Origin of the sequence: Streptomyces sp. NRRL B-1140 (assembly GCF_001280065.1) — a bacterium.
Lineage (GTDB): Bacteria > Actinomycetota > Actinomycetes > Streptomycetales > Streptomycetaceae > Streptomyces.
Genome location: NZ_LGEA01000098.1, coordinates 1 through 57671 on the forward strand (window position 1 = coordinate 1; position 57671 = coordinate 57671).

Here is a 57671-nt window from a genome sequence, read left to right on the forward strand (position 1 = left end):
CGACTTCAGCGACCCCAGCCACAGCGGACGGCCCTCCGGCCGCCCCTGCCCGTACGTCGCCACGATCGCCTGCGCCTCGATCGGATCACCCAGCCGCGTGCCCGTCCCGTGCGCCTCCACCACGTCCACGTCAGCGGCGGCGACGCGGGCGTCCGCGAGGGCCTGGGTGATGGCCCGTTCCTGCGCGATGCCGTTGGGCGCGGTCAGGCCGTTGCTGGCGCCGTCCTGGTTCACCGCGGTGCCCCGGACGAGAGCCAGCACCCGGCGCCCGTTACGGCGGGCGTCGGAGAGCCGCTCCAGCATCAGCACGCCCACGCCCTCGGCCCAGCCCGTGCCGTCGGCGGAGGCGGCGAAGGCCTTGCAGCGGCCGTCCCGGGCCAGCCCGCCCTGACGCGAGAACTCGGTGAAGATGCCGGGCGAGGACATCACCGTCACCCCGCCCACGATCGCCATGTCGGACTCGCCCGAACGCAGCGACCGCACGGCCAGGTGCAGGGCCACCAGCGAGGACGAACACGCGGTGTCGACCGTCACCGCCGGACCCTCAAGGCCCAGGACGTACGCGATACGGCCGGAGACCACGCTGGACAGCGCGCCGGTCAGGGCGTGGCCGCCGCACGCCTCGGCGGTCCGGTGCAGGCGCGGCCCGTACTCCTGGGCGATGGCGCCGATGAACACACCCGTGCGGCTCTGGTGCAGCGAGGCCGGGTCGATGCCGGCCCGCTCGCACAGCTCCCAGGAGCACTCCAGCAGCAGTCGCTGCTGGGGGTCCATGGCGAGCGCCTCGCGCGGCGAGATGCCGAAGAAGTCGGCGTCGAACTCGCCGGCGTCGTAGAGGAACCCGCCGTGCCTGGTGTACGAGGTGCCGGGGCGCTCGCGGTCCGGGTGGTAGAGGGCGTCCTGGTCCCAGCCGCGGTCGCGGGGGAACTCCCCGACCGCGTCCCGGCCTTCCCGCACCAGCTCCCACAGGGCTTCCGGGGAGTCCGCGCCGCCGGGGAAGCGGCAGGCGGTGCTGGTGATCGCCACCGGCTCGGGGTTCTCCAGGCGGTGCAGGCGTTCTCGGGTCTTGCGCAGGTCGACGGTGACCCGGCGCAGATACTCGACCAGTTCCTGTTCGTCGTGTGCCACGTTGTGCCAACCCCTCGGTTCCTCAGGACTCAGCCGAGTTCCTGGTCGATGTAGCTGAGCAGTTCACTGACGGAGGCGATCTCCAGGCCTTCCGTGTCATCGGCTCCGACGCCGTTGGTGCCGGAGCCCGCGGCCACCCGGTCCAGCAGGGTGCGCAGGCGTTCCTCCACGCGCGCCCTGGCCGCCTCGTCGCCGAAGGTCCTGGGCAGGGCGGCCTCCAGCCGGTCCAGTTCGGGCAGACCGGGCGCCGGGGCGTCCGTCTCCGTGCCGACCTCGGTCAGCAGGTGGTCCGCGAGCCGCCCCGGTGTCGGGTGGTTGAAGAGCAGCGAGGGCGGCAGCCGCAGGCCGGTCGCCTCCATCAGCCGGTTGCGCAGTTCGACGGAGGTGAGCGAGTCGTAGCCGAGGTCCTTGAAGGTGGCGTCCGCGTCGACCGCCGTCGCGCCGCCCCGGCCGAGCACCGCCGCGGTGTGGTCGCGGACCAGGTCCACGACGGTGCGACGGCGTTCCTCCTCCGGCAGCCCGGAGAGCCGGCGGCCGAGGTCGGGCGCGGTGGCCCGGACGGTGTCCGGGGCGGCGGCCAGGGGGGCGAGGGAACGCAGCACGACGGGGCTCTTCTCCCCCTGGGCGCGCACCGTGGCCAGGTCCCATGCGGTCGGCACCACGGAGGGCTCCCCGAGGTCCAGGGCGGCGTCCAGCAGCGCGAGGCCGTCCGGCGCGGACAGCGGCACCAGGCCGGTGCGCCGCATCCGGGTCCGGTCCGCCGTGCCGAGCGAGGATCCGCCCATCCCGTCCTCGATGTCCCACCAGCCCCAGGCCAGGGAGAGGGCGGGCAGTCCGAGGGAGTGCCGGTGCTGGGCGAGGCCGTCCAGACAGGCGTTGGCGGCGGCGTAGTTGGCCTGGCCGGCGCCGCCGATGGTGCCCATCACGGAGGAGAACAGCACGAAGGCGGCGAGATCGCGGTCGGCGGTGAGCTCGTGCAGGGCGCGGGCGGCCTCCGCCTTGGGGCGCATCACCGCGGCCAGCCGCTCGGGGGTGAGGCCGGAGACCACGCCGTCGTCGAGTACGCCCGCCGCGTGCACGACGGCGGTCAGCGGGACGCCGTCCAGCAGGCGGGCGAGCGCCTCCCGGTCGGCGACGTCGCAGGCCACCAGGTCCGCTCGGGCGCCGAGTTCGGTGAGTTCGGCGAGGAACTCCGCCGCCTCGGGCGCGTCCGGTCCGCGCCGGCCCACCAGCAGCAGCCGCCGGACGCCGTGTTCGGTGACCAGGTGCCGTGCGGTGAGCCGACCGAGCGCGCCGGTGGCGCCGGTGATCAGGACGGTGCCCTCGGGGTCGAGGCGCGGCGGCAGGGTGAGGGCCACCTTGCCGGTGTGCCGGGCCTGGCTCATGTGCCGGAAGGCGTCCTTGGCGCGGCGCACGTCCCAGGTGGTGACGGGCAGGGGTGCCAGGGCTCCCGTCTCGAAGAGCCGGAGGAGCTCGGTGAGCATCGTGGCGATCTGCTGCGGGGCGAGGTCGAGGAGGTCGAACGCCTGGTACGCCACACCGGGATGCTCGGAGGCGACCTCGCCGGCGTCCCGGATGTCCGTCTTGCCCATCTCGATGAACCGGCCGCCGGGGCGCAGCAGACGCAGCGAGGCGTCGACGAACTCCCCGGCGAGGGAGTCGAGCACCACGTCCACGCCGTCGGCGAAGGTCTGCTCGAAGTCCAGGGTGCGGGAGGAGGCGAGCTGTCCGGAGGCCAGTCCCAGGCCGGTGAGCGTGTCCCACTTGCCGGGGCTCGCGGTGGCCCTGACCTCGGCGCCGAGGTGCCGGGCGAGCTGTACGGCGGCCATGCCGACGCCGCCCGCCGCGGAGTGGATCAGCACGGTCTCGCCGGGGCGGAGCGCGGCCAGTTCCACGAGGGCGTGGTAGGCGGTGAGGAACACCAGGGGTGCCGTGGCGGCCTCGGCGTCGCTCCACCCGTCGGGAACGCGGACGAGCGTGCGGTGGTCGGCCACCGCGACCGGCCCGAAGGCGCCGCGGAACAGCCCCATCACCCGGTCCCCCGGGGCGAGCCCGGTGACCTCCGGCCCGACCTCGGTGACGACGCCGGCGCCCTCCTGGCCGAGCAGACCGGCGTCGCCCGGGTACATGCCGAGCACGGTGAGAACGTCGCGGAAGTTGACACCGGCGACGCTCACGGCGAGCCGTACCTGTCCGGGGGCCAGAGGGCCGGCGGCCTCGGGGCAGGGCTGGAGGGCGAGCACGTCGAGGGTGCCCGTGCGGGGTGCCGCCAGCCGCCAGGCGGGGGTGCCGGCGGGGGGCACGAGGCCCGTCGGCCGGGTCAGACGGGGCACGCGGGCGGTGCCCTCCCGCAGGGCCAGCTGAGGTTCACCGGTGGCGACGGCCGTGGACAGGGCGGCGTACGACTCGGGCCGGTCGTCGGTGTCCACGAGGACGAAGCGGCCGGGGTGCTCGGACTGCGCCGCGCGCACCAGGCCCCAGACGGCGGCCGTGCCGGGGTCGACCGGGTCGCCCTCGTCCGTGGCGACGCCGGAGCGGGTCACCAGGGCCAGGCGCGAGGTCGCGGCGCTGTCGTCGGAGAGCCAGTCCTGGACGAGGGCGAGCGCGGCCTCGGCGGGCGGGGCCCCGGTGGCGGGCAGGGTGCGGAAGGTCACGTCGGCCGCTCCGGACGCCGCCACGGGGCCGGACTTCGCCAGGGCCTCGGCGAGCGCGGTGTCCGCGGGGTCCGGCAGCGCCACGGAGGTCAGCGGGCCGCCGGTCAGGGGCAGTTCCTGCCACTCCAGGCGGAACAGGGCGTCGTGCGCCGAGGCCCTGAGCTGGGCCTGGGTGACGGGCCGCAGCACGAGGTCGTCCACGGTGGCCACGGTCCGGTCGCCGTCGGCGACGGTCAGCGCGAAGGCGTGCGGGCCGGTCCGCCGCAGCCGTACGCGCACGGTGTCGGGGCAGGGGGCGTACCGGGTGACACCGGTGAAGGAGAACGGCAGCAGGGCGCCGCCGGTCTCCTCGGCGAGGTGTGCCGCAGCGGCGTGCAGCGCGGCGTCGAGGAGCACCGGGTGCAGGGCGAAAGCGCCCGAGGGTGCCTCGTCGGGCCGGCGCACCTCGGCGTAGAGGTCCTCCCCCACGCGCCAGGCGGTGGTGACGCCCCGGAAGGCGGGGCCGTAGCCGTAGCCGAGGCCGGCGAGGCGTTCGTAGAGCCCGTCGGCGGTGATCTCCTCCGCTCCGGCGGGCGGCCACGCTCCGGCGGGCCGGGTGTCCGGGGCGTCCGGCAGGCCCGTCTCCAGTTCGCCGGTCGCGTTGCGGGTCCAGGGCGCGTCGTCGCGGAGCCGGGACGACAGGGTCAGCGGGCGGCGGCCGTCGCGCTCCGGCCCGACCGCGAGTTGCACGGCGACCGCGCCTCGCTCGGGCAGCGCCAGCGGGCTGTGCAGGGTCAGTTCGCCGACCCGGGGATGGCCGAGCCGCTCGCCGGCGTACTGGGCGAGGTCGAGCATCGCGGTGCCGGGCAGGACGGCGGAGCCGTGCACGGCGTGGTCGCCGAGCCAGGCGGCGCCGTGCCGGGACAGCCGTGCCGTGAACAGGGTCTCCCCGGAGGCCGCCGACTCCACGGCGGCCGCGAGCAGCGGATGGTCCTGGGCCTGAAGGCCGAGTCCGGTCGCGTCCTCGGCGGCGGGGGCGGGGGCGGGGGTGAGCCAGTAGCTCTCCCGCACCATCGCCGAGGTGGGCAGGTCCACGCGCCGCGCTCCGGCGAAGCGGGCGGTCCAGTCCACCTTCGCGCCCCGGGCGTGGGCGAGCCCCAGGGCATCGGCCAGCGCCTCGGGTTCGGGCCGTCCGGCGCGTACGGCGGCGATGAAACCGGCGTCCTCACGGTCGGCGAGGCATGCGTCGCCCAGGGCGGAGAGCACGCCGTCCGGGCCGACCTCCAGGAAGGTGCGGGCCCCCTCGTCGTGGAGTGAGCGCACGGCGTCGTGGAAGCGGACGGCGGCGCGCACCTGGCGGACCCAGTACGCGGCGGTGAAGTCGCTCTCCGGCCGCCCGGTGACGGTGGAGACCAGCGGCACGCGCGGCTCGCGGTACTCGAGGGTCTCGGCCACCTTGCGGAAGTCGTCGAGCATGGCGTCCATGTGCGGCGAGTGGAAGGCGTGGCTCACCCGCAGCCGCTTGGTCCGGCGGCCCTGTTCGCCCAGGGCGGCGGCGATCTCCAGGACGACGGACTCGGTGCCGGACAGGACGGTGGCGGCCGGTCCGTTGATTCCGGCAATCGCCGCGTCGGCCTCGCGGCCGGCCAGCAGGGGCAGCACCTCCGCCTCGGTGGCCTCGACCGCGACCATCGCGCCGCCGCCCGGGAGGGCCTGCATCAGCCGCCCCCGGGCGGCGGTCAGCGCGCACGCGTCGGCGAGGGTGAGCACACCGGCCGCGTGGGCGGCGGCGATCTCGCCGACCGAGTGCCCGGCCAGCAGGCCCGGGTGCACGCCCCAGTGCGCGAGCAGCCGGAACAGGGCGACCTCGAAGGCGAACAGCGAGGTCTGGGTGTAGACGGTCCGGTCCAGCAACGGCAGGCCGTCGGGGGCGATCGTGCCGTCGAACACGATCTCGCGCAGGGGCAGGTCCCCGTGGCGGCCGAGTTCCTCCCACACCTCGTCCAGCGCCCGCGCGAACTCGGGGTGGGCGTCGTACAGTTCGCGTCCCATGCCCACCCGCTGGGCCCCCTGCCCGGTGAACAGGAACGCGGTGGCTCCGCCCTGCCGGGCCGTGCCCCTGAGGAGGCCGGGGACCACCTCGCCGTCCGCGAGGGCCCGCAGGCGGTCCAGGACCTCGGGGTCGGTCCGGTCGCCCGCGCCGTGGGTCAGCGCCGCGCGATGGTCGTGGTGGGTGCGGGTGGTGGCGAGGGAGAGCGCCACGTCGGCCGGGTGCAGACCGGGCCGGGCCGTGAGGTGGGTGTGCAGGCGGTCGGCCTGGGCACGCAGCGCCTCGGGGCTCCTGGCGGACAGCAGCCAGGTCACGGGCCCGTCCTGGCGCCGGGCCGGTTCGTCCTCGGCGGGTTCCGGAACCTGCTCCAGGATGAGGTGCGCGTTGGTGCCGCTGATGCCGAACGACGACACGGCGGCCCTACGGGGGCGGCCGGTGTCCGGCCAGGGCGCCGCCTCGGTGAGGAGCCGGACGGCGCCGGTGGACCAGTCGGCGTGCGGACTGGGCGCGTCCACGTGCAGGGTGCGGGGCAGCCGGCCGTGGCGCAGCGCGAGCACCATCTTGATCACTCCGCCGACGCCGGCGGCGGCCTGGCTGTGGCCGATGTTCGACTTCAGCGAGCCGAGCAGCAGGGGCCGTTCCGCGGGCCGGTTCTGCCCGTAGGTGGCGAGCAGGGCGCCGGCCTCGATGGGGTCGCCGAGGGTGGTGCCGGTGCCGTGCGCCTCGACGGCGTCGACCTGGTCGGCCGTGAGCCGGGCGGCGGCCAGTGCCTGCCGGATGACGCGCTCCTGTGCGGGGCCGCTGGGAGCGCTCAGCCCGTTGCTCGCGCCGTCCTGGTTGACGGCGCTGCCACGGATCACGGCGAGCACCGGGTGCCCCCGGCGCCGGGCGTCCGACAGCCGCTCCAGCAGGACCATGCCGACGCCCTCGGCCCAGGCCGTGCCGTTCGCGGCGGCCGCGAAGGCCTTGCAGCGGCCGTCCGGGGCGAGTCCGCGCTGGCGGGAGAACTCCACGAACATGCCGGGCGTGGCCATCACCGTGGCGCCCCCGGCCAGGGCCAACTCGCACTCGCCCTGGCGCAGCGCCTGGGCGGCCATGTGCAGGGAGACCAGCGACGAGGAGCAGGCGGTGTCCACGGTGACGGCGGCGCCGCGCAGGCCGAGGGTGTAGGCCACCCGGCCCGAGGCGACGCTGGAGGAGCTGCCGGTGAGGAGGTAGCCGTCGGCGCCCTCGGCCGGTTCGTGCAGGCGGGGGCCGTAGTCCTGGGCCATCACACCGGCGAACACGCCGGTGCGGGTGCCGCGCAGGGACTCCGGGTCGAGACCGGCCCGCTCCACGGCCTCCCAGGACGTCTCCAGGAGCAGCCGCTGCTGGGGGTCCATGGCGAGCGCCTCGCGCGGGGAGATCCCGAAGAAGCCGGGGTCGAAGCGGTCGGCGTGGTCGAGGAATCCGCCCTGGGTGACATAGGTGCGGCCGGACCGCTCGGAGTCGGGGTCGTACAGGGTCTGGAGGTCCCAGCCCCGGTCGGTGGGGAAGTCGGAGACGGCGTCCACTCCGTCCGACACGAGCCGCCACAGGTCCTCGGGGGACTCGACGCCGCCGGGGTAGCGGCAGCTCATGGCGACGACGGCGATCGGCTCGTCGTGCGCGGGTCCCGAGGAGACGGCCTCGTCGGGGGGCTCCGGCCGCGCGCTGCGCAGACGGTCGATCAGGTCGGCCGGGGAGGGGTGGTCGTAGACCAGGGTGGTGGGCAGGTCCAGGCCCGTGGAGCGGCGCAGCAGGTTGCGGAACTCCACGCCGGCGCGGGAGTCGAACCCGAGGTCCTTGAAGGTGCTGTCGAGGTCGAGTCCGTCGGCCGAGGGCCGGCCGAGCACCTGGGCGAGGGCACGGGCGACGAGATCACCGGCGGCGGCGACCTCGCCGGGAGCGCCGTCGGCCGGCCGGCCGGCGGCCGGGTCCGCGGGGTCGGCGACGGTGTCGTACCAGTGGCGCTGCCGCTGGAAGGGGTAGGTCGGAAGGTCGACGCCGGTGCCGTCCGCGCCGTCGGGCAGGAAGGTCTCCCAGGCGACGGGGACACCGGCGGCCCAGGCGGAGGCCAGGGAGCGGGCGAAGCGCTCGGGGCCGCCGTCCTGGCGGCGCAGGGTTTCCAGTGCGCTGCCCGTGGCGCGGACGCCGTCGAGGATCTGCTCGACGCCGAGGGTGAGGACGGGGTGCGGGCTGCACTCCACGAAGGTGGTGCGGCCGTCGGTGACCAGGGCGCGGACCACCGGTTCGAACAGCACGGTGCTGCGCAGGTTGCGCACCCAGTACGAGCCGTCCAGTTCGCGGGTGTCGACCGGCTCGCCGGTGACCGTGGAGTGGAAGGGGACGCGGCCGGGGCGCGGGCGGACGGGGGCGAGCAGCGACGACAGCTCGTCGGCCAGCTCGTCCATGTGGGCGGTGTGGGAGGCGTAGTCGACCGGTACCAGGCGGGCCCGGACGTCGCGTTCCTCGCAGTGGGCGAGCAGTTCGTGGAGCGCGTCGGTGTCCCCGGCCACGACCGACGAGGCGGGACCGTTGACGGCGGCCAGGGAGAGCGCGCCGTCCCAGGGGGCGATCAGCTCCGTGGCCTCGGCGGCCGGCAGCAGCACCGACATCATGCCGCCCCGCCCGGCGGCGCGCCGGATCACCTGGGAGCGCAGGGCCACGACACGGGCGCCGTCCCCCAGGGTCAGCGCACCGGCCGCGCAGGCGGCGGCGATCTCGCCCTGGGAGTGGCCGACGACGGCCTCGGGGACCACACCGCGGTGCTCCCAGAGGGCGGCCAGGGAGACCATGACGGCCCACAGGACGGGCTGGACGACGTCGACGCGCTCCAGGTACGCATCCGCCTCGGCTCCCGTGGCCCGCATGACGTCGGTGAGGGACCAGTCGACGAACTCGCTCAGCGCCTCTTCGCAGGCGGCGACGGAACGGGCGAACTCCGGCTCTTGGTCCAGGAGTTCCACACCCATGCCGATCCACTGCGATCCTTGCCCGGGGAAGACGAAGACCGCGTTGCGGGGAGTCGCGGGAGTGGCCCCGTCCTCGGCGACGGCGGCGAGTCCGGCGAGGAGTTCGCCGGTGTCCCGGCCCAGTGAGACGGCCCGGTACTCGAACTCGGAGCGGGTGGTGAGCAGGGCGTGCGCCACATCGGCCGGTGCCCGCCCGGCCGCCGCCTCCGTGAGGCGCCCGGCCTGCTCGCGCAGGGCTCCGGGGCTCCGGGCGGAGAGGACCCAGGGCACCAGTGCGCCGTCGGCGGTGGCGGGGCGCTCGGCGGGGGGCTCTTCGGCTGCCGGGGCCTCGGCGAGGACGACGTGGCAGTTGGTGCCGCCCATGCCGAAGGAGCTGACTCCGGCGAGGAGCCGGCGGTCCGGGGCGGGCCAGTCGGACAGCTCGGTCTGCACCCGGAGTTTCCACTCGTCCAGCGGGATCGCCGGGTTGGCCCGGGTGAAGTTGAGGCTGGCGGGCAGCGCGCGGTGCCGCAGGGCCAGCGCCGTCTTGATGAAGCCGACGACCCCGGCACCGCCTTCCAGGTGCCCGACGTTGGTCTTCACCGAGCCGACCCGCAGCGGCTGCGAGGCGTCCCGGCCGGCCCCGAGGACATCGCCCAGGGCCCGCGCCTCGACGGGGTCGCCGACCCGGGTTCCGGTGCCGTGCAGTTCGACGTACTGCACCTCGGACGGCTCGACGCCGGCGCGGGCGCAGGCGGCGCGCAGCACCTGGCGCTGCCCGTCGGCGCTGGGGACGGCGAGCGCCTCCGAGTGACCGTCGTGGTTGACGGCGCTGCCGCGCACCACGCAGTAGACACGGTCGCCGTCGGCGAGCGCCCGGGAGAGGCGCTTGAGGACGACGAAGCCGCCTCCCTCGCCGCGCACGTAGCCGTTGGCGCGTTCGTCGAAGGTGTGGCAGCGGCCGTCGGGCGAGAGGGCGCCGAAGTCGTCGATGCGGCTGGTGGTCTCCTCGCTGAGCATGAGGTTGACGCCGCCGGCGAGGGCGAGGTCGCAGTCCCCGTCGAGCAGGCCGCGCACGGCCAGGTGGACGGCGACCAGGGAGGAGGACTGGGCGGTGTCCACGACCATGCTGGGGCCGCGCAGTCCCAGCAGGTGGGAGAGGCGGTTGGCGATCAGGCTGCGGTGACCGCCCGGGTAGGTGTACTGGCTCGGGGTGCCCGCCGTGCCCTGCTGGAGACGCGCGTAGTCGTCGGAGATGGCGCCGACGAACACGCCGGCGGCGGTGCCGCTGAGCCGGGCGGGCACGCTGCGGGCATCCTCCAGGGCCTCCCAGCCGAGTTCGAGCATGAGCCGCTGCTGGGGGTCCATCGCGGCGGCTTCCCGCCCGGTGATGCCGAAGAACGCGGGGTCGAAGCCGTCGACCCGGTCGAGGAAACCGCCGCGCCAGTCCCTGTTCCCCGTCGCCCGGCCGTTGTCGGCCCAACGGCCCTCCGGGACGCCCGTGATGGCCTCGCGGCCCTCGGTCAGCAGCCGCCAGAAGCCTCGGACGTCGCCCGCCTGCGGCAGTCGGCAGGACAGGCCGACGACCGCCACCGCGTCCTGGAACGTCATGTCACCGGTGTTCAATGTCATCTCCGCTGGTGGGTAGTCAGCCTGCATCGGTGCCCCTGGCCGGGGCCGGGCGAAGGCCGGTCGGGACGAGTGGCGTGGCCGGCGCGGCCCGGAGCGGGGGCCCGGGCGGGTGGGAGGACCCCACCGCCGCGCTCGCGACCGGAGCCGCCGTCTTGTCGCTCATTCGTGACCGTCCAAGGGGGGTACGGGACAGGGGAACGCCTGGCCGGGAGGGCACGGCTCGGTGGACGCGCACGCCGTCGCGGTCGCGTGGGTCCGGTCCCTCGGCAGGGGGCGGGGACCGGTTGGTCGGAGTAGGGGGGAGTGGACCGGCCGCCGCCTCAGAGGGCCCGGCGCGGGGCGTTCCCCTCGGCTGTGGCCTGCTGGATCCCAACGAAAACAGCCGGCATTCACCGCTCGGTCAGCGTGCACTCATCGCGGTGGGCGGACGACGCGTCGCGCCACGGGTCGTCCGGCCGGACGGCCCACGACGGCCGTCAGCCGTCGAACGGGCCGGTTCTCTGGAAGGCGCCGCCGAAGAAGGTCAGCGCCTGACGGCCGGCGCCGAGGCGGGCTTCGAGCACCCGCCCGATGAAGATCGAATGGTCACCGGACTCGACCGTGTCCGTGAGCAGGCACTCCAGCCAGGCGATGGCACCGGCGAGGAGCGGTGTGCCGGTGTGCGGGCCCGGGGTCCAGTCCGTGTGCGCGAACTGCTCGGGGCCGAGCACCCGGTTCTTGTCGGCGAAGTACCGGGCGACCCCTTCCTGGTCACCGCTCAGGACGGACACCCCGAAGTGCCCGGTCTCGCTGATCGCCCGCCGCATGACGGCGTCACGGGCGACGCAGCACAGCACACTGGGCGGATCGAGCGAGACCGAACTGAACGCGTTGGCGGTCATGCCGTGGATGTGGGCACCGCCCGTGGACAGCACCGTGACACCCGTCGCGAATCGCGACATCGCCTCGCGCAGTGACACGGACGAGGTGCGGTCCAGGGGGCTGCTGATGTCGGACGGCACGCGGTTCATGCCGTGTCCTCTGTACGAACCATGGGGGGAAACCTAGGCGGGCGGCTGCTATCGGCGACTCATCGCCGGATCATCACCCGCTCTACGTCTCACCGCACCGCTTCGCAGAACGACCTCCGCGGCGCCAGCGACACCCCGCTCCAGTTGACGTGTTCGATGTCGCCCGTACGCCCCGGGAAGCGCGTCAGCAGTTCCGGCCGCGCGGCGACGACGACCAGCAGCGGGACGGGGCCCTCGACCCGGTCCTCCGCCAGCGATTCCAGGAAGCGCAGGCCCGTCTCGTCCACGTCGTCGGCGTCGTCCACCATGACGACGAGCGGCCGCACCCGGGAGGCGGCCACCAGGAAGTCCCGCAGCGCGGGAAGCGCGTCCTGCTGCGCCGAGGCGTCGTGGGCCCCGTTTCCGGCCGAGGGCACGAGCAGCGGTGCCAGCCGGTCGCCGAGCTCCTTCCACCTGCCGGCCGCGTGCCGCAACGCCTCGCAGGCGGCGGCGAGCCGGGAACGCGCGTGCTCGGGCCCTCGCTCCGGTTCGATGCCGCAGTACGCCGCGAGGATACGTTTCGGCAGGTCCGCTCCGGCCCGCCACAGGGGGCCGTCGGCAGACCCGTGGTCCACCCTGACGAACCGGGCGGGGGTGTCGGCACCGCGGATCGCGGCGCGCTGCTCGAACTCCGCCAGCAGCCTCGTCTTGCCTGCTCCGTGCTGCCCGACCACCGTCACCAGGTGGGACTGCCCCCGGCCGCAGGTGCGCTCCAGCGCCTGGGCCAGCATGCCGAGTTCGTGGTCCCGGTCGACGAGCGGTCCGGGATCCTCGTCGGTGGACAGCTGGGCGCACACGGCCAGGTAGTCGCCGTACGTCCCGTTCACCTCCCACACGTCGGCGAGACCGTCGACCCGCAGGAACCGGAACAGTCCGATCACGGCCCTGCGGGTCTCGTCGCACACGCGGACGGTCTGGCCGTCCGTCCCGGCGAGCAGCGCGTGCGCCTGGTCCAGCAGCACGCCTGTGCCGTTGGGCAGTGAGCAGTGCGAATCGGCGGACGGAGGGGCGTAGGTCTGTCCTCGGGTCACCGCCAGTTTGACGACCACGTCGTCCCGCTTCTTCATCCGGTCCTGCACGGCGAGGGCGGCGAGCAGGGCACGTGTGGCGTCGCGGTCCGTGGAGCGCTGGACACCGAACAGGACGGCCGAGCAGGTGCCCCCGAGCACCACGTGCCGGCCGCCGTAGTAGTCGATCACCTCCCGGATCCCGGCGTCGATCGGGTCGGCGGGAAGGCCGCCCCCGGGACCCGCGTGACCGTCCTGGTGGACGGGGTGGGCGCAGATCAGCAGGTGACTCACCGGCCTGGACCGCACGGCTCCGCCCGGCTGCGGAGGCAGCGGCGGCGGGAAGGACTCGGCGGAGGGCACGGCGGACGCCTGAGGGAAGGGAGGGGGGACTTGAGGGAAAGGAGCGGAGACCTGAGGGAAGGGAGCGGGGACCTGGGGGAAGGGAGACGGGACGGCCTCGGGGCCGCGGATCACCACGGGCCGGGTCTGGACGGCGACCTCGGACAGGGAGGGGTCGTGGTTCAGGATCGCCCTCTGGAGCTCGCGGAGCTTCAGGCCGGGGTCGACGCCCAGGTTCTCGACGAGGTCGCAGCGCACCTGTTCGTAGAGGTTCAGCGCGTCGACCTGTCGTCCGCTGCGGTACAGCGCGAGCATCAGCTGCGCGCAGGTGGCTTCCCTCAGCGGGTGGCTCTCCAGCAGCTTCTCGAGCTCCCCGAGAATGATGTGGTGGCGCCCGCAGGCGAGTTCCGCCTGGAAATAGTCGTCCAGGGCGTCGAGGCGTGAATTCTGCGCGGCGACCAGATCCGGCCAGGCGATGCCGGCCTCGGCGAGATCGGCCAGCACCGGTCCCCGCCACAGGTCCAACGCCTGGCGCAGGACGGCGCTCGCCGTCACCGGATCACCTTTGGCCAAGTATTCACGGCCCGTTGCGACATCATCCCGGAACCGGTACAGATCGACCCGGCCGAGACCGACTTCGAGGATGTATCCCGGCTCCCTCGTGAGGAGTTTCGGCCACGAAGGTGACATTTCAGCCGACCGGAAATCCGCGCGCTCCTCCGGGGGGAATTCCCCGCCCGGCAGAACCCCCCGCAACCTCCACACCGCGTTCTGCAGAATACGGCGGGCCGTTCGCGGTTCCGTTCCACCGCTCCAGAGCGCTTCGAGCAGTTCGCTCACCGCGACGACCCGGTTCGCCTGGAGCAGGAGGTACCCGAGGACCGCTCGCTGCTTGATCCCGCCGAGGGGAACGTTGCCGCCGTCCACGGAGGCTTCCAGCGGGCCCAGTAACCTGAAATCCACCACACGTCCTCATTTCACTTGCCTGCAACATTCGACACACTTGGAAAGGCAAGCACAATGCCCGGTCGAATTCGGCACCCCCCTGCGTCTGCCCAGTTCACAGCAGCCCCAACCGCCACCATTCTCCTACTATACAAATCCCTAGACCCGCTTAATGCGGCCGCGAGAAGCGCCGCCCGGTTTCCCGCCTCCACAAAAGCGGTCGGCCGATTCTCCCCGAGCGGTACTCCGACCCGCCCACCGCTCGTCACCGTTCCGGACCGGCGAGCAGTTCGAGGGCTTCGGCCAGGTCGCCGCGGCCTCCGATGCCGAGTTTCCGGTAGACCTTGGTCAGGCGCTTCTCCACCGCCCTCGGCGTGACGTCCGCGGCCGCGGCGATCTCCTGGTTCGTCATGCCCTCCGCGGCCAGCCGGGCGGCCTGGATCTCGGGAAGCGTGAGTCCCCCGCCGGACACGAGATACGGGGGCCCGCCCGGTTCGGCCCTGCGCTGCTCGGCCGCCCAGCGCACTCCGCACACCTCCGCGAGCGCGCGGGCCGACCGCTCGTGCTGCCTGGCCGCCGAGTCGTCCGCTCCGCGCAGCCGTTGCGCCAAGGAGAAGTGCGCCCTCGACCGTTCGAGCAGGTCCTCGGCCCCGTCCAGCACCTCTGCCGCTTCCTGGAGCAGGGCGAGGCCCGCATCGCCCCCGGTCAGTTCGCCCCGCAGTCTCAGCGCCCGTCCGATCGCCGGGGGAGCCCCCCAGGCCAGCGCCCGGACGTGGTCCTCCTCCGCCAGCTCCGCCGCCTGCCGCAGGTCACCCAGGCGCCGGTGGAGTTCGACGGCGGCGCTGCGCCAGGGCAGCAGCGCCGGGTTGCGCCACCCTGCGCGCTCCAGGCGCCGGCCGCAGTCGACGATGTGCCGTACCGCGGCCCTCAGGTCGCCGGCCCCGGCGGCGACCGCACCGGCCACGAGGCCCTGAACCGGGCAGCCGGACGCCGCTCCGTCGGCACGGGCGCCGTCGGCGGGGGGCAGACACCCGGCCAGTGCGCCGTCGAGCGTCTCCAGCGCGAGCCCGGCCACCAGCGCCATCGACGGCCCGCCGAACCTCTCGCCCGCCCAGCCGGACGCCGCCCCTTCGAGCACCCGCGCCCGGGCGGCCGGGAGCCGTCCCGATGCCCTCATGACCCACGCCTCCTCGACGCAGAGCAAAGACCGCGCCGCCGGACTCATCCGCCCCCAGTCGTAACTCCGGACCGACTCCAGCCACGGGGTCACCTTGGCCGGCACGCCCGCCACGGCCAGAGTGCTCACCAGGAGCGACAGCCCTGTGTGCAGGTGTCCGCTCACCGCGGGTTCCCGCTCCAGGATGCGAACGCCCAGCCGGGCGGCCTCCGGCGCGGTGGTCCGGCCGGTGAGGATCGCCCCGTGCAGCAGGACGGCGGCCAGTTCGCGTTCCGCCGGGGTGTCGAGGAGCGTGTCCGGGTCCGGTGTCCGGGCACCGGGGCCCCCGGGGCGCGACCTCGGATCGCTCAGGTCCATCAGCGCCAGGTAGTGCCGGCGGGCCCTCAGCCGCAGGGCGAGTTCGCGCTCCGGCCCCGTCAGGTCGTCCGGGTCACCGAGATCCTCGGCGACGGTACGGACCCGTTCGACCACCCGAGGCGGGGCCGCGGCGAGGGTCGCCGGGGAGAAGCCCACCGCGACGGCGGCACGTTCGGCCGGCGTCGGGAGGAGCGCGAGGGCGTCGGCCAGGTGCCGTAAGGCCGCGGGCGGGTCGAAGTCCCGTTCCGCGACGCTCAGATCGGCCAGCAGCACCGCACGTTCGGTGCCCGTCTCAGGGGCTTCCAGCAGGGCCCGTCGCAGATACCGGGCCGCCGCTTCGGGGCGACCGGAACACAGCGCCTCCCGCGCCGCCGAGCTCAATACCCTCGTCGCCCAGGGCCCCTGCCCCGGTGTCACGGCGATGAGCTGCCCGGCCGCCTCCTCGGCCCGGTGGCCGTGCCCGTGCAGGGTGCCCGCGGTGCGGAGCCGGAGCGCCTCCTGTTCGTCGGCCGTCATGGACTCCTCCAACGCGGTCCGCACCATCGGGTGGGTGAACCGGGCCGGCGTGTCGTAGGTCAGCAGACCGAAACGGCGCAGGGCGCGCACCGCGTCGAGGTGGGTTTCGGGGTCCAGCTCGGCGACCACCACGGCCGGCCCGTCCCACGCCGACTCGGGCAGGAGGGCCATCGCCCTGGCCAGCCGGAGCGGGACGGCGGGCATCGAGATCAGCCGGTGCGTCAGCCAGTCGCCCAGACGGGGCGGTCGTGCGGACCGTACGGCGTCCGCCTCCGCGGCTCGCGGCCGCCGCCCGTCCGCCGCGAGTTCGGCCAGGTGGAAGGCGAGGTAGGCGGGGTTGCCGCCCGTCACCTCGTGGCATGCCCGGACGAACTCCTCGTCCCCGCGCTCGCCGAACCGCTCACGCACCATGGCGTGGATCCCGGACGGCCGCAACCTCCCCGGCCGCAGGCGGTGCTCCGCTCCCCTGCCGAACTCCCGCACCAGCCGGTGCCCCGCCGAATCGGTGCCCTCCTGGACCGCCGCCACGATCGCGACCCGGGAGGTGGTGATCCGCTTGGCGACGTGGCTGAGCCAGAGCAGCGACTCCTCGTCCGTCCACTGCAGGTCGTCCACCACCAGCAGCACCGGCTGGTCGGCACTCATCCGGCCGAGGAGCACCCACAGTGCCCGCAGGACCCGGTGGAGCCCGTCCGGTGCCGGAGGGACAGCGCAGTCCGAGACCGCCGGGAAGTCGGCGAACAGCCACTCGGTGTACTCGGCGACGTCCGCCCGCCAGCGGTGGAGAGTGGCGGCCGGGGTCCGGCCGACGAGAACGTCGAACAGCTGCCTCACCACTCCGAAGCGGTGGTCGGTCTCCAGGGGTGAACCGGCGGCCCTCAGCACACGGAAGCCGGTCGCGGAGGCACGGTCGGCCGCCGCGTGCAGCAGGGCCGATCGGCCGATGCCCAGCGGTCCGGAGACGACCGTCGCCGAGCCGCGGCCCCCGCGCGCGGCACGGAGCACGTCCTTCAGGAGGGCCAACTCGTCTTCACGGTCGGTCAGCATGTGCCGTGTCCTCTCGCCGCCCCACCGGGGAGGAAGCCGTCCGCCCCTGGGCCGGCGCGCACCGGCCGGGGACCCGCGGCGGCGGGCCGGACGACAGACGGGCAGCCGTCCACTCCGTGAGTTCCCGGGCGCTTCGCGTCCCGGGCGACGGGTCCCCGGGGGCGAGGAGCGGCCGGCCGGGGCCGGTGCGGCCGCCCCCGCGGCCGCGGGTCAGTGCCAGTCCCAGGGAGACCACCCCCGCCGCGGTGCGCGCGTCCCACGCGGGTGACTGCCGCTGGTGTTCGTCGGCCAGTCTCCCGGCCTCCTCCACGTCTCCGAGGACATGCCGGGCGACGGACGCGAAGTACCGCCACCAGAGGAACCCCGCGTTGGTGATCCCCTTGTACAGCAGCCAGCGCCCGCACTCCTCCAGGTCCCCGACGGCGGCGAGAGCGTCTCCTTCGGCGAGCCGCGCGCACCCGCGCGCGAACAGCTTGAGGGGCCGGCCCACGCCGTCCCGGACGGTGTCCGGTGAGGCGGACTCGGCCGCCTGCCGCGCCCTGGCGAACTCACCGTCGTACACGTGCATCAGCACCTGCAGCGCGGTGATCCTCAGCGCCACGGACGGGTGCCTGCGTGCGGGCGGCAGCCGACGGCACAGCGCGACGAGGTCGTCTCCGGCCTCGTCCGGCAGGCCGCGGTGCAGGTACGTCCAGGCCCGTGCCTCCAGCACCATGCCGGCCATGACGTCCAGCCCGAGCCCGTCCGCCTCCGCGAGCAGGGCGCCCAGCACGGGGAGGGACTCCTCCGTGTCGCCGCCCATGGTCAGCACCTGCGCGGCCATGATCCGTGTCATGAACAGGCAGCCGTCGTCCCAGGAACCCCCCAGCGCGCGACGGGCCAGCGGATGACTGCGCCGGGTGTCCTCGGCCTGCAGCATCATGCGCCAGGCGGTGAGCGCCGCGTGGATACGCCGGTCGGCGAGCGAGGTCAGCAGGGGGCTGCTCATCGCTCCCTCGCCCACGCCGCACTGGGGAACCGAACGGTCGACGAACCGGGGGGCGACCGCCTCGCCCCGGGTGTCGGCGGCCACCAGGAGGTCGGCGGCCACGCGGCGCAGCGGCAGCACGGCCCTGCCGCCGGGCGCCCTGATCACCTTCAGAAGGCGCCGCTCCCCCGCCTCGGCGGACCGGGACATCTCCACGACGGCCAGATCGAGGAGGACGTGCGCGCGTTCGACGTGGTCGAGTTCCTCGTCCAGGGCTCTGCACAGGAAGCGGCCCGCCGCACCGTCGTCGCCGGTGTCCCGACGGTGTGCGGCTGCCTCGCGCAGCGTCCGTGCCGCCCAGGGCCGGCCGGTCCGGCCGGTGCCCAGCAGGAGCCGCGCCACGCTTTCCTTCGCGGCCGCCGCCCGGTGCCCGAGCCCGGCGGCGGCGGCGTAGAGCTGTTCCCGCGCGCCGGGCGTGAGGTCGGACAGGATGCACGCGGCGGCACTCGGATCGGTCAGGACGAGCGGTTCGCCGTCGGCGACCAGCCGTGCCCGCCGGAGCAGACCGACGGCCTCCGAGGGTGAGGTGGACGTCAGGCGGGCGAGTGAGCAGACCAGTTCGGTGGGGAGTTCCCCGCCGCACACCGCGATCGCTCGCAGCAGCGACGCCTGCTCCTCGGGCATGGCGTCGAGCAGATCCCGCGTCTGTTCGTCGACCGCCTCCGCGACCCGCGAGCGCAGTTCCTCCAGACGCCCGGCCGACGGCGTGAGGCCGTCGCGCTCCAGCCCGGTGACGACGGCGCTCAGCAGCCTGGGACTGCCGTGGGTGACACGTGCAGCCGTGTCCACGAACGCGTCGTCGAGATCGCCGTCGTACGCCCGGGCCAGGAGGTGACGGATGGCGGCGGTGTCCAGCCCTTTCAGTTCGACGGCTTCCTCGATGCCCGGATCGGAAGCGACGCGCGTGCCGGACCTCACGGCGACGACCACCAGGACCGGGGCCTGGTGCATGCGTCGCATCAGCCCGTGCAGCATCCGCCGGGACCACGGATCGGCCCACTGCAGATCGTCGACGAGGACCAGCAGCGGACACCGGCGGGCGAGACCCAGGACCTTCCGGCACAGGCCGGGAAGGAGGGCGGCGTCCGGCGGCAGGCCCGCGCGGGCACCCTCCCACCGCAGGACGTCGAGGTGCCCGACGGGGTTCAGCAACTGCTGCACCACGGCGTACGGTGATCCGGCCTCCTGGAGGGAGCCCTGGGCGCGCAGCACCCGCGCGCCGGCGTCCTCGGCCAGCACCGCGGTCCAGTGCAACAGCGCGCTGCGGCCCATCCCGGGTGCCCCTTCGATCCTCAGGGCACGGGACCGGCCCGTCATCAGCCCCTGGACCGCGTCCCGCAGCCGCCGGCACTCCGACGCGCGTCCGGCCAGAGGACGGCGATCGGTCCGCTGCGTCCGGCACGCGAACTCCTGGCCCTGTCCCTGCCCTTGCCCCTGGTCGCCCGGCGTCGCGTTCACAGGTGGTCCGCCTGCGCCGTGTGCGGGGCTCCGGTGTCCACCGGGCCGCCCCTGCGGTCCCGCCGGCGCCACAAAGGGAGTTGTTCGGCCAGCTCTTTGCGGTTCCTCACCCCCAGCTTGCGGTACGTCTGCGTCAGATGGGTCTCGACGGTACGTGTGGCGACGAACAGTGCCTCGGCGATCTGCTGGTTGCTCAGTCCCGCGGCGGCCAGGTCCGCCACGTGCAGTTCACTCCTCGTCAGCAGCCCGCTGGCCAGGTCACCCGTGGGCCTCGGTACCCGGCCGCCCGCCGTGAGCAACAGCCGGGACGCGGCCTCACCGGCTCCCCGGGCGCCGCAGCGGATGGCCGCGCCGACCGCCCGGTGCAGCCGTTTGCGCGCCGCGCGCTCGTCGCCCTCACGCAGCAGCGCACGCCCGAGCAGGTAGTCGGCCCGTATGCGGCAGAGGCGGCCGGGGGCCTCGGCGAGGACGTCGACCGCCTCGCTGAGGACCTCGACGGCCCGGTCCCGGTCGACCACCGTGCTCACGGCCAGCAGGCTCTGCCCGATGGCGCGCGGAGTGCCCCAGCGCCGCGCCGACTCGGCGGTCTCCTCGACGAGTTCGCGGGCCTCCGCGACACGGTCACGCCGGACCAGCAGATGGACGGCGTGCGACCACCAGGGCGAGAACACCGGGTTGTCGATGCCCGACGTCCGCAGGTCGTCTCCCAGGCGCAGAAGCTGCTCCAGCGCGGCGTCCTGGTCTCCGCGCCGCCCTTGGGCGAGGGCACGGTGCAGCCGGAGGAGGCTCCAGCCCCGGCCCGTTCTGTCGCCGCCCCCCTCGTCGGCGGTGAGGAGTCCTTCCCGCGCGAGCCGTGCGTCCGCCGCCTCCGGACGGCCCGCGACGGTCAGCAGGGCGGCCTCGACCGCGAACGGCAGGAGGGTCGCCTGCCGCCAGGGCGCCTGTTCGGTGATGTCCAGGGCGTGCCGCACATCGGACATGGCCGCGTCCACGGCGCCGAGTTCGTACAGGGTCCATGCCCGCAGGCAGAGGACCTCGTGATGCGTCCAGTCGTCGCCCCGGGCCCGTGACTCCTCCAGGGCCTGGTCCCAGATCCGCATCACCGGGTCGATCTCGTCGGCCATGAACAGGGCGGGCCCGACGCTGTACGGCAGCCAGTCCGCCCAGCCGCCCGCCTGCGCTCGCTCCGCGATGTCCACCGTGTGGGGCGCCGAGCGGGACTCGAACGCCGCCAGCAGTGCCTGGGCGGCGAGGGTCCTCCGTTCGGCGGGCGTGTGCCCGGCGGGGGTGGCCGCCTCCCGCAGCCCGGCCGCCGCGTTCCGCACGAGGGCCCGGGCGCCCGGCGACCTGGTCTCGGTGCCGATGCCCGCGATCACCAGAGTGGACCGGAGCAGATCGGCGCCTTCGGTCGCGTCCGCGGAGGGCTCCGCCGCCATCACGTCGTCGAGCCGGTCCACGGCTTCGCCGAGCGCGGGCACTTCCCGCGCTCCGCCCTGTGCGGCCAGCGCGACCTCGCTGAACCGGGCGGCGATCCGGGCCCGCGCCCGGGCGTCGGACGTCCGGTCCAGTACCGTCCGCAGTTCGACCAGGGCTGCGAGCGGGTCCAGGCAGGCCAGCACCGACGCCAGCGTGACCTGGAGCATGTCCCGCTCCGTCTCGCCCTTCTCCTCCGCCGCGGTGTTCGGCACCTGCCGCAAGTAGCCCGCCGCGGACCGCAGATCGCCCTGCCGCAGCGCCTCGTCCGACGCGTCGAGCAGGGCGTCGGCCATCCACGGCTCCTCGGGCCAGGGGAGGTGCACCAACTGGTCCGCGACCCTGCGTACGGGCTCCCCGGCCTCGCTCAGCACCCGCGCCGCCCGGGTCCGCAGCCGCCGGGCCGCCTCGGGCGGGAGCTCGTCGAGCACCGCCCGCCGGACCGCCGCGCGCATACCAGCGGGTTCGGCTCGCGTCAGAAGGCCCTGCTCGCGGAGTGTCCGGAGAGCGGCTCTGGTCTGGGACGCCGGTACGCGGGCGAGGTCGCCGACCGCTTCCGGACGGGTCTCGTCGAGCACGGCGACAGCCGCGGCCACCGTCCGCACGCGGTGCGGCAGGGAGGGCAGCCGGGACGCCGCCAGGGCGCGGACCGCCTCCGCACCCAACTCCTCCACGGTCTCCGGTGTGACGGACGACGGTTCGCGGTCCGCCGCGGTCAGGGAGTCCAGGAGTGCATGGAGCAGCCGGGGATTGCCGCCCGACGTCCTGCCGCACGTCTGTACGATCAGCGCGCTCTGCGAGCCGAGCCGGTCCCGGACGACCGCGGCGACCCCGGCATCGTCGAGCGGGCGCAGCCGGAGCACGGTCGGCTCGGCCCAGTTGGTCGGCGACACCGGTTGCTCCGCGCCGAGACGGACGGACGGATCGCGCAGGGACATCACCACGAGCAGGGGGCAGCGGCCCGATCGGTGGATCAGGAAGCGCAGCCATCGCAGTGACGCCTCGTCGGCCCAGTGCGCGTCGTCGAGGACCAGGACCAGCGGGCGGTGCGACATGAGACGACCCGCGATCCGGTGGAGCGCACGCAGCGTGGCGTACTCCTGTGCGGCGCCGGGATCCCCGGGCCGCGTCGCGGCATACCCGTCCAGCACCCCGAGCGCCGTGCCCAGGCAGTCCCGCGTCCACCGGCGGTTCTCGGTGCCCTCGTCCTCCCGGGTGCCGAAGAGCTGCCGCACGACTCCGTAGGCCGTGCCGGACTCCGGCTCCCGGCACACGGCGCGCAGCACGGTGGCGTCCCCGATCACCCCGTCGCGGCGGTCGAAGGCCTTGCCGAGGAGCGCGCTCTTGCCGACACCCGCCTGACCGTGCACGAGCAGGAGCCGGCAGCGCCCTGCGCGCACTCCCGAAAAAGCGCCCGCGATCCGGCCGAACTCCTCGGTACGGCCCACCAGTCGATGAACAGCCGGTCGTCGTGTCATGGAAGTCACCGGTTCTCGCCCCCTCGGCACACCGTTCGGTGAATGCCGTGGCATATGCACCGACTGCACAGCGACCTGCACCTCCGTAAGCCGTGCCGAATTTCCGGCCGCCATGGCAGGACGGCCGGATCCTCGCGCAAAGCTCCGTATTGGAGGCCCGAGGGCCACAGGCTCATCCTCCGCGAAGTTCCGCCACGAAAACTTTTGAAAGCTTTAAATACTTGACCATCCAAGTCAAGTTTGCTCAAAAAGAGGCCGATAGTCGGCGAATCGGACAAGCCGCACGGTTGGAAGCAAGAGGTCCCCCCGCCATCAACCCCCGCCCTCCCCCCGCCGACAATGGCGGAAAATAACCCCCCGGCTGGCTGAATTCAGCACCGTACCTCCCCCCACGCACCGCCCTCGTCACAGGAACCACCACGGTGTTCACCCAGCGGAGCCGTGCGCCCTTGACGCCGCTCAAGACAGATCATTAGTTTGCCCTTAAAGAAATTCTCCCCTTCCATCTCCTTGCAAAAAAATGCGCAAAAAAGCGCCACGGAAGTCTCCCCGGTCCCCCACCACGAGGCAGAGCGGCCACGTGCGGACAGAGATTCAACCGAGGTGAAGATGTATTCACATATACCGATCCTCTTGGCTGAGACGTCAGGGATACACAGGACACGCCGCCCCGGTCAGTTGCAGGTGAAGAAGGCGGATCGCGGGACTCCGCTGCGTTACGGCCCCACCGGTGTGGCCGCCCCGGACGACGCGCTCTTCTCCGGTCTCCCGGCAGAAGTCACCGAGCCCCCGGGTGACGACGGCACCGTCGCATTCCCCGACCTCGCGAAGGCCGCGGATTCCAAGGACGGAAGCACGCCCCAGCCGCCGGAGGCGATCACCGAGATCGAGGCCCGGATTCTCGAAGGCATCGCGGCCGGATCCTCCTCGACCCAGATGGCATCGCGCCTCTATATGAGCCGGCAGGGCATCGAATACCACGTGACCGGGATGCTGCGGAAATTCCACGCGCCCAACCGCTCCGCCCTGGTGTCCCGCGCGTACTGCTCGGGATTGCTGTCGGTCGCGAGCTGGCCGCCCCGCGTCCTGCCCGAACGCGTGAAGTGACCACCCGTGGAATCTCCGGCACCAGCCCCGTCGACCTCGTGACGGGCCTCTGAACACGAGGTGAATCCGACCTGATTCAGTAGAACACCCGAGGGCCTTGTGGTATCGGATCCCATGAAGCTGCGAATCGGCCGAGGCAGAGCCACAACCGATCCACATCAATTCCGGACAGGCACGTTCGAGGAAACCCACCGGAGGCGGAAGTGGAGCGGAACGTGCCCCGGCGGGACCCAGACGCCCTGCGCCGACGCCGAAAGGTGATGGTTTCGAATGAGGCGAGGCAAGAAGACCCGGGCGGCGGCCTCAGCGGGCGGGAAATCGGCACCGAGCGGTGCTTTATCCCGAAGACGGCATGTGTCCACCCGGCTGACCGTCATCCTGCTCGTCCCGGTACTGATCAACCTGGTGATGGGCGGTGTCCAGGTGCGGTCCTCGATCGGCACCTGGAAAGCGGCCGAAGCCGCGGAGGCGGTCGCGCTGATCGTCGCCAGGTCGAGCGCCTATCACGGGGCGCTCCTCGACGAGCGTGATCTGTCCGTGACACCGCTGCTCCAGGGCAGACGGGACAGCGCGGTGGTACGGGACGCGCGGGCGGTCACCGACCGGCGGGCCGCCGACTTCCGGCGGGCGGTCGCCGCGCTGCCCGCCGAACTCGGCCTGGAGCAGCGGATCCGCCAGGTCGAGCGGGTCGGGCCGCGGCTGAGGGCGGTACGAGCACAGGCGTTCACCCCGGCCACGGACCCGGTGGCCACCGAGGAGAGCTACGCCGTACTGGGCCGGCAGATCACCGGGTTCGCCAACGAGTTGAGGTTCGGCCTCGAGAACTCCGCGTCGTACGGCCGCACGGTGCACTCCCTCGCCCAGGCGAAGGATGCCGCGTCCCTCCAGCGGTCGGCCGGCCTGCACCTGCTGGTCCGGCCCGGTGGCGCCGGGCCGCTTCGGGAACAGCAGCTCGACGCCTTCGTGACGTACCGCCGGCTGGAGACCATCGCCCTCCGGACCTACCGGGCCACCGGGACGGACACGGAGCACCAGGCGACGGTCGCGGGCCCGAGCCGTGCGGCGACACCCGCGCTGGAACGGATGACCGAGAGGATCGCGGCCGGAGCGAGGCCCGACGTCCTCGCGGCGCAGGGCATCACCCCGTCCACCTGGATGGCCGCCTCGACCCGGAAGGTCGAGGCATACGGAAGGGCCGAGAAGCAGCTCATCGACGGCGCGGTGGCCGAGGCCGCACGGATCGCCTCCGACGCCCGGCGTGAGGCGTTCGTCAAGGGCGCCGTCATCGTGGCCGCCCTGCTCGCCGGCTTCGTCGTCGCCGCGCTCATGGCACGGCAGATGAGCCGCTCGATGCGCCGCCTGCGCAACGCCGCCCTCGCCATCGCCGAGCGGCTTCCCATGCTGTGCGAACGGCTCTACCGCGCCTACCCGGCCCGGGTCGACACCCGGATCGCGCCCATTCCGATCTCCACCACGGACGAGATCGGCGAGGTGGCCCGGGCCTTCGACCAGGTCCACCGCGAGGCCGTCCGGCTCGCCGCCGAGCAGGCCCTGCTGGGGGGCAGCATCAACGCGATGTTCAGCAGCATGTCGCGCCGCAACCAGTCCCTGATCGAGGGCCAGCTGGCCCTGATCACCGACCTGGAGAACAACGAGGCCGACCCGGACCAGCTGGAGAACCTCTTCCGCCTGGACCACGTCGCGACCCGTATGCGCCGTAACGGCGAGAACCTCCTCGTGCTCGCCGGTGAGGAGCCCGGCCGCCGCTGGGACCGGCCGGTGCCGCTGGTCGACGTGCTGCGCGCGGCCTCCTCCGAGGTGGAGCAGTACGAGCGCGTCGAACTGTCCGGCGTCCCGGAGGCCGAGATCCACGGCCGTGCCGTGACCGACCTCGTGCACCTGCTCGCCGAGCTGCTGGAGAACGCGACGACGTTCTCCTCCCCGCAGACCAGGGTCCGCGTCACCGCGGCCCTTCTCCCCGACGGCCGCGTGATGATCGAGATCCACGACAAGGGCGTCGGTCTGAGCGCCGAGGACTGCGCGGACATCAACCACAAGCTGGCCAACCCGCCGTGCGTGGATGTCGCGATCTCGCAGCGCATGGGCCTGTTCGTGGTCGGCCGGCTGTCCGACCGGCACGGCATCCGCGTCCAGCTGCGCCCCTCGGGCGAAGGCCCCGGCACCACCTCGCTGGTCATGCTCCCGGGCCACCTCGCCCGGCACGACGGCACGTACGAGCAACCGGACGCCGTCTTCCCCGCCCCGGCCGGTCACCGGCCGCCGGCCCCCATCGTCGGCGAACCCTGGTCGGACGCGCCGTCCCCCGGCCCTTCGCCCCTGAGCACGGCGGGCGGGCGGACGGACCTCACGCGGCCCTACCGGGCGGCCTCCGCCAGGTCGGCGACGACCGCCGCGTGGTCGGAGGGCCAGAGCCCGTCGACCGGACCGTCGCAGGCCCGCCGTGCGTCCCGGACGCGGCCGAGTCCATCGGGTCCGGGCGGGCCCACGTGGATGTAGTCGATGCGCGCACTCGGCCCGTCGGCCGCCGCCACGTACGGGTTGGCGGCGTCCCAGGTGGCGTGGGGAGCGGCCGGACCGGCGTACGTCCAGGCGTCGAGCAGGACCTGGCCGGGCACGGCCGGGGCGGTCGTGCAGCCGCCGAGGAGGCGGACCTCGTCGGAGTCGGGCCAGGCGTTGAGGTCGCCGGTGACGACGGGCGGGAAGGAGGTGTCACCGCGGTGCCGGGCGACGAAACCGGCGAGCGCCGCGGCCTGCCCGCAGGACCCGCGGGTGCGGGTACGGATCCGGGGGCGGTGGCACGAGGGGACCGCGCACCTGATGCCGCAGGACGACCCGGCGGCACGGCTGCGGTCACTGCCCCGGGTCAACAGCCTGGGCGTGCGGGCGTTCGGGACGGATCTGCTGACGGTGCGGGTGGACCTTGACGCCTGAGAGCCCTCACCCCGGCCACACGATCGCCTGCACCTCGCTGTAGGCGTGCAGGGCGTACGAGCCGACGTCCCGGCCCACTCCGCTCTGCTTGAACCCGCCGAAAGGCGCCTCCATGTTGCGGCCCACCGTGTTGATCCCGACCCCGCCGGCCCGCAGCCGCCGGGCCACCCGGAAGGCCCGGGCGACGTCGCGCGACCAGACGTAGTCGATGAGGCCGTAGTCGGTGTCGTCGGCGAGCGCGATGCCCTCCTCCTCGTCGTCGAAGGGGATGACCACCACCACCGGCCCGAAGATCTCCTCGCGGGCCACGCGCATGTCACCGGTGCAGTCGGCGAGGAGGGTCGGGGCGACGTAGAAGCCGGTGGGCAGGTCCGGGCGTCGGCCGCCCGTCACCACCACCGCGCCCTCCTTGCGGCCCAGTTCGACGTACGACTCCACCCGGTCCCGGTGCGCCGCCGAGATCACCGGCCCGACCACCGTGTCCGGCTCCCGCGGGTCCCCGACCTTCAACCGCTGCGCATAGGCGGCCAGTCGCTCCACCAAGCGGTCGTGGATCCCGCGCTGCGCCAGCACCCGCGTCGGCGCCGTGCAGATCTGCCCGCTGTAGAAGGAGAAGGTGGTGCCGATCCCGGCCACGGCCGAGCCGAGGTCGGCGTCGTCGAAGACGAGCGCGGCGCCCTTCCCGCCCAGCTCCATCAGCTGCCGCTTCATGCCCCGCCCGCACACCTCGGCGATCCGCCGTCCGACCGCCGTGGAGCCGGTGAAGCTGACCATGTCGACGTCCGGCGATGCCACGGCCGCCTCACCCACCTCGGTGTGCGAGCCGCTGACGACGTTCACCACACCCGGCGGGGCGCCCGCCTCCTGCAGCGCCTCGGCCATCCGGTAGACCGACAGCGGATCCTGCGGGGCCGGTTTCACCACGACCGTGTTGCCCATGGCCAGTGCCGGGGCGACCTTCCCGGCCGGGTTGGCCCAGGGGTTGTTGTACGAGGTGACGCAGGTGACGACCCCGACGGGCTGCCGCACGGCCAGGGCGCCCATCACCCCGGCCTTCCCCATCGGCCCGGCCTCGTTGATCTGCGGCGGGATCGGCCACTCGGCGGGCTCCACGCGCGCGTAGCGCCGGAAGCGGGCGGCGGCGACCCCGACCTGCAGGGCGCGTGCGGTGCCGAGGGTCGCCCCGGTCTCGGCCCGGGCCAGCTCCGCGTACTCCTTCAGCCGGCCGGCGATGATCCCCGCCGCCCTGCCGAGGACCGCGGCCCGTTCCTCCGGGGCGGTGCGCGACCACGGCCCGAAGGCCTCGCGGGCCGCGGCGCAGGCCGCGAGCACCTGATCCCGCGAGGCCTCCGGCGCCCACCCGACGGTCTGCTCGCTCGCCGGGTCGGTCACCTCGTAGTGCCCGCCGTCCGGCTCCACCCAGGAGCCGCCGACGAACAGCGACTGGCGTGCCGTCACCTCGTGCTCACCGTCTCCGTGTCCCGCCCCGATCGGAGCACCCGCCCCGGTACGGCCCCGTTCACCACGTCGTCGCGGATGGCCTCGACGCCGTTGACCCACACGGCCCGTACGCCCAGCGCCCGGGAATCCAGCCGCGGGCTGTCACCCGGCAGGTCGTGCACCAGGGTGGCCGGGCCCGCGTCGACGCGCTCCGGGTCGAGCAGCACCAGGTCCGCGTGCCAGCCCTCCCGGATCCGCCCCCGCTCCCGCAGTCCGAAGAGCCGGGCCGGGTCGTCGGTGAGCATCTTCACGGCCTGCTCCAGCCCGACCAGCTTCCGGCCCCGCAGACAGTCCCCGAGGAACCGGGTCGTGTACGGCGCCCCGCACATCCGGTCCAGATGGGCACCGGCGTCGGACCCGCCGAGCAGCACGTCCTCGTGCTGCCAGGTCTGCGCCCGCAGGGCCCAGGACGCCGGGTCGTTGTCGGTCGGCATCGGCCACAGCACCGTGCGCAGTCCGTCGTTGGCGCAGATCTCCACCAGGCACGCGAAGGGCTCCAGCCGGCGTTCCTCGGCGATGTCCTTCACCACGCGTCCGGTCAGCCCGGCGTTCGCCTCGCTGTAGGTGTCGCCGATGACGTACCGCCCGAAGTTCGCGAGCCGCCGGAAGACTCCCGCCTCCTTGGAGTTCGCCCGCCGCAGCAGTTCGGCCCGCACGTCCGGATCCCGCAGCCGCTCGATCCGCTCCGGCACGGGCAGCCCCAGCACCGGCCCCCAGCCCGGGATGAGGTTCAGCGCGCAGAAGGTGCCCAGGGACATGTTCATGGGAGTGAGGATCGGCATGGTGAGGGCCACGACCCTCCCACCCGCCTTCCGCGCCTGCTCGCTCGCGAGCAGCTGCCGGGGCACGCGCTCGGGAACGGCCGCGTCGATCGTCAGCACGTTCCAGTTCAGCGGCCGTCCCGCGACCGCGCTCATCTCCACGAACAGATCGATCTCCGCGTCGCTGAACTGATCCAGACAGCCCGCGACGATCGCCTCGATCTGCGTGCCCTCGCACTCCCCGACGGCCCGCGACAGCGCCAGCAGCTCGGCCGGCCGGGCGTGCCGCGAGGCGACCGGCTGCCCGTCCCCGTCGGAGTGGCTGCTCGACTGGGTCGTGGACAGCCCCCAGGCCCCGGCGTCCATGGCCTCCCGCAGCAGCCGCACCATCGCGCCTAGCTGCTGCCGAGTCGGCTGCCCGCCCACCGCGTCCGGCCCCATCACGTACCGCCGCAGCGCGCAGTGCCCCACCATGAACCCGGCGTTGACGGCGATCCGACCCTCCAGGGCGCCCAGGTACTCCCCGAAGGAATGCCAGCTCCAGGGCGCCCCCTCCTCCAGCGCCACCAGCGCCATGCCCTCGACCCGGGACATCATCCGCCGTGTGTAGTCGGCGTCCTCGGGCCGGCCGGGATGCAGCGGCGCGAGCGTGAAACCGCAGTTGCCGCCGACGACGGTGGTGACCCCGTGGTTGAGCGAGGGCGTGGCGTACGGATCCCAGAAGAGCTGGGCGTCGTAGTGGGTGTGGGGGTCGACGAAGCCGGGGGTGAGGACGAGACCGGTGGCGTCCTCGGTGGTGCGGGCTTCCCGGGTGACCTCACCTATGACGGCGATCCTCCCGTCCTTGATGCCGACGTCGGCGGTCCGGCCGGCGGCACCGGTCCCGTCGACGACCGTCGCACCTTTGATGACGTGATCGAGCACTGGGCGCACCTCCTGGTGGGCGGTGGGACTGGTACCCAGGGGCGCGGGGAACTGCGCGACAAGCCACGACGAACCCGCACCCGCCGACGAACGCTCAACCACCCCGCCGGAACCGCGAAGTCCGATGCACAGGGTCCGTATCGATCTTGGGAATCACGTACTCCCCGACCAGCCGGATCGTCTGCAGCGTCTCCTCCTTCGGCACCCCCACCGGCAACCCGAAACTGAGCTGATCCGCCCCGGCCCGCTCCCACCGCTCACACTGCCGCAGCACCTCGTCCGGATCCCCGCAGATCAGCAACTCCTCCTCGATCAGCACCTCCACGAACTCCTCGGTGTACTCCGGCAGCGTCTCCGGCCACACCGGGAACCCCTCGGGCCGCGGGAAGGTGTCGTGGTACCGGAAGACCAGCGACGGCAGATAGTGCAGCCCCCCGCTCGCCGCGATCCGCAGGGCCTCCGCGTGGGTCGGCGCACAGATCGCCGTGGTCGTCACCATCACGTTGTCGTTCACGAAGTCCCCGACGGGCTCCGCGTCCACGATCGCCGTCTTGTACTGCTCCAGCACCCACTCCATGTCGGAGACCTTCTGCACACTGAAGCCGAGCACGCCGAGCCCCTTCTTCGCCGCCATGGCGTACGACGGCGGCGACCCGGCCGCGTACCACATCGCCGGGTGCGAGCCGCCGTACGGCTTCGGCAGGACCTTGCGCGGCGGCAGCGACCAGTGCTTGCCCTGGAAGCCCTGGTACTCGTCCTGGAGCCACATCTTGGGGAACTCGGCGATGGTCTCCTCCCAGAGTTCCTTGGTGTGGTTCATGTCGGTCACCCCCGGCATGAACCCGAGGATCTCGTGGGACCCGGCGCCCCGGCCGCTGCCGAACTCGAAGCGGTTGCCGCTGAGGTGGTCGAGCATGGCGACCTTCTCGGCGACCTTCACCGGGTGGTTGACCGGGGCGAGCGGGTTGAAGATCCCCGAGCCCAGGTGGATCCGCTCGGTCGCGTGCGCCAGGTAGCCGAGGAAGACGTCGTTGGCGGACAGGTGCGAGTACTCGTCCAGGAAGTGGTGCTCGGAGGCCCAGGCGTACTTGAAGCCGGACTTGTCCGCCTGGATGACGTACTCGGTCTCCTCCATCAGCGCCTTGTGCTCGGCGAGCGGGTCGGTCTCGGCCCGTTTGCCGACGTATCCCTGAACGAAGATGCCGAATTCCAAGGAGGTTCACCGCCCCACGGTCAGTTCTGACGGCGCGTCAGATTATGGCTCCGACTGTTCCACCGGCCCTCCGGGAGCGTCAATACCTGATGGAGTGTCAGATAACGGTGACCCCGGCCAGCCACCCGCCGTCGATCACGAACGGCTGCCCCGTGATGTACGAGGAGTCCTCCGAGGTCAGGAACAGCGCGAGCCTCGCCACCTCCTCGGGCCGCCCCACCCGGCCCAGCGGCACGAGCTTGCGGTACAGCCGGTCGAGGCCCTTCGCCGCCTGCTCCGGATCAGCGTCCGGGTCGAGCCGGGCCGGGTTGGCCATCGCGGTGTCGATCGCCCCCGGGCAGACGGCGTTGACCCGTATCCCGCGGCCCGCCAGCTCCAGTGCGGCGACCCGGGTCAGACCGACCACGGCGTGCTTGGTCGCCGCGTAGGAACCCACCGCGGCCATCCCGGTCAGGCCCGTGCAGGAGGCGGTGTTCACGATCGTGCCCCCGTCGGCCATCTCCGGGGCGACCGCCTTGATGCCGAGCAGACAGCCCACCTGGTTGACCTGCACGACCTGCATGAACTCGTCGAGGGGCGTGTCGAGGAGGCTGTTGAAGCGCAGGATGCCGGCGTTGTTGACGAGCCCGTCGACGTGGCCGTACGCCTCCTTGGCCGCGGCGACGGCGGCCTGCCAGTCGCCCTCCCGGCCCACGTCGAGATGGACGTACCGGGCGCCGATCTCCTTCGCCAGGGCCTCGCCCTGATCGTCGAGGACGTCCGCGACGACCACCCGGGCACCCTCGGCGGCGAAGAGCCTGGCCTCCTGCTCGCCCTGGCCGCGTGCGGCGCCTGTGACGAGGATGACACGTCCGTCGAGCTTGCCCATCAGGACTCCCTTCGCGGCGCATCGGCCGAGGTCAGCGTACCGCTGGAACTGACGGAACGTCAGGTGTTGCGCAAGCGCTTGCGCCAGCAATCGAAAGCGACTGATCAGTAGGGACATTTGACCCTGGGAGGCCCTTGCCGATCCCTCAATACTCCTCGAGCAGAAGGTAAAGACACTCTCAAGGAGAGCAGGCATGGGCAGGAGAAAGTTCAAGAACAAGAAGGTCCGGTTCATCGCGATCGGGTGCTCACTCACGGCCGGTGCGGCCGTCGCCGCCGTATTGCTTCCCTCGGCCAACGCCGCCGGGGAGGAGAAGACGCCCGAGCAGATCGCCTCGATGTGCCAGCGGTCCGCGGTCCTCAACGGGAAGAAGCAGACGACAGCCGATTTCGGAGGCGGACTGGGAGACGGTTTCGCGGCCGACAACTGCGACTTCGTCGAGACCAAGTTCGAAACCTTCGACGGCCCCACGGAAAAGGTGACCGTCGACTTCCCGAACTGTGAACCGAACGCCACCGGACCGTCCAAGGTCACGACCGAGTGGTCGAAGTCCATCGGTCAGGGCGAGGGCAAGTACACCGTCACCCAGCAGGGCGCCCTCGGTGGTCTGTTCGGCGCCCTGAGCGGCTCCTGGGTGAAGCACAAGGGGACGCTGGACATGACCATCAGGACGGCCACCGCCAGCGAGTCGGAGACCCGGGAAGTCCCCGTCGGCAAGGTGCTGCACGTCACGTTCACCCCGAAGATGCAGCGCATGACCGGTGAGTGGCGGGTGCGGATCGACGCCCGCGAGGCGGGCTTCGCCACCAACGCCACACCCGAGCAGAACTTCGTGGCGCCGGAGGTCGTCGAGGGCCCCGTCATCCGGCCCGGGGCAGCCGGCGCGCCGGGCCTCGTGGACGGCACGTCCAAGGCCGTCCTCGAGGACTGCTGACCTCCAGTTCCGTCACCGCGGACCCCCCTGAGTCACCCCCCACGACCCCGTACAGGAGACAGACCATGACACGCGAAGGCCGCAGCAGAAGCCACCGGAGCAAGAAGAAGCGGATCACTCTCACCCTGGCCCCGGTGGCCGCACTCGCGGTGATCGTCCCGCTCATGAACAGCGCGGGGGCGGCCACTCCGGACGAGGTGAGCGCCGACTGCAGCAGCGACTCGGACAAGCTGGAGAACTGCGAGTTCGTCCCCGTACAGGACAAGAAGAACAGCCTGGGCCCCAACGAGCGGGTCACCACGGTCACCGACAACTGCGGCGTCGCCACCGCGGCGACCAAGACCTTCAGCGGCACCGCCTCCGTGCAACGCGTCGTCCAGCTGGAGAACGGCTTCGGCGTGGACGGCAGCACGAAGCTCGGAAATTCCTTCTTCGAGATCGGGCTCAAGTTCAACACGCAGGAAATCAACATCAAGCGTGACGACACCGCGTCCTCCTTCACCTTCAGCAGGAGCGACACGGTGCAGCCGGATCACATCGCCTTCTTCATGTGGTCCCACAAGCGCACCGACGTGAGCGGATTCCTGCGTGCCACCTACAAGGAAGCGCAGGACGGCCAAACGGTGTTCTTCTCCCCGAGTGAGGGATCCACCGCGGTTCACGTCTTCTATCCGCAACTTCTGAAGAACGGAACCCCGGACGGCCGGCTGTGGCTGCGCAACGTCAAGTGCGGCACCCCGCAGGCCGACGGAATTCTGGACAACCAGAACAGCGCCCGCGCCGAACCCGGATTCGAACAGGGTGGGGAAAACGTCACCGACGTGGAAGTCCCGCTGTCGGAGGTGCAGGTGTCGTAACCGACACCGTTTCGTTCTCAGACGCGAAGCACGGGCGCGGCACCCAGCCACCTCAGGACCGCGTCCGTGCTCCCCCTGGCGTCCAGCTTGGCGTAGATGTTGCTGAGGTTGTTGCGCACGGTCTTCTCGCTCAGCCCTAAGCGCAGCCCGATCTCCTGGGCGCCCAGGCCGGTCGAGAGCAGTTCCATGATCTGCCGCTCACGCGGCGCGAGCCGGCCGCGCAGCCGCTCCGTCGCCACGTCCGGGGCGGCTGCCTGCCACTCCCGCTCGCGCAGGGCCGCGCACGCCGCCGGGGAGAGGTAGGTGTGCCCGGCCGGGGCCCCGACGAGGGCCGAGGAGAGCATGCAGGTGCAGTAGTCGCCCTCGACCAGGTACCCGGCGCCTCGCCGGAACACCTCCGCGATGGTCTCGGGGTCCTGGTACGGAGCCACCACGATCACCGGTACCCCGCCCGCCCTCAACGACCCCAGATCGTCCACCGGGTTGGTGGAGTACAGGACCACGGCATCCACCCCCTCCGGTACGTGGAAGGGCGATGACGGGCGCAGCCTCACCGCCCGCTCGACGTACCGGTCGTCCGGGGCGGGCCAGTCGGGATGCGGCCAGGAGCCTCCCGGGCAGGCGAGGGCGACGGAGAGTTTCCGGGAAGTGCGCACGTCATGGTGTCCTTCCGGCGAAGCCGCACGTGTCCGTACGTGTCCGTACGTCCGTACGTACGCGGTCCGGCCGGGACGTGTTCAAGCTTTCAAAAACTTTGCCTACGACAGCAGCGGCGCGACCTCCCCTCCGAACTCCTCCATCTGGTCGATGAGTTCGTCTCGACCACGGCTGCGGAACCGCACCTGCAGCTGGTCCACGCCCATCGCCCGGTAGGCCCGCAGCGACTCGGCGATCACCTCGGGCGGCCCGCTGACCGTCCGCCGCCCGGCCTCCCAGCGCGGCGCACCGACGTACAGGGGCTCGGCGATGGCTCCGATGGCGAACGGCCCCTGGACGCCGGCCTCGTCCCGCAGCCGCCGGATCCGCTCGATCTGCCCCGGCAGCCGGTCACGCGGGTCTCCCTGCGGCAGCCATCCGTCGCCCTTGAGCGCCGCCCTCCGCACGGCGGCCGCCGAGGACCCGCCGACCCACACGGGGACGTGTTCCTGCGCCGGACGGGGCCGCTGCCCGAGCCCCCCGAAGTCGTACAGCTTGCCGTGGTGCTCGGGGAACTCGTCGGGTCCGAGGGCGGCGCGCAGGGCGTCGAGGCACTCGTCGAGCACGGCCCCGCGCTGCCGGAAGTCCACGCCCAGGGCCTCGAACTCCTCCTGGACGTGCCCGGCGCCGACCCCGAGGATCAGGCGGCCGCCCGAAAGGCGGTCGAGGGTGGCGTACTGCTTGGCGGTGAGCAGGGGGTGCCGCAGCCCGACGATGGCGACGTGGCTGAGCAGCCGGACGCGCTCGGTCGCCGCCGCGAGGAAGGCCAGGGTGGCGACGGGGTCGTACCAGACGGTGCTCATCGCGGCGGCGAGCCGGCGCGGGATGCCGACGTGGTCGCAGCTCGCGAGGTAGGCGAAGCCGGAGCGGTCGGCGGCGCGGGCGATCTCCAGCAGGTCCTCCGGCCCGGCCTCCGCCTCCCAGCCCTCGGCGTAGAGGGTGCTCTGCGACTGGACGGGAAGCTGCATCCCGTATCGCAGGCTCACCGGGTGCCGCCGCCGGAGCCCGGCCACAGGCCGTCGGCCGTCAGCCCGAGCAGCTCGATGGCGTTGCCCCGCACGATCCGCTCGACCACGCCGGGCTCCAGGTGCCCCATCTGCGCCTCGCCGACCTCGCGGGACTTGGGCCAGGTGGAGTCGGAGTGGGGGTAGTCGGTCTCGTAGAGGACGTTGCCGACGCCGATGGAGTCCAGGTTGCGCAGCCCGAAGGCGTCGTCGAAGAAGCAGCCGTGGACGTGCTCGGCGAACAGCTCGGACGGCGGCCGGTGCACCTTGTCGGCGACGCCGCCCCAGCCGCGGTTCTCCTCCCACACCACGTCGGCCCGCTCCAGGATGTAGGGGATCCAGCCGATCTGCCCCTCGGCGTACATGACCTTGAGGTTCGGGAACTGCTCGAACTTGCCGCTCATCAGCCAGTCGACCATGGAGAAGCAGCAGTTGGCGTAGGTGATGGTGGAGCCGACGGCGGGCGGGGCGTCGGCGGAGGTGGAGGGCATGCGGCTGCTGGAGCCGATGTGCATGGCGACGACCGTGCCGGTCTCGTCGCACGCCTGGAGGAACGGGTCCCAGCCGTCGGTGTGGATCGAGGGCAGCCCGAGAAAGGGCGGTATCTCGGAGAAGGCGACGGCCCGCACCCCGCGGGCGGCGTTGCGCCGGACCTCCGCAGCGGCCAGTTCGGCGTCCCACAGCGGGATGAGGGGCAGGGGTATGAGCCGCCCGTGCGCGTCCGGACCGCACCACTCCTCCACCATCCAGTCGTTGTAGGCCCGCACGCAGAGCAGGCCCAGCTCGTGGTCCTCGGCCTCGGTGAAGGTCTGGCCGCAGAAGCGCGGGAAGGTGGGGAAGCACAGGGCGGACTGGACGTGGTTCACGTCCATGTCGGCGAGCCGCGCGGTGACGTCGTAGGAGCCGGGCCGCATCTGCTCGTAGGTGATGACCTCCAGCCGGATCTCGTCCCTGTCGTACCCGACGGCGGTGTCGAGCCGGGTCAGGGGCCGCCGCAGATCCTCGTAGACCCACCAGTCCCCGACGGGACCGTCGTCCCCGGGCTGTCCCATGACGGGCTTGAAGCGCCCGCCGAGGAAGGTCATTTCCTTCACGGGGGCCCGGACGATCCGCGGTCCGACGCCCTTGTACTTCTCCGGAAGCCGGTCCTGCCAGACGCTCGCGGGCTCCACGGTGTGGTCGTCCACGGAGATGATCAGCGGAAAGGTGCTGTCGTGGGTGTCCATGGCGCTCACGGTAGCGCTGATCTGACGGGGCGTCAGCTATGCGTGCGCAGGGGCGGGTTCCGGCCGGGATGGCGTGATGTGCACGGTGCGGACGGCCGCGTGCGCAGAGAGTGTGCAGACCTGGTGGACTCCCCCGCGCCGCCCTGTGATCGGCGTCTCCCACGGCTGACGTATCCGCCGCCAACAAGGCAAACTGGCGTGGTTGCTCAGGATGTCTAGGGGGACTGCATGGACGGTGTACCGAACGGTGTGCCGCGCGTACCGGAGCAGCGGCGTCCAGACTCCACGCGCGAGTCGGCGACGACGGCTGGGGCGGCCGGACCCGCGGAGTCCCCGAGGACGGCCGGACCGGCTGAACGGGCCGGACCCGCCGGGTCCGCGGCCCTGCGCTTCGGCGTGCTCGGTCCCGTGCGCGCCTGGCGCGGCGACGACCCCGTCCCCACCGGCTCCCCCCAGCAACGTGCCCTGCTCGCAGCCCTGTTGCTGCGCGGGGGCCGGACGGCCACGGCGGCGGAGCTGATCGACGCCCTGTGGGGCGAGGAACCGCCCTCGCAGGCACTGGCGGCGGTACGGACGTACGCCTCCCGTCTGCGCAAGGTGCTCGGCCCGGGCGGCGAGGCAGGGCGGCCGGGCGGCCCCGGAGCCACCGCGACCGCAGTCCTGGTCAGCGAGTCCGGCGGCTACGCGGTCCGCGACCTCGCCGAAGGCGCCCTGGACCTCGCCGTCGCCCAGGACCTGGCGACCGAGGCGGAGAAGGCCCGCTCCGCCGGGGACCTCTGCCACGCCCGCGCCACCCTGCGCCGCGCCCTCGCCCTGTGGGACGGGGAGACCCTGGCCGGAGTGCCCGGACCGTACGCGGAGGCCCAGCGCGTCCGTCTGGAGGAGTGGCGGCTCCAGCTCCTCGAGTGGTGCCTGGACATGGACCTGGAGCGGGGCTGCCATGCCGAGGCCGTCTCCGAGCTCACCGCCCTCACCGCGGCTCATCCGCTCCGGGAGCGACTGCGCGAGCTGCTGATGCTGGCGCTCTACCGCAGCGGCCGCCAGGCGGAGGCCCTGGCCGTCTACGCCGACACCCGCCGGCTGCTCGCCGACGAACTCGGTGTGGATCCCTGCCCCGGCCTGAGCGAGCTGCAGCAGCGGATCCTCCAGGCGGACCCGTCGCTGGCGGAGCCCTCCTCGCCGGCGCCCGAGCCGGCCTCCGTCCCGGTCCGTCCGGCCCAACTGCCCGCCACAGTGCCGGACTTCACCGGCCGTTCCGGGTTCGTGCGCGAACTCGGCGAGATCCTGGCCTCGGCCGAGGGCCGGGTCATGGCGGTCTCGGCCCTCGCGGGCATCGGCGGCGTCGGCAAGACGACCCTCGCGGTGCACGTGGCCCACCAGGCCCGCACGGCCTTCCCGGACGGGCAGTTGTACGTCGACCTGCAGGGCGCGGGCGCCCGGGCGGCGGAGCCCGAGACGGTCCTCGGGTCCTTCCTGCGCGCCCTCGGCACGGCCGACTCGGCGATCCCCGACTCCCTGGAGGAGCGCGCGGCCCTGTTCCGCTCGGTCCTGGCCGGGCGCCGGGTGCTGGTCCTGCTGGACAACGCCCGCGACGCCGCCCAGGTGCGCCCCCTGCTGCCCGGCACGGACGGCTGCGCCGCGCTGGTCACCTCCCGTACGCGGATGGTGGGCCTGGCGGGCGCCCACCTGATCGACCTCGACGTGATGTCCCCGGACGAGGCCCTGGCGTTGTTCACGAAGATCGTGGGCGAGGAGCGGGTGGCCTCCGAGCGCAAGGCCGCCCTGGACGTGGTGGCCGCGTGCGGTTTCCTGCCGCTGGCGATCCGCATCGCGGCGTCCCGCCTGGCGGCCCGCCGCACCTGGACGGTGTCGGTCCTCGCGGCGAAGCTCGCCGACGAGCGCCGCCGCCTGGACGAACTCCAGGCCGGCGACCTGGCGGTGAAGGCCACGTTCGAACTCGGCTACGGGCAGCTGGAACCCGCTCAGGCCCGCGCGTTCCGCCTGCTCGGGCTGGCGGACGGCCCCGACATCTCCCTCACCGCCGCCGCGGCGGTCCTGGACCTGCCGGTCGAGGACACCGAGGATCTGCTGGAGTCCCTCGTGGACACCTCCCTCCTCGAATCGGCGGCTCCCGGCCGCTACCGCTTCCACGACCTGGTGCGGCTCTACGCGCGTGCCTGCGCGGAACGGGACGAACTCCCGCCGAGCGAACGGGGGGCGGCGCTGTCCCGGCTGCTGGACTTCTACCTGGCGTCCGCGGCGGGCGTGTACGCGATCGAGCGGCCGGGCGACCGGCTGGTGGATCACCTCGAGGCCACGTCGTACCCGGGGCTGCGGTTCGGCGACCGGCACGCGGCGCAGGACTGGCTGTACGCGGAGGCCATGTGCCTCCTGGCGTGCGCACGGCAGTCCGCGGGACGCCCGGAGAGCCTCCCCCGGGCGATCGACATGCTGTGGGCCGCGCACGACCTCTCCGAGTCGGGCGCCAACTCCCGGGAGTACGAGGCGACGGCCGAGGCGCTCGTCGGCGCGGCCCGCTCGCACGGCCTCGGGCGGGCGGAGGCGCGGGCACTGATGACCCTCGTCAACGTCCACCACGTCGGCGGCCGTTTCGAACGGGCCGAGGAGGAGGCGGAGCGGGCCATCCTGCTCGCCCAGGAGTCCGACGACCTGCTTCCCGTCTGCTGGGCCCGCAACGCCCGCGGCATCATCGCGCTGTACCAGAACCGGCACACGGACGGCGAAGAGCACCTCTCCCGGGCCATCGAGCACTTCCGCGCCCTGGGCGACCGTCCCGGCGAGGCCGCCGCGCTCTGCAACCTCTCCCGGATCCATCTCGCGACCGGACGCACGCAGAGCGCTGTCGCACTGGCCCAGGAGGGCATCGACATCTACGACGGCATGGGCAACTCCATGCGCGGGGCGAACGCCCGTTACGCCCTCGGGCTGGCCCTCACCCAGAGCGGGGAGCTGCGCGAGGCGGCCGACCGGCTCCAGGAGGCGCTGGAGGTGTTCCGCGACAGCAGGCAGCGCCTCTGGGAGGGCATGAGCCTGTTCCGGCTGGCCGAGGTGGATCTCGCCGCCCGGCATGCGGCGCGGGCCGCCGCGAACGCCGAGATGGCGCTCACGGTGCTGCGCGGGATCGGCGGCCAGTGGCGGCGGGGCAATGTCCTCACGGTCCTCGGGCGGGCGCTGAGCGGCATCGGCCAGACCGGCCGGGCCCAGGTCTGCTGGCAGGAAGCGGCCGGTATCTACGAGGAGCTGGGCTCGCCCGAGGCGGCCGAGGTGCGGGCGCTGCTGTCCCCGGTGCAGGCGGCCTGAGGGGCCGTCCGGGGCGCCGCCGGGGCGTTCATCATTCGTTTATCGCCTCCCGCCATGATGGACGCAGTCGATCCGTCGCGTCGGGGGGCAGACGGGTCGCCGCACGGGCCTCGCCCTGATGTTCCGGGGTGGGCGGCCCGGGTGGGCCCGTCCGGCCGTCCTCGGGGGAGTGGCCGGCCGGGCCCGCCGACCTCACTGTTGATCGACGCCAGAGGAGTTGACGATCATGGGCGACGAGCTCAAGCCGCAGGACCTGCACGCCACCGGCGAGCCGCTCAAGACCGAGGACCTGCACGCCACGGACGAGCCGCTCAAGACCGAGGACCTGCACGCGACGGACGAGCCGCTGGAGACGAAGGACCTGCACGCCACGTCGGAGCCGTTCAAGCCGACGAAGTAAGCCACCGTTGCACGGGGATCGGCCGCGGCGGCGCGGAGGGGGAGCCGTCGCGGCCGAGGTGTGTCCGCGGGCGGACGGCGTCGCGTCAGAGGGGAACGACCCGCACGCCCGGCCCGCACAGTTTCCCCATGTCGTCCTCGTCGGACGTGAAGAGCACCACGCCCGCGGGCTGTCGGCTCGCGATCACGGCCAGGGCCGCGTCGATCGCGTACTTGTGGCCGTGCAGGCCGGTGTCCTGAAGCAGGGTGACAGCCGCCTCGGCGACCTCCCGGGTCACGGGTTCCACCACGACCCGCGCCATCGCCCATGCCCAGGCCGCCCGTTTCACCCGGCCGTGACAGGCCTCGATCAGCGTCATCGAGCTGGTGACGACGCGGATGCCGGAACGGTGTGCGTCCTTGAGCCGAGCGAGCATCGCCCGGTCGCCCAGGACGACCCGGGACAACGCCTCGCAGTCCAGCACGTAGCAGGACGGCACCACTAGCCCGCCCTCCGGTGTCGCTCACCGGCCGTCCCGGGGTCCTGCTCGGTGAAGTGGCGCTCGAACTCCCTGCGCTCGGCCTCCGCCGAGGCGAGCTCCTCCTCGGTGACGGGGCCGTGCTCGTCTTCCAGCCAGGTCACCAGGTCTCCCAGCCGGTCCTGCTCACGCTGGCGCTCTATGGCCCGCGTCACATAGGCGCTGAAGCCACCGGGCCCGACCTCGTGCCGGATCTCCTCGGCGAGCTCCTCCGGCAGCGTCACGGTGTACTTCTTCGTTACCATACCAATTACCATACCGGCCGGGAGTGCCGTCCGCCCGGCAGAGTGCGCCGCCGGTTCCGGCGCGCGATAGTGGACCCGCGCAGATCACCCGTCGGCCCACTCATGAAGGCGGCCCCCCATGCCCGGCGAGCAGCCCCACCTCTACGAGACCCTCGACGAGCGGTTCCGGACCGGCAGGTGCCAGGCCGGGGACTCGCGGCTGGAGACGCTGTACGAGGGGTGCCGGTGGGCCGAGGGGCCGGTGTACGTGCCCGCCGGGCGGTACCTCGTGTGGAGCGACATCCCCAACGACCGGCTGCTGCGCTGGGACGAGACCACCGGGGCCGTCGGGGTGTTCCGCTCCCCCGCCGGGCACCCGAACGGCAACACCCTGGACGGCCAGGGCCGTCTCATCACCTGTGAGCAGGGCAATCGGCGGGTGACCCGGACCGAGCACGACGGCTCGGTCACCGTGATCGCCGAGCGGTTCCGCGGCAAGCGGCTCAACAGCCCGAACGACGCCGTCGTGAGGTCCGACGGGTCGGTGTGGTTCTCCGACCCCGAGTTCGGGATCGCCACCGACTACGAGGGACATCGCGCCGGGAGCGAGATCGGGGCCCGCAACGTCTACCGCGCCGACCCCGAGCGCGGCGAGGTGCGGCTGGTCGCGGACGGGTTCCAGGGGCCCAACGGGCTGGTCTTCTCGCCGGACGAGCGGCGGCTGTACGTGTCGGACAGCGTCGCCAACCACATCCGGGTCTTCGACGTCGGCGAGGACGGGACCTCGCTCTCGGGCGGCGAGGTCTTCGCCGCGTGCGGGAACGGCAACTTCGACAACATCCGGTTCGACGACCAGGGGCGGCTCTGGGCCGCCGCCATGGCAGGGGGCGTGCACTGCTACGACCCCGACGGCACGCTGATCGGCCGCGTCCTGGTGCCCGGCACCGTCGCCAACGTCCGGTTCGGCGGGGCCCGGCGCAACCGCCTGTTCATCGCCGCCGACACCACCCTGTACTCCCTGATGATGTCGGTCACCGGAACGCCGGCCCTGCCGCTCGGCCGGTGACCGCGTCCCGCAGGGCGCCCTTCACGACCTTCCCGCTCGCGTTGCGCGGCAGCTCCGCGACGAACTCGACGCTTCTGGGGACCTTGTAGTTCGCCATCTCCCTGCGCGACCAGGCGATCAGGTCGTCGGCGGTCAGCAGGGCGCCGGGGCGCCGTACGACGTAGGCCCGGCCGGCCTCCCCGAGCCGGGCGTCCGGCACGCCGACCACCGCCACGTCGGCCACGTCCGGGTGGAGGCCCAGGAGCTGCTCTATCTCGGCCGGGTAGGCGTTGAAGCCGCCGACGATGAACATGTCCTTGAGGCGGTCGGTGATGCGCAGGTTGCCCGCCGCGTCCAGGACGCCGATGTCGCCGGTGCGCAGCCAGCCGTCCTCCGAGAGCACCTCGGCGGTGGCCTGCTCGTCCTCGTGGTAGCCGGTCATGACGTGGAAACCGCGCACCAGGACCTCGCCCGGCACGCCGGGTTCCAGGGGCCGGCCCTCGGGGTCCACGACCCGTAGCTCCGTACCGGGGATGGGCCGGCCCGACGTGGACGCGATCACTGTCGGGTCGTCGCCGCGCCGGCACATCGTGACGACGCCGCTCGCCTCGGACAGGCCGTAGGCGGTGAGGACCGTGCCGACGCCGAGCTCGGTGCGCAGGCGCTCCACGAGACGCAGCGGTATGACGGCCGCTCCCGTCACGACCAGGCGCAGGGCCGTCAGGTCGTGGGCGTCGCGGGCGGGGTGGTCCAGGAGGGACTGCAGGAGGGTCGGGGGGCCGGGGAGCACGGAGACCCGCTCGGCGGCGATGTTGGCCAGGACCGTGGTCACGTTGAACACCGGCTGGGGGATCATCGTCGCGCCCCGCATCAGGCAGGCGATCACCCCGGCCTTGTAGCCGAAGGTGTGGAAGAAGGGGTTGACGATCAGGTAGCGGTCGCCCCGCGTGAGTCCGGCGAGTTCGCTCCAGATGCCGTACGCCCGCAGCGTCTGGCCGTGGGTGATGACCGCGCCCTTGGGGCGGCCCGTCGTGCCCGAGGTGAAGATGATGTCCGAGGGCCAGGTGCCCCGTACGGCCGCGGACCTTGCGCGGACCACCGCCGCCCCCGTCCCCTCCCCCGCGGCCAGGAAGTCCTTCCAGGTCAGGAAGTCCGCCGGGGCGTCCCCGGAGAGGACGACCGCGTGCTTCAGGGCGGGCAGGCCGGGCAGGGGGCCGGTGCCCGGGCCGTCCCCGGCCGCCCTGCGCAGGGACGCCACGTACGACGTGCCGAGGAACGTGCCGGTCACGAACAGCAGCCGGGCGCCGCTGCGGCGCAGGACGTCCGCCGCCTCGGCGCCCTTGAAGCGGGTGTTCAGCGGGACGAGCACCGCACCCGCCGAGACCGCGCCCAGGGCGCCGACGATCCAGTCGAGCGAGTTCGGGGCCCAGACGGCGACCCGGTCGCCCGGTTCCACGCCGGTCGCCAGGCAGGCCGCCGCCGCGCGCTCGACGCGTGCGCCCAGTTCCGCGTAGGTGACGCGGGTGCGCCCCTCGACGACGGCCTCGACGTCCGCGTAGCGCTCGGCCGCCGCCCCGACCAGGTCCGGAACGCTTTCCCATGCCGTATCCGCTCGCACAGCGCGCCTCCCGACGACGTAGGAGCTGACTACCCGTCAGATTATCTGTAATCTGACGGTCTGTCAGCGACAGTTCGGGCCCGGAGGTGCGCGCAGCATGGCAGCAGGATCGGGCGGCCTCAAGGACGCCACCGCCATCGTCGGCATAGGCCAGACCCCCTTCGCCAAACGGCTCCCGGAGGACGAACGCACCCTCGCCTGCCGTGCCGTCCTGGCCGCGCTCGACGACGCCGGGATCGCGCCCGGCGAGGTCGACGCCCTCGCCTCCTACACCATGGAGGAGACCGACGAGGTGGAGCTGGCGAAGGCGTGCGGCTTCGGCGACCTCACGTTCTTCGGCAAGGTCGGCTTCGGGGGCGGCGGTTCGTGTGCCACCGTCGCCCATCTCGCCGCCGCCATCACCGCCGGACAGGCGAGCGTCGGGGTGGCCTGGCGCTCCCGCAAGCGGGGCAGCGGACCCCGGCCCTGGACCAACACCACCGTCCAGCTGCCGACCCCGGCCCAGTGGACCCGGCCGTACGGACTGCTGCGCCCCGCCGACGAGATCGCGATGCTCACCCGCCGCTATCTGCACGAGTACGGCGCCACCCGCGACCACCTGTTCAACGTCGCCCTGGCCTGCCGCAACCGGGCCAACCAGAACCCCGCCGCGATCATGTACGAACGGCCCCTCACCCGCGAGATGTACATGACCTCCCGCTGGATCAGCGAGCCGCTCTGCCTCTTCGACAACTGCCTGGAGACCGACGGGGCACTGGCCTGCGTGGTGGTCCCCGCCGAGCGGGCCCGCGACTGCCGGCAACGTCCCGTGTACGTCCACTCCGCCGCCCAGTCGCTCCCGGCCCAGCACCACGGCATGGTCAACTACTGGAACGACGACCCCCTCACCGGCCCCGCCTGGAGCGCCGCCCGGCACTTGTGGAAGCACTCCGACCTCACCCCCGAGGACGTCGACGTCGCCCAGATCTACGACGCCTTCACGCCCCTGGTCCTGCTCTCCCTGGAGGGCTACGGCTTCTGCGGGCGGGGCGAGGGCGGGGCGTTCACCGAGGGCGGGGCGCTGGAGACCGGCGGGCTGCTGCCGCTGAACACCGGCGGGGGCGGGCTGTCCGAGGCCTACGTCCACGGCTTCAACCTCATCAACGAAGGGGTCAGGCAGCTGCGCGGCACCAGCACCGCGCAGGTTCCGGGCGCCTGTGCCTGTCTGGTCACCGCGGGTGAGGGAGTTCCTACCTCCGCCCTGCTGCTGAGGAATTGAGGAGCCCTTGATGCTGCGTCCCGTACCCGACACCGACGGCGGCCCCTTCTGGGAGTACGCCGCACAGGGCGAACTGCGCGTCCAGGCCTGCGCCGCGTGCGGCGAGTTCCGCTTCCCGCCCCGGCCCTGCTGCCCCCACTGCCAGTCCTTCGCGAGCGAGTGGCGTCCGGTGTCCGGCCGGGGCCGGATCTGGTCGTACGTCGTCGCCCATCCGCCGCTGCTGCCCGACTACGCGGCACAGGCGCCGTACAACGTGATCGTCGTCGAGCTGGACGAGGCGCCCCGCATCCGGCTGGTGGGCAACCTGGTCCCGAGGGCCGGAGCGCCCCTCGGTGCCTTCCCTCCGGAGAACCTGCGCATCGGGGCGCGGGTGCGGGCCGTCTTCCACGACGGCCTTCCCCAATGGGTTCCGGAGCGGTCATGAGCCGTGTGCTCGTCGAGGCCGACCCCGACAGCGGGGTCGCCGTCGTGACGCTGAACCGGCCCGGGCGGCTCAACGCCATCGACCTCGCCATGGCCGACGAACTGGCCTCCACCTGGGACGAGTTGCGGTTCGACGACTCCGTGCGGGCGATCGTCCTCACCGGGGCCGGGGAGCGCGCCTTCTGCACCGGCATCGACCGGGACGTCGTGGTCCCCCAGCCCAACTCGCCCTACGCGCAGGACGATCCGCTGCTCGGCATCGGGCCGAAGGCGAACGACCTGTGGAAGCCGGTCGTCGCCGCCGTGCGCGGCATGGCCTGCGGCGGGGCCTTCTACCTGCTCGGCGAGGCGGAGTTCCTCGTCGCCGACACCACCGCCTCCTTCTTCGACCCGCACACCGCCTACGGCATGGTCAGCGCCTACGAGTCGGTGCTCATGGCGCAGCGCATGCCGTACGGGGAGGTGGCGCGGATGGCGTTGATGGGGACGGCGGAGCGGATCTCGGCCCGGCGGGCGTACGAGACCGGGCTGGTGTCGGAACTCGTGGCGGAAGGAGAGGCGCTGAGGGCGGCGACCGCCTGCGCCGCCGTCCTCGCGGGGTATCCGGCCGAGGCCGTGCAGGGGACCGTGCGGGCGCTGTGGGCCGCGAGCGAGGCGGGCCGGGCGCAGGGGCTCGCACAGGCGCCGCATCTCATCGCACTCGGGAACGCGACGGGCGAGCGGCAGGCCCGGCTGTTCGCCGGGAGGTCGCGGGAGTACCGGTTGCGGTAGGAAATGGTTTCCCCCTACACGCGTATGCTCGGGGCGTGGTTGAGCATCGGATGATCGACGTCAATGGCATACAACTGCACATCGCGGAGCAGGGCGAGGGCCCGCTCGTGGTGCTGCTGCACGGTTTCCCGGAGTCCTGGCACTCCTGGCGCCACCAGTTCGGTCCGCTGGCCGAGGCCGGCTTCCGGGTGGTCGCGCCCGACCAGCGCGGGTACGGCGGCAGCGACCGCCCCGAGGACGTGTCCGCGTACAGCATCCTGCACCTGGTGGGAGACGTGGTCGGGCTGATCCACGCGCTGGGCGAGGAGCGGGCGTTCGTCGTCGGGCACGACTGGGGCGCCCCGGTGGCCTGGCACACCGCGCTGCTGCGGCCGGACGTGGTGCGCGGGGTGGCCGGACTGAGCGTGCCGCCGCCCTTCCGCGGCAGCCGGCCTCCGCTGGAGACCATGCAGGAGCGGTTCGGGGGCCGCTTCTACTGGAACTACTTCAACCGGCCCGGCGTCGCGGAGGCCGAGTTCGCCGACACCCGCACGACCCTGCGCAAGCTGCTGTACTCCGCCTCCGGTGACGCGCCGGGCGCCGGACGGCCCGAGCAGGCCCTGGCCGACCCGGAGCGCGGCTGGCTCGCGGACGCGCCGAACCCCGAGGTGCTGCCCGCGTGGCTCACCGAGGGCGACCTCGACACACTCACCGAGAGCTTCGAGCCGGGCTTCACCGGCGCCCTCAACTGGTACCGCAACCTGGACCGCAACTGGGAGCTGACCGCCCCCTGGCAGGGCGCGGTCGTGTCCCCGCCCGCGCTGTACGTCTACGGCGACCGGGACCTGGTCCCGGCCTTCCCGGGCACGCCGGAACTGATCGAGCGGCTGCCCGGCCTGATGCCGAACCTGCGCCGCAAGCCGCTCGTGCTGCCGGGCTGCGGTCACTGGACGCAGCAGGAGCGGCCCGCCGAGGTGAACGAGGCGCTGATCGAGTTCCTGACGGAGCTGCGGGGCTGACGTCCCGTCGTCCGCGGGCGGCGTCAGTCGTCGACGAGGGCCCGGCCCTCGACCTTGCAGTGGTCGACCGAGTCCACCAGGCCCGGGTCGCCCACCCGGACGTCGACGGTCGCCTTGCCGTTCGCGGGGACCGTGACGTCACCGTGCCGGCTGACGACGGTGATGCCGAGGTCGTTCTCGAAGGTCACCGAGACGGAGAAGTCCGCCGTGCGGCCGTTGGGGTTGCCGACCTCGACGGTCGCGTAGGGGGCCGCCGGGGTCGCGCAGCTCACCAGCCGCGCGGTGCCGTCCTCCAGGGGCTTGCGGCTGCCGGAGCCGGAGGAGGACGTCGGCGTGGAGCCGTAGGCCGGCCTGCGGTGGTAGGAGCTGCCACCGGTGCTGCCGGAGCTGCCGTAGCTGCCGCCGTGGTCATCGTCGTCGGAGCCGTAGGCGCCGCCGCTCGACGTGGACGACCTCGAACTGTCGTGGTCCTGGCCGGCGCTGCTGCACCCGCCGCCTCCACCGCCGCCGTGCCCGTGGCTGCCGCCGCGGCCCCGGCCGGAGGAGAAACCGGTGAGTGCCAGCACCACCAGGACCAGCACCGCCGTGAATCTGAGCCCGCGCCCCCGTGTCTGCATGCCGGAGAGCCTAGTGATCGTCTGTCACGGCCATGTCACCGCGTGGCGACCGGGGCGTGCCCGGCGTAGCGTCGGGGGTGGAAGCGGTGGACGGACCGCTCCCCAACGAACGACGGCCGCCGTCCGGATCCCCTTCCGTACGCCGGTGCGACGGCCGTCCCGGGCCGGTGCGGCGGTCCTGCGGTCGTCCGGGACCCGTCAGGCGGTGCGGGCCGTGCCCGTGCCCTTCTCCGCGTCCAGCGCGTAGACACAGCGGTCCTTGCTGCACGCGTACACCACCCCGTCCCGGACGACCGGGGAGCCGGTGATCTCGCCGCCGGTGGCGAGCTTCCAGCGCAGCCTGCCGTCGTCGGCCTTCAGGGTGTAGAGCAGGTGGTCGGTGGAGCCGAAGTGGATCCGGCCCTCGGCGACCGAGGGGGCGCCCACGATGTCGCCACCCGCCTGGAAGCGCCACTTCGGCGTGCCGGTGACCGCGTCGAGCGTGTAGAGGCCCTTGCCGCTGCCCACGTGGACATGGCCGGCGGCGACCAGGACGGGGTCGACGCAGGAGCGGGACTCGGTGGCGATGCGCCAGCGGTCGCGGCCGTCGGTGGCGTCGAGGGCGTAGACCGTGCCGAGGTAGTCGGCGAGGTAGATGCCACCACCGGTGACGGCCGGGCCGGGGACGAAGGTGGGCGGGCACAGGAACACGGCCGGTGCCTCGAAGTGCCACTTCACGTGCCCGGCGGCCACGTCCAGGGCGAGGACACGGGTGCCGGCGCAGACGTAGACGTAGCCGTCGGGGGCCTGGGTGAGCCGGATCGGGACGCCGCCGCAGGAGGCCGCGTCGCCGATCGGGTACGACCAGCGCTCCTCGCCGGTGCGGGCGTCCAGGGCGCGCAGCCGGGCGTCTTGCCACACGTAGACCGTGCCGTCGTGCAGGACCGGCCCGGCCTCGGGGGACTCGAAGTCGGTCTGGCAGCCGGTGAGCTCCCAGAGCTTCTGGCCGCCGGAGGCCTCCCAGCCCTGCACACCGCCGCCGCGGGTGCCGGTGACGACGGTGCCGCGGCCGGCCTGGAGCGTGTAGACCCAGGCGTCGGTCTGCAGGCGCCACAGGTCGGCGCCCTCACGGGCGTCCAGGGCGAACAGGGTGGGTCCGTCGGAGGCGTGGATCCTGCCCTCCGCGACCGCCATGGACCAGGCGACGTCCCGGGTCTTGAAGCGGCGGCGGCCGGTGGCCACGTCCAGGGCGTGCACCTCGAAGGAGGTGACGTAGACCAGGTCGTCGGCGACCGCGGGGGTGCCCCAGACGTCGTTGGACATGCGGAAGCGCCAGGGCCGCCAGCCGCCTGCCTGCTCCGGCGGCGCGGCCGGGGCCGGGGGTGCGGCGACGGCCGGGCCCACGGCGGGGCCGGTGCCGTTGACGCCGGGGCGGGGCTTGGCCCAGGAGGCGGCGAGGGCGGCCTCGGGAGGGGGCGCCATGACGGCGGCGGCGCGCACGTCGGCGACGCGCGGGCCCGGGCCGATGGGCACCTGCGCGCCGGCCAGCCGGACGGGGCCGGTGTCGGGGCCGCCGGCCGGGGCGGCCACGGACGCGGCGGGCGCCGGCGCCGGGACGACGGGGTCGTGCGCGGGCGGCGGCGGGATGGGCGCGGGGCTCGGGCCGGGGCCAGGGCGTCCGCCGCCGCTGCGGCCGGTGGCCTGGGCGGGCTTGCCGGCCGGGCGGCCGTTGCGGCGGGACTCGATCAGGCCCACGGCCCGCTCGGGCAGCCACGCGGAGGCCGTGCCGCTGTCGTCGGAGCCGGAGCCGAAGAGGTGCGGGGCGAGCTGGGCCTGGAGGTCGGCCGGGTTGGGGCGGGCCGTGGGGTCCATCTGCATACAGGACTCGATGAGCGGCCGCAGCTCGTCCGGGAGTCCTTCGAGGTCCGGGCCCTCGCGCAGCAGCATGAAGACCGTCTCGACCGGGTTGGCACCGTGGAAGGGCGGGTGTCCGGTGGCCGCGAAGACCAGCATCGAGCCCAGGGAGAAGACGTCGCTGGCGCCGGTGACGCTGCGGGAGTCCTTGGCCTGCTCGGGGGACATGTAGGCGGGGGTGCCGACGGCGACGTTCGTCATCGTCAGACGCGTGTTCGACACGCCCGAGGCGATACCGAAGTCGATCACCCGGGGGCCGTCCTCCACGACGAGGACGTTCGACGGCTTGAGGTCGCGGTGCACCAGGCCCGCACCGTGGATGGACTGGAGCGCCTCGGCCACGCCCGCCGCCAGCCAGCGCACCGCCTGGGCCGGCATGGGGCCGCAGTCGTTCACTATCTCCTCGAGGGAGGGCGCGGGGACGTACGCAGTGGCCAGCCACGGCACGGCGGCGCGCGGGTCGGCGTCCACGACCGCGGCCGTGTAGAAGCCGGAGACGGCGCGGGCCGCCTCCACCTCCCGCGTGAAGCGGACCCGGAACAGCTGGTCCTCGGCGAGCTCCGTCCGGACGGTCTTGATCGCCACGCGCCGACCGGATGCCGAACGCGCGAGATAGACCAGCCCCATGCCGCCGGCACCCAGCCGCCCCAGCACCTCGAACGGCCCGATCCGCCGCGGATCGTGCTGCGTCAGCTGATCCACCACTCTGCCTGCCACCTCCCCGTACGAGCCGCGCCAAGCCACATGTTCCACGCGACCTTCGTGCAGCGTCTCACCACCGCACCGCCATGGCGGCACGCACCCCGATTCTTCCTGGCCGGAGCCCTGGTGGCGAACCCGGTGACAATTGGGATGTCTCGGTATGGAAGTGATCGAATAATGACCAAATGATGCGCGCTCAGCGGTGCAGCAGCGCGAAGGAGGCCCCCTGATCGTCCGTGACGACGGCGACCTCTCCGTACGAAGTCGCGAAAGGCGGCGCCTGGACCCGGCCGCCGAGCCGCCGCACGTCCTCCAGCGCGGCCGGTACGTCCTCGACCGCGAAGTGCACGAGGAAGTGGGGCGGCATCCGGTCGGAGAAGACGGTGGTGACGGGGGCCCGGCCGAAGTCGGGCTCGGCCTCCGGCCCGAACAGGGCCTCATGGAAGAGATCGCCGTAGAAGGCGTTGGCCGCCTCGGTGTCCCGGGCGTACAGCTCGACCCAGGCGAAGGTGCCCGGCTCGTGCCGTGCGCCGAATCCGGGGTGGTCCTCCGGCTGCCACAGGGCGAAGACGGCACCCTCGGGGTCGGTGACGAGCGCGGTGACGCCCAGCTCACCGGCCGGCACCGGTGCCGAGACGACCTGACCGCCCGCGTCCCGGATGCGCCGGGCCAGGGCGGGTGCGTCCGGGGTCGCGAAGTACACCGTCCAGACGGTGGGCAGCCGCCCGTCGACCTTGCGGACCAGGGCGGCCACGGGTTCGCCGTCCTTCAGCGCCTGCGCGAAGGAGCCGAACCAGTCCTCGAAGGTCCACCCGAAAAGTTCACCGTAGAACCGCTTGCCCGCCTCGACGTCCGGGAGCTGCGCGTCCACCCAGCAGGGGACGCCCTCTCCGTACACCGATGCCCTGTTTTCGGCCATGCGGACAACGTAACCGCGACTGCCGCACACCGCAGACCAGGCACACCAGCCTCCGCACTCCCTTACACCCCATTTGCAGTCGGCCGAATCGCGCCCCGATCACGCCTCGGTAAGCTGACGTCATGACAGGACAAGTGCGTACCGTCGACGGCCGCGTGGCCGGCCGACGTGGGCAGGCGACCCGGCAGAAGCTGCTCGACTGCCTCAGCGAGATGCTCAGCTCCTCCCCGTACCGGGACGTCAAGGTCATCGATGTCGCCCGGAAGGCGGGTACTTCGCCCGCGACCTTCTACCAGTACTTCCCGGACGTCGAGGGCGCCGTCCTGGAGATCGCCGAGCAAATGGCGACCGAGGGCGCCGCGTTGACCGAGCTCCTGGAGGGCCGCTCCTGGGCCGGCAAGGCCGGCTGGCAGACGGCTCAGGAACTCGTCGACGGCTTCCTGGAGTTCTGGCGCAAGAACGACGCCATCCTCCGGGTCGTGGATCTCGGCGCCGCCGAGGGCGACAAGCGCTTCTACAAACTCCGCATGAAGATCCTCAACTCGGTGAACAACTCCCTCGCGGACGCCGTCGCCGAGCTCCAGGCCAAGGGCCGGGTCGACAAGGACGTGAACCCGGCGGCCGTCGCCGGTTCGCTCGTCGCGATGCTCGCGGCCGTCGCCTCCCACCAGAAGGGTTTCTCCTCCTGGGGCGTGAAGCAGGCCGAACTGAAGCCGAATCTCGCCTTGTTGGTGCACCTGGGCGTCACCGGCCGGAAGCCGACGAAGTAGCGCGGCGCGAAAGCCTTTTACCCAGCCAAGTCCTGTCTGGCAGGCGGTGGTCCACCCCGGTGGACCACCGCCTGTCGCGCGTTCACGCCCCGCGTCCTACCTCCGTACGAGCCGGAAGACGCGGATCTCCCGCTCCACCCGCGCCTGGTACGCCGCGTACGGCGGCCAGAACGCCAGCAGCGCCTGCCACGCCGCCGCCCGCTCCTCCCCCGCCAGCAGCGAGGCCGTGACCGGGACGTCCCGGCCCTTGAAGCTGATCTCCGCCTCGGGATGCGCGAGGAGGTTGTGGCTCCAGGCAGGGTGCCCCGGCCGTCCGAAGTTGGACCCGACCAGGATCCACCGGCGCCCGCCGTCCTCCGGCATGCAGGCCAGCGGGGTACGACGGGGCTGCCCGCTCCTCGCCCCGGTCGAGGTCAGCACCACGCCGGGCAGCATGTGCGCGCTGAGCAGCACTTTTCCCCGGGTGAGGCGGTGGACGGCCCGGTCGAGGGCGGGTATCACGTGCGGCGCCACCCGCGCGAACCCCCGGGTCGACGACACCTTCTGCACCATGCGTGCGCCCCTCATGTGCCGGCCTCCTCGAAGACGTGGGCCGCGTCGGCCGCGTGCGCCCGCAGCCGGTGCACCGGCCCGAACAGCAGCTCGTCGCCCGCGGCGCGCTTGAAGTACAGGTGAGCCTCGTGCTCCCAGGTGAATCCGATGCCGCCGTGCAGCTGGATCCCCTCGGCGGCGGCCCGGCGCAGCGCTTCGAGCGCCTGGGCGAGGGCGAGAGCGCCGGCCCTTTCCTCACCGGCCGGGGCGGTGGCTCCGGCCGCGGCCCAGGCCGCGTAGTACGCCGCCGAGCGGGCCGCCTGGACCTGGACGTACGCGTCGGCCAGCCGGTGCTTGACCGCCTGGAAGGAGCCGACCGGCCGCCCGAACTGCTCGCGCTGACCCACGTATTCGACGGTCCGCTCCAGCACCCGGGCGGCGGCCCCCACCGCCTCGGCGGCGAGGCAGGCGGCGACGGTGCCGCCGAGCCCGGCGAGGGCGGCGACGGCGTCGAAGTCCTCATCACCCAGCAACTCGGCCCGCGTATGGCGCAGTTGGATTCTGCCCTGCGGGCGGGTCGCGTCCAGTGCGGTCTGCCGTGCGCGGGTGAGACCGGCGGCGTCCGCGCGCACGAGGAAGAGCAGCACCCGGGAGCGGGCGAATCCCCCGGTGTGCGCGGCGACCACGAGCAACCCCGCGCTGTGTCCGTCGAGGACCTGGTCGGCCTGCCCGTACAGCTGCCAGCCACCCTCCGCCCGCCGGGCCTGCACGCCGCCGGCCCGTCCCCCGCCGGCCCACCGCCCGCCCCGGTCGTGGCCGGTGAGCGCGAGGGCGGTGGCGAGGGCGGGTCCCGGTATGGCGAGGGCGGCGGTGAGTTCGCCGGAGGCGACGCACGGCAGGAGCGCGGCCCGCTGGGCGCCGGTGCCGAGGGCGAGCAGCAGCGGGGCGGCGAGGACGGCGGTGGCCAGCAGCGGGGTGGGGGCGAGGGCCCGGCCCGTCTCCTCGCAGGCCAGCGCCAGTTCGGTCACGGTGCAGCCCGTGCCGCCGTGGCTCTCGGGAAGGGCCAGTGCGGGCAGGCCGAGGTGGCCGGCGAGGAGGGCCCACAGGGCGGGGTCGTGCCCGGCAGGGGTGTCGACGGCGGCCCGCAGCTCCTGGTGACCGCACCGCTTGCCGAGGAGTTCGCGCAGGGTGCGGCGGATCTCGTGCTGTTCGTCCGTGAAGCGGGCGTCCATGGGGGGCACCTCTCTCCGCATCTGACGGTGCGTCATATTAGGGCGCCGGAAAGGGGAAGCCCAGAGCCCTGCCGCACCCGACCACATCTGATGTACCGTCAGATTCATGGTGGCCCGGAGGAAAGCGGCCGTCGTCGGCGTGGCCCTGTCGGACTGCGGCCGGGTGGACGACGCGACCCCGTACGCCCTGCACGCCCAGGCGGCCCGGCGCGCCCTGGCCGACGCGGGCCTGGACCGGTCGCTGGTCGACGGCTTCGCCTCGGCCGGCCTCGGCACACTGGCGCCCGTGGAGGTCGCCGAGTACCTGGGCCTGCGCCCCAGCTGGGTCGACTCCACCTCCGTGGGCGGCTCCACCTGGGAGGTCATGGCGGCCCACGCGGCGGACGCGATCGCGGCCGGGCACGCCCGCGCGGTGCTGCTCGTCTACGGCTCGACGGCCCGCGCGGACGTCCGGGCCGGCCGCCGCACCGGAACCCTGTCCTTCGGCACGCGCGGCCCCCTGCAGTTCGAAGTCCCCTACGGCCACACCCTGATCGCCAAGTACGCCATGGCGGCCCGCCGTCACATGATCGAGTACGGCACGACGATCGAGCAGCTGGCCCAGGTCGCGGTACAGGCCCGGGCCAACGCGGCCCTCAACCCCGAGGCGATGTTCCGCACGCCGATCACGGTCGACGAGGTCCTGGCCGGGCCCGTGATCGCCGACCCCTTCACCAAGCTGCACTGCTGCGTCCGTTCCGACGGCGGGGCGGCGGTGCTGCTCGTGGCGCAGGAGTACGTACCGGACTGCCGTACAGCGCCGGTGTGGGTGCTGGGGAGCGGGGAGTCCGTCTCGCACGCGGCGATGTCCGAGTGGCCGGACTTCACGGTCTCGCCCGCGGCGGTGAGCGGGAGGCTGGCGTTCGAGCGGGCGGGGGTACGCCCCTCGGAGATCGACTTCGCCGAGCTCTACGACGCGTTCACGTACATGACGCTGGTGACGCTGGAGGACCTCGGTTTCTGCGGGAAGGGCGAGGGCGGGGCGTTCGTGGAGAAGGGGCGGCTGCGGGTGGCGGGCGGTGAGCTGCCGGTGAACACCGACGGGGGCGGACTGTCGGCGCAGCACCCCGGGATGCGGGGGCTGTTCCTGCTGGTGGAGGCGGTGCGGCAACTGCGCGGGGAGTGCGGGGAGCGGCAGGTGCGGCGGAGCGACGGTACGCTCCCGCGGCTGGCGGTGGCGTCGGGGACGGGGGGCTGGTTCTGCTCGTCGGGGACGGTGGTGCTGGGGGCGGGGTGAGGGGTGGGGCCGCTGCGGGCGGTGCGGCGGCTCGGCACCACGTACGCGCGGGCCCCGTGGCGGCCGTTGCCGGGCTGCGGCCACTTACGCTGCACGGTCGTTGGACACCAGCAGCGACCAGCGATCGGAGACCACATGGCAGGCATCGAGTACGAAGCGAAAGCCCTCGACGTCCACCCCGCGAAGATCGCGCGGCTCATCACCGAGGCCGGCGGCACCTGCACGACCGGCACGCGCCTCATGCGGCGACACGTGTACGACACCATCCCGGCCGTCCCCGGCCGCTGGGTGCGGCTTCGCGACACCGGAACCGACACCACTCTCTGCGTCAAGCAGATCACCACGGACGCCGTCGACGGGACCCACGAGACCGAGGTCACCGTCGACAGCTTCGAGGAAACCGCCGCTCTGCTGCGGCTCACCGGCCTGACGCCGCGCGGCTACCAGGAGAACCGGCGCACCTCGTACACCCTCGGCGCCGTCCGCCTGGAGGTCGACGAATGGCCCCGCATCCCGCCGTACCTGGAGATCGAGGCCGATGACGAAGCCCAGGTGTGGACGGCTGCCACCGCGCTGGGCATCGACCACGGCCGGCTCACGTCGGTCAACACCACCAAGGTCTACAGCCTGTACGGCATCGACCTGGACTCCATCGCCGACCTGCGCTTCGAGTAGGCCGGCGCCTGCGACACCTGGCCGGCTGGTCGGCTGCTCGACCTGCAACTGCTGCGCCATGATCGCCGACCCGAACACCGCGTCCGCCGTCCTCTTCCCGGCGGAACCGGCCGGGCATCAGGTGCTGCGAATGCGCCCGGGGGGGTGGCTGTCGTCAGACCTGCGGCAGGCCTGACCGGCGCATACCCCCAGGGTCGGCGGAACCGGTGACGGACAATCGAGGCATGGCAACCGATCTTCACGAACTGCTGAGGTCACTGCGGGTCTGGGACCCGAAGGTCACGGACCTGCCCTCCTTCGAGCCGGACACCGCTCCGGCCACTCCCCTGCCCCTGTTCACCGAGTGGTTCGCGGCGGCGGTGGCGGCCGGGCAGACCGAGCCGCACACCATGTCGCTGGCGACGTCCGACGAGTCGGGCCTGCCCGACGTACGGATCGTGATGCTGCACGGCGCGGACGCCGACGGCTGGTCCTTCGCGTCCCACACCGGCAGCCGCAAGGGCCGCCACCTCGCCGCCCGCCCGTACGCCGCGCTCGGGTTCTACTGGCCGGTGCTGGGCCGCCAGGTCCGGGTGCGCGGCCCGGTGACGGCGGCTCCGTCCGAGGAGGCCCAGGGCGACCTGCACGCCCGGTCGACGGGCGCCCTGGCGGCGGCGCTGACCGGCAGGCAGAGCGAGCTCCTGCCGTCCCTGGACGATCTGGCCCGGGCCTCGGAGTCGGCGTGGGAACGGGCGTCGCGCGAGCCGGGGGCACCGGTGCCGTCCTGGACGCTGTACCGGCTGCGGGCCGAGGAGGTGGAGTTCTTCCAGGGCGACGAGCGACGACGGCACGTCCGGCTCCGCTACCGACGGGAAGGGGGCGGGGAAGCGTGGGCGCGGGAGCTGCTGTGGCCGTGAGGACGGGCGGCCCCGGGCCTCGGCCCGGGACCGGTGGCCCGGGGCGTTCGGCCGGTGACGGTTTCGCCTACGCGAAGTCGTACACCGCGAAATCCGCCACCGGGCGGTAGCCGATGCGCTGGTAGAGGCCGTTGCTGGTCGGGTTGGACAGGTCCGTGAAGAGGAGGACCTCGTCCGCTCCGGCGGCCAGGGCGGTGCGGCTGACCTCGGCGGTCGCCGCGCCCGCGTAACCGCGGCCTCGCAGGTGGGCCGGGGTGTAGACCGTGGTGATGCGGACCTGGCCGGCGACCCGGGGGCTGGTGCCGGCCATGGCGACGGGCGTGCCGTCGGGGGTTTCCCAGAAGGTGATGGTGCCGCTGTCGATGCGGGCGTCCGCCCACTCCGCCGAGTCACGGACGGTACCCAGGTCCACGGACTCGCTGAACTCGTCGTGCCAGCGCCGGAGTCGCTCGCGGTCGGACTCGACGGCGACCCTGGGGCGGCCCGGCGGCACGGGCCCGGGTGCGGTCAGGGTGCCGAGCCGGTAGAGCCGCTGGCGCTGGCGCAGGGTGGCCGGGGCGCCCGTGTGCCGCTGCCAGGCATCGGCGAAGGCGGCTGCGGTGTCCCGGTCCGCGTTCACGCCGGGCAGGCGTCGGCCGAGGGCGGCCAGGCGCGCGGCGAGACGGTCGGCGTCCTCGGGGGTGAGAGCCGTGAGGTTGAGCCAGTGCGGCGGGGTGCGGAAGAAGGTCGCCCGGACCGCGCCGTCCCGTTCCAGGACGCCGAACTCCGGTGCGCCGTCTCCGTACACGCTCCGGCCGTTGGCCCGCAGCGTCTCCGTGACCGTCAACGGCACGGTGTGCAGCGCCGGCCGGGAGTGGAGGAAGGCTCCCGCTCGGGCGAGGAAGTCGTCGAGGTCGGGGGTCACGTGCCAACCGGTCTTCTCCGCCTGGGTGTTCGTATCGGTGTCCATGATTCATGGTGCCGTCCGGCACCTGACGTGCACCTCTGATTTTCCGGCGGGCCCCGGGCTCACTTGCCGCCGTCCTCGGCGAGCGTGTGCGCCACCAGCGCGTTGGCGTGGCCGTGCCCCAGGCCGTGTTCGGCCTTGAGTGGCCGGGCGGAACTGATCACCCACCCGAAGTGACGCCCGTCACACCCCATGTCGGGCCCCTTCAGGGATCCGCGGGCTCCGGGTCCGTGGCCAGGCGGGCGTGCAGATGGGCGTCCCGGAAGGCGTCGTGCCGGTCCTCCTGGAAGATCGCGCCGCGCAGGG

Annotated in this window: 38 protein-coding genes and 4 pseudogenes (1 of these 42 running past the window's edge); 16 read left to right on the forward strand and 26 right to left on the reverse strand. The window is 73.1% G+C overall.

The genetic code is table 11. The features are described from left to right. The 7 genes from ADK65_RS18440 to ADK65_RS18470 all read right to left on the reverse strand — a co-directional run. The coding region (locus ADK65_RS18440; protein WP_199825659.1) for a beta-ketoacyl synthase N-terminal-like domain-containing protein at positions 1 to 1128 on the reverse strand (1128 nt) is incomplete at its 3' end. 29 nt (positions 1129 to 1157) lie between these two features. After that, entirely contained in the window at positions 1158 to 10394 is a 9237-nt protein-coding gene (locus tag ADK65_RS18445; protein ID WP_078956042.1) for a type I polyketide synthase, read from the reverse strand. Positions 10395 to 10891: 497 nt separating this feature from the next. Next, positions 10892 to 11425 carry a flavin reductase family protein gene (locus ADK65_RS18450; protein ID WP_053671331.1) on the reverse strand — a complete coding sequence of 178 codons (534 nt, stop codon included), beginning with the start codon at positions 11423 to 11425 and terminating at the stop codon, positions 10892 to 10894. 89 nt (positions 11426 to 11514) lie between these two features. Continuing rightward, positions 11515 to 13503 carry an AfsR/SARP family transcriptional regulator gene (locus ADK65_RS18455; protein ID WP_234352911.1) on the reverse strand — a complete coding sequence of 663 codons (1989 nt, stop codon included), beginning with the start codon at positions 13501 to 13503 and terminating at the stop codon, positions 11515 to 11517. 520 nt (positions 13504 to 14023) lie between these two features. Beyond that, positions 14024 to 16855, reverse strand: a complete 2832-nt coding sequence (locus ADK65_RS18460) for an ATP-binding protein (protein WP_053671334.1) — start codon at positions 16853 to 16855, stop codon at positions 14024 to 14026. Continuing rightward, positions 16839 to 19340, reverse strand: a complete 2502-nt coding sequence (locus ADK65_RS18465) for an AAA family ATPase (protein ID WP_159038799.1) — start codon at positions 19338 to 19340, stop codon at positions 16839 to 16841. Before ADK65_RS18465 ends, ADK65_RS18460 begins: the two co-directional genes overlap by 17 nt. Then, positions 19337 to 22291 carry a LuxR family transcriptional regulator gene (locus tag ADK65_RS18470; RefSeq protein ID WP_159038800.1) on the reverse strand — a complete coding sequence of 985 codons (2955 nt, stop codon included), beginning with the start codon at positions 22289 to 22291 and terminating at the stop codon, positions 19337 to 19339. Before ADK65_RS18470 ends, ADK65_RS18465 begins: the two co-directional genes overlap by 4 nt. A gap of 633 nt (positions 22292 to 22924) precedes the next feature. On the opposite strand from ADK65_RS18470, the gene ADK65_RS18475 reads away from it, so the two are divergent. Together ADK65_RS18475 and ADK65_RS18480 are read left to right on the forward strand one after the other, a co-directional pair. Then, positions 22925 to 23398 carry a helix-turn-helix domain-containing protein gene (locus tag ADK65_RS18475; protein WP_234352909.1) on the forward strand — a complete coding sequence of 158 codons (474 nt, stop codon included), beginning with the start codon at positions 22925 to 22927 and terminating at the stop codon, positions 23396 to 23398. A gap of 270 nt (positions 23399 to 23668) precedes the next feature. Further along, a pseudogene (locus ADK65_RS18480) lies at positions 23669 to 25627 on the forward strand (nitrate- and nitrite sensing domain-containing protein); the annotation flags it as partial. A 146-nt stretch (positions 25628 to 25773) separates the two neighbouring features. Here the strand turns inward: ADK65_RS18480 and ADK65_RS38865 are convergent. Beyond that, positions 25774 to 26178: pseudogene (locus tag ADK65_RS38865) on the reverse strand (endonuclease/exonuclease/phosphatase family protein); the annotation flags it as partial. 1 nt (position 26179) lies between these two features. Here ADK65_RS38865 and ADK65_RS38870 point away from each other — a divergent pair. After that, positions 26180 to 26350, forward strand: a pseudogene (locus ADK65_RS38870) (nitroreductase/quinone reductase family protein); the annotation flags it as partial. Between the two features lie 6 nt (positions 26351 to 26356). Here the strand turns inward: ADK65_RS38870 and ADK65_RS18490 are convergent. The 4 genes from ADK65_RS18490 to ADK65_RS18505 form a co-directional block, all read right to left on the reverse strand. Further along, positions 26357 to 27808, reverse strand: coding sequence for an aldehyde dehydrogenase family protein (locus tag ADK65_RS18490; RefSeq protein ID WP_053671343.1), 1452 nt, complete (start codon positions 27806 to 27808; stop codon positions 26357 to 26359). Further along, entirely contained in the window at positions 27805 to 29544 is a 1740-nt protein-coding gene (locus tag ADK65_RS18495) for an N-acyl-D-amino-acid deacylase family protein (protein ID WP_107092320.1), read from the reverse strand. The genes ADK65_RS18490 and ADK65_RS18495 overlap by 4 nt, the downstream gene beginning before the upstream one ends. A gap of 85 nt (positions 29545 to 29629) precedes the next feature. Next, positions 29630 to 30748: an LLM class flavin-dependent oxidoreductase gene (locus ADK65_RS18500; RefSeq protein WP_053671347.1), complete on the reverse strand. Its 1119-nt coding sequence runs from the start codon at positions 30746 to 30748 to the stop codon at positions 29630 to 29632. A gap of 97 nt (positions 30749 to 30845) precedes the next feature. After that, the gene (locus ADK65_RS18505) at positions 30846 to 31616 is read right to left on the reverse strand and encodes an SDR family NAD(P)-dependent oxidoreductase (protein WP_053671349.1); all 771 of its coding nucleotides are present in this window, start codon (positions 31614 to 31616) and stop codon (positions 30846 to 30848) included. A 193-nt stretch (positions 31617 to 31809) separates the two neighbouring features. Here ADK65_RS18505 and ADK65_RS18510 point away from each other — a divergent pair, with 193 nt between their 5' ends. Continuing rightward, on the forward strand, positions 31810 to 32550 hold the full coding sequence (locus ADK65_RS18510) for a hypothetical protein (RefSeq protein WP_199825660.1): 741 nt from the start codon (positions 31810 to 31812) through the stop codon (positions 32548 to 32550). Positions 32551 to 32615: 65 nt separating this feature from the next. After that, on the forward strand, positions 32616 to 33407 hold the full coding sequence (locus ADK65_RS18515; RefSeq protein ID WP_053671351.1) for a hypothetical protein: 792 nt from the start codon (positions 32616 to 32618) through the stop codon (positions 33405 to 33407). 17 nt (positions 33408 to 33424) lie between these two features. Here ADK65_RS18515 and ADK65_RS18520 read toward each other — a convergent pair whose 3' ends face one another. The 3 genes from ADK65_RS18520 to ADK65_RS18530 all read right to left on the reverse strand — a co-directional run bounded on the left by ADK65_RS18520 (position 33425) and on the right by ADK65_RS18530 (position 36333). Then, the gene (locus ADK65_RS18520; protein WP_053671353.1) at positions 33425 to 34063 is read right to left on the reverse strand and encodes a response regulator transcription factor; all 639 of its coding nucleotides are present in this window, start codon (positions 34061 to 34063) and stop codon (positions 33425 to 33427) included. A gap of 102 nt (positions 34064 to 34165) precedes the next feature. Beyond that, the gene (locus ADK65_RS18525) at positions 34166 to 35071 is read right to left on the reverse strand and encodes a TIGR03619 family F420-dependent LLM class oxidoreductase (protein WP_053671479.1); all 906 of its coding nucleotides are present in this window, start codon (positions 35069 to 35071) and stop codon (positions 34166 to 34168) included. A 14-nt stretch (positions 35072 to 35085) separates the two neighbouring features. Further along, positions 35086 to 36333 carry an amidohydrolase family protein gene (locus ADK65_RS18530; RefSeq protein ID WP_053671355.1) on the reverse strand — a complete coding sequence of 416 codons (1248 nt, stop codon included), beginning with the start codon at positions 36331 to 36333 and terminating at the stop codon, positions 35086 to 35088. 228 nt (positions 36334 to 36561) lie between these two features. Here ADK65_RS18530 and ADK65_RS18535 point away from each other — a divergent pair, with 228 nt between their 5' ends. Further along, a complete protein-coding gene (locus tag ADK65_RS18535) occupies positions 36562 to 39654 on the forward strand; it encodes an AfsR/SARP family transcriptional regulator (RefSeq protein ID WP_053671357.1) in 3093 nt (1030 codons plus the stop codon). Positions 39655 to 39880: 226 nt separating this feature from the next. Next, a complete protein-coding gene (locus ADK65_RS38875; RefSeq protein ID WP_199825661.1) occupies positions 39881 to 40054 on the forward strand; it encodes a hypothetical protein in 174 nt (57 codons plus the stop codon). 85 nt (positions 40055 to 40139) lie between these two features. On the opposite strand, the gene ADK65_RS18540 is transcribed toward ADK65_RS38875, so the two are convergent. Both ADK65_RS18540 and ADK65_RS18545 read right to left on the reverse strand, forming a co-directional pair. Continuing rightward, a complete protein-coding gene (locus tag ADK65_RS18540; protein ID WP_420709049.1) occupies positions 40140 to 40469 on the reverse strand; it encodes a hypothetical protein in 330 nt (109 codons plus the stop codon). Between the two features lie 65 nt (positions 40470 to 40534). Continuing rightward, positions 40535 to 40816, reverse strand: coding sequence for a hypothetical protein (locus tag ADK65_RS18545; RefSeq protein ID WP_053671359.1), 282 nt, complete (start codon positions 40814 to 40816; stop codon positions 40535 to 40537). A 118-nt stretch (positions 40817 to 40934) separates the two neighbouring features. Here ADK65_RS18545 and ADK65_RS18550 point away from each other — a divergent pair, with 118 nt between their 5' ends. Next, complete coding sequence (locus ADK65_RS18550; RefSeq protein WP_053671361.1) at positions 40935 to 41861, forward strand: SMP-30/gluconolactonase/LRE family protein; 927 nt, start codon at positions 40935 to 40937, stop codon at positions 41859 to 41861. Here the strand turns inward: ADK65_RS18550 and ADK65_RS18555 are convergent. Continuing rightward, positions 41827 to 43458, reverse strand: coding sequence for a FadD3 family acyl-CoA ligase (locus ADK65_RS18555; protein WP_053671362.1), 1632 nt, complete (start codon positions 43456 to 43458; stop codon positions 41827 to 41829). The genes ADK65_RS18550 and ADK65_RS18555 overlap by 35 nt on opposite strands. Positions 43459 to 43555: 97 nt before the next feature. Between ADK65_RS18555 and ADK65_RS18560 the strand changes: the two genes are divergently transcribed. The 4 genes from ADK65_RS18560 to ADK65_RS18575 are packed head-to-tail and all read left to right on the forward strand — an operon-like array spanning position 43556 to position 46908. Beyond that, positions 43556 to 44716 carry a lipid-transfer protein gene (locus ADK65_RS18560; RefSeq protein ID WP_053671364.1) on the forward strand — a complete coding sequence of 387 codons (1161 nt, stop codon included), beginning with the start codon at positions 43556 to 43558 and terminating at the stop codon, positions 44714 to 44716. Positions 44717 to 44726: 10 nt separating this feature from the next. After that, positions 44727 to 45140: a Zn-ribbon domain-containing OB-fold protein gene (locus tag ADK65_RS18565; RefSeq protein ID WP_053671366.1), complete on the forward strand. Its 414-nt coding sequence runs from the start codon at positions 44727 to 44729 to the stop codon at positions 45138 to 45140. Next, positions 45137 to 45910 carry an enoyl-CoA hydratase/isomerase family protein gene (locus tag ADK65_RS18570; protein ID WP_234352910.1) on the forward strand — a complete coding sequence of 258 codons (774 nt, stop codon included), beginning with the start codon at positions 45137 to 45139 and terminating at the stop codon, positions 45908 to 45910. The genes ADK65_RS18565 and ADK65_RS18570 overlap by 4 nt, the downstream gene beginning before the upstream one ends. Positions 45911 to 45960: 50 nt before the next feature. Beyond that, a complete protein-coding gene (locus tag ADK65_RS18575; RefSeq protein WP_053671370.1) occupies positions 45961 to 46908 on the forward strand; it encodes an alpha/beta fold hydrolase in 948 nt (315 codons plus the stop codon). A gap of 23 nt (positions 46909 to 46931) precedes the next feature. Here ADK65_RS18575 and ADK65_RS18580 read toward each other — a convergent pair whose 3' ends face one another. The 3 genes from ADK65_RS18580 to ADK65_RS18590 form a co-directional block, all read right to left on the reverse strand. Then, the gene (locus tag ADK65_RS18580; RefSeq protein ID WP_053671372.1) at positions 46932 to 47525 is read right to left on the reverse strand and encodes a hypothetical protein; all 594 of its coding nucleotides are present in this window, start codon (positions 47523 to 47525) and stop codon (positions 46932 to 46934) included. Between the two features lie 198 nt (positions 47526 to 47723). Continuing rightward, complete coding sequence (locus ADK65_RS18585) at positions 47724 to 50123, reverse strand: PQQ-binding-like beta-propeller repeat protein (protein WP_053671373.1); 2400 nt, start codon at positions 50121 to 50123, stop codon at positions 47724 to 47726. A gap of 193 nt (positions 50124 to 50316) precedes the next feature. Next, a complete protein-coding gene (locus ADK65_RS18590; protein WP_078956040.1) occupies positions 50317 to 51039 on the reverse strand; it encodes a VOC family protein in 723 nt (240 codons plus the stop codon). A gap of 122 nt (positions 51040 to 51161) precedes the next feature. Between ADK65_RS18590 and ADK65_RS18595 the strand changes: the two genes are divergently transcribed. Further along, positions 51162 to 51809 carry a TetR family transcriptional regulator gene (locus ADK65_RS18595; RefSeq protein ID WP_167345935.1) on the forward strand — a complete coding sequence of 216 codons (648 nt, stop codon included), beginning with the start codon at positions 51162 to 51164 and terminating at the stop codon, positions 51807 to 51809. Positions 51810 to 51905: 96 nt separating this feature from the next. Here the strand turns inward: ADK65_RS18595 and ADK65_RS18600 are convergent, their stop codons facing one another. Both ADK65_RS18600 and ADK65_RS18605 read right to left on the reverse strand, forming a co-directional pair. Then, complete coding sequence (locus tag ADK65_RS18600; protein WP_053671377.1) at positions 51906 to 52376, reverse strand: nitroreductase family deazaflavin-dependent oxidoreductase; 471 nt, start codon at positions 52374 to 52376, stop codon at positions 51906 to 51908. Then, entirely contained in the window at positions 52373 to 53572 is a 1200-nt protein-coding gene (locus ADK65_RS18605) for an acyl-CoA dehydrogenase family protein (protein ID WP_053671379.1), read from the reverse strand. The genes ADK65_RS18600 and ADK65_RS18605 overlap by 4 nt, the downstream gene beginning before the upstream one ends. A 106-nt stretch (positions 53573 to 53678) precedes the next feature. On the opposite strand from ADK65_RS18605, the gene ADK65_RS18610 reads away from it, so the two are divergent. The 3 genes from ADK65_RS18610 to ADK65_RS18620 all read left to right on the forward strand — a co-directional run bounded on the left by ADK65_RS18610 (position 53679) and on the right by ADK65_RS18620 (position 56419). Then, complete coding sequence (locus ADK65_RS18610; protein ID WP_053671380.1) at positions 53679 to 54848, forward strand: thiolase C-terminal domain-containing protein; 1170 nt, start codon at positions 53679 to 53681, stop codon at positions 54846 to 54848. A gap of 135 nt (positions 54849 to 54983) precedes the next feature. Beyond that, complete coding sequence (locus ADK65_RS18615) at positions 54984 to 55523, forward strand: CYTH domain-containing protein (RefSeq protein WP_053671382.1); 540 nt, start codon at positions 54984 to 54986, stop codon at positions 55521 to 55523. Positions 55524 to 55747: 224 nt separating this feature from the next. Further along, a complete protein-coding gene (locus tag ADK65_RS18620; RefSeq protein ID WP_053671384.1) occupies positions 55748 to 56419 on the forward strand; it encodes a pyridoxine/pyridoxamine 5'-phosphate oxidase in 672 nt (223 codons plus the stop codon). A gap of 67 nt (positions 56420 to 56486) precedes the next feature. On the opposite strand, the gene ADK65_RS18625 is transcribed toward ADK65_RS18620, so the two are convergent. The 3 genes and pseudogenes from ADK65_RS18625 to ADK65_RS18630 all read right to left on the reverse strand — a co-directional run. Further along, entirely contained in the window at positions 56487 to 57368 is an 882-nt protein-coding gene (locus ADK65_RS18625; protein ID WP_053671385.1) for a GNAT family N-acetyltransferase, read from the reverse strand. 59 nt (positions 57369 to 57427) lie between these two features. Further along, positions 57428 to 57508: pseudogene (locus ADK65_RS38095) on the reverse strand (DUF4287 domain-containing protein); the annotation flags it as partial. Positions 57509 to 57570: 62 nt separating this feature from the next. Then, positions 57571 to 57671, reverse strand: the 3' portion of a protein-coding gene (locus ADK65_RS18630) for a GNAT family N-acetyltransferase (protein ID WP_053671388.1). Its footprint extends 502 nt past the window's final position; 101 of the gene's 603 nt are visible here — the last part of the coding sequence; the start codon falls outside the window, past its right edge; its stop codon occupies positions 57571 to 57573.

What these genes read in the sequence shown, in the direction of transcription:
- ADK65_RS18600 (WP_053671377.1), bottom strand. Translation starts at nt 52,376, where the DNA reads ATGAGGGGCGCACGCATGGTGCAGAAGGTGTCGTCGACCCGGGGGTTC.
- ADK65_RS18595 (WP_167345935.1), top strand. Translation starts at nt 51,162, where the DNA reads ATGACAGGACAAGTGCGTACCGTCGACGGCCGCGTGGCCGGCCGACGT.
- ADK65_RS18505 (WP_053671349.1), bottom strand. Translation starts at nt 31,616, where the DNA reads ATGGGCAAGCTCGACGGACGTGTCATCCTCGTCACAGGCGCCGCACGC.
- ADK65_RS18610 (WP_053671380.1), top strand. Translation starts at nt 53,679, where the DNA reads ATGGTGGCCCGGAGGAAAGCGGCCGTCGTCGGCGTGGCCCTGTCGGAC.
- ADK65_RS18570 (WP_234352910.1), top strand. Translation starts at nt 45,137, where the DNA reads ATGAGCCGTGTGCTCGTCGAGGCCGACCCCGACAGCGGGGTCGCCGTC.
- ADK65_RS18455 (WP_234352911.1), bottom strand. Translation starts at nt 13,503, where the DNA reads ATGTCACCTTCGTGGCCGAAACTCCTCACGAGGGAGCCGGGATACATC.
- ADK65_RS18625 (WP_053671385.1), bottom strand. Translation starts at nt 57,368, where the DNA reads ATGGACACCGATACGAACACCCAGGCGGAGAAGACCGGTTGGCACGTG.
- ADK65_RS18615 (WP_053671382.1), top strand. Translation starts at nt 54,984, where the DNA reads ATGGCAGGCATCGAGTACGAAGCGAAAGCCCTCGACGTCCACCCCGCG.
- ADK65_RS18535 (WP_053671357.1), top strand. Translation starts at nt 36,562, where the DNA reads ATGGACGGTGTACCGAACGGTGTGCCGCGCGTACCGGAGCAGCGGCGT.
- ADK65_RS18565 (WP_053671366.1), top strand. Translation starts at nt 44,727, where the DNA reads ATGCTGCGTCCCGTACCCGACACCGACGGCGGCCCCTTCTGGGAGTAC.
- ADK65_RS38875 (WP_199825661.1), top strand. Translation starts at nt 39,881, where the DNA reads ATGGGCGACGAGCTCAAGCCGCAGGACCTGCACGCCACCGGCGAGCCG.
- ADK65_RS18470 (WP_159038800.1), bottom strand. Translation starts at nt 22,291, where the DNA reads ATGACACGACGACCGGCTGTTCATCGACTGGTGGGCCGTACCGAGGAG.
- ADK65_RS18580 (WP_053671372.1), bottom strand. Translation starts at nt 47,525, where the DNA reads ATGCAGACACGGGGGCGCGGGCTCAGATTCACGGCGGTGCTGGTCCTG.
- ADK65_RS18450 (WP_053671331.1), bottom strand. Translation starts at nt 11,425, where the DNA reads ATGAACCGCGTGCCGTCCGACATCAGCAGCCCCCTGGACCGCACCTCG.
- ADK65_RS18590 (WP_078956040.1), bottom strand. Translation starts at nt 51,039, where the DNA reads ATGGCCGAAAACAGGGCATCGGTGTACGGAGAGGGCGTCCCCTGCTGG.
- ADK65_RS18620 (WP_053671384.1), top strand. Translation starts at nt 55,748, where the DNA reads ATGGCAACCGATCTTCACGAACTGCTGAGGTCACTGCGGGTCTGGGAC.
- ADK65_RS18445 (WP_078956042.1), bottom strand. Translation starts at nt 10,394, where the DNA reads ATGACGTTCCAGGACGCGGTGGCGGTCGTCGGCCTGTCCTGCCGACTG.
- ADK65_RS18515 (WP_053671351.1), top strand. Translation starts at nt 32,616, where the DNA reads ATGACACGCGAAGGCCGCAGCAGAAGCCACCGGAGCAAGAAGAAGCGG.
- ADK65_RS18530 (WP_053671355.1), bottom strand. Translation starts at nt 36,333, where the DNA reads ATGGACACCCACGACAGCACCTTTCCGCTGATCATCTCCGTGGACGAC.
- ADK65_RS18550 (WP_053671361.1), top strand. Translation starts at nt 40,935, where the DNA reads ATGCCCGGCGAGCAGCCCCACCTCTACGAGACCCTCGACGAGCGGTTC.
- ADK65_RS18560 (WP_053671364.1), top strand. Translation starts at nt 43,556, where the DNA reads ATGGCAGCAGGATCGGGCGGCCTCAAGGACGCCACCGCCATCGTCGGC.
- ADK65_RS18575 (WP_053671370.1), top strand. Translation starts at nt 45,961, where the DNA reads ATGATCGACGTCAATGGCATACAACTGCACATCGCGGAGCAGGGCGAG.
- ADK65_RS18460 (WP_053671334.1), bottom strand. Translation starts at nt 16,855, where the DNA reads ATGCTGACCGACCGTGAAGACGAGTTGGCCCTCCTGAAGGACGTGCTC.
- ADK65_RS18510 (WP_199825660.1), top strand. Translation starts at nt 31,810, where the DNA reads ATGGGCAGGAGAAAGTTCAAGAACAAGAAGGTCCGGTTCATCGCGATC.
- ADK65_RS18545 (WP_053671359.1), bottom strand. Translation starts at nt 40,816, where the DNA reads ATGGTAACGAAGAAGTACACCGTGACGCTGCCGGAGGAGCTCGCCGAG.
- ADK65_RS18605 (WP_053671379.1), bottom strand. Translation starts at nt 53,572, where the DNA reads ATGGACGCCCGCTTCACGGACGAACAGCACGAGATCCGCCGCACCCTG.
- ADK65_RS18540 (WP_420709049.1), bottom strand. Translation starts at nt 40,469, where the DNA reads ATGCTCGCTCGGCTCAAGGACGCACACCGTTCCGGCATCCGCGTCGTC.
- ADK65_RS18525 (WP_053671479.1), bottom strand. Translation starts at nt 35,071, where the DNA reads ATGCAGCTTCCCGTCCAGTCGCAGAGCACCCTCTACGCCGAGGGCTGG.